Here is a 54,413-nt window from a genome sequence, read left to right as displayed (position 1 = left end):
GCTACAAAGCCGACTATGAGGTGGAGGATGCCGTTGCGGACATCGGCAGATTCGAGAGCTTCCCGGGAGTCGACCAGGTCCAAGGGACAGACCCGGACCCCATCCTCTCGGTCTACAAACGCCCCGGCACCGCGGTCCTGACCGAGGACGCCCGCGTGCGCCTTTACCTGACCCGGCCGCAAAGCCTCACCCAGATCCTGCCGTTCTTCCACAACCTGGGCCTGAAGGTGCTGGACCAGCGGCCGTTCGACGTGCAGCGCGCGGACGGCCGGCAGTTCTTCCTCTACGACCTCGGCCTCAAGTACCCGCGCGGCGTGGATCCACTCCCGACGGCCGGGTTGCTGGCCGGTTCCTTCAATGCTTCGATGCGCGGGGACGCCGAATCGGATGCGTTCGATGCCCTGGTGATCCGGGAGGGCATCGACTGGCGCCGGGTAGCGGTCCTCCGGGCTTATGCCAAGTACCTTCGGCAACTGGGCAGCACCAACTCCTACGGTTTCATCGCGGACACCCTGCGTGTCAACGTCGCTGCCACGCATGCGCTCTTGGACTTGTTCGACGCCAAGTTCAACCCGGACCTGGTCGCGCCTGACCTATTTGAGCCGGGCTCCGGCCCGCAGCCGGACGTCGGCCAACGCACGGCTGACGGCGACGTGTTCGAGCAAGGCACCAGCAAACTCAGCCACCGGACACAGGCCATCCACACAGCGCGGAGCAAGCTGGCCGAGGCCATCGACGCCGTGCCTGTCCTGGACGCGGACCGGTTGTTGCGGCAACTTGCGAGCCTGGTGGAAGCCACACTGCGCACCAATTTCTACCTGGACAAGCCTTACATCAGCGTCAAGCTCAATCCCTCCAGCATCCCGGCCGCTCCCGCTCCGCGTCCGAAGTTCGAGATCTGGGTCTATTCACCCCGGGTGGAGGGTGTGCATCTGCGGTTCGGGCCGATCGCGCGTGGCGGCCTGCGGTGGTCGGACCGGCGCGAGGACTTCCGCACGGAAATTCTCGGGCTAGTGAAAGCCCAGACCGTGAAGAACGCAGTGATCGTTCCCACCGGCGCCAAGGGCGGATTCTTCCCCAAGCTGCTTCCGGACCCCGCGGAGGACCGTGCAGCGTGGCTCGCCGAGGGTCAGGAAAGCTACCGCACATTCATCCGCGGCCTGCTGGACATCACTGACAACCTCGTGGCCGATCCCGACGGCGGACCCAACGGCACCGTCGTCGCCCCACCCCGCGTCGTTCGCCACGACGGCGACGACTACTACCTTGTGGTCGCCGCGGACAAGGGGACGGCAGCCTTCTCCGACCTGGCCAACGCGGTGGCGGCGGAGTACGGCTTCTGGCTGGGCGACGCCTTCGCCTCCGGGGGTTCGGTGGGGTACGACCACAAGCAGATGGGCATCACTGCCCGCGGTGCCTGGGAATCGGTCCGGCACCACTTCAGCGAACTCACCATCGATTCCCGCGCCGAGGACTTCACCGTGGTAGGCATCGGGGACATGAGCGGCGATGTGTTCGGTAACGGCATGCTCCTGTCCAGCCACATCAAGCTGGTGGCCGCGTTCGACCATCGGCATATCTTCCTTGATCCCACCCCTGACCCGGCAGTTTCCTATCAGGAGCGTGAACGCCTGTTCCGGCTCCCCCGGTCCTCCTGGGCCGACTACGACCCCGCGAAAATAAGCCCGGGTGGCGGGGTGTTTTCCCGCTCGGAAAAGTCGATGTGGATCACCGATGAGGTCCGCCTCGCCTTGGGCATGGAAGAAGGCACGACGGCGGCAAGCCCACCCGAGCTTCTGCGCGCAGTCCTCGCTGCCCCCGTGGATCTCCTGTACAACGGCGGCATCGGCACCTACGTTAAGGCGTCCACGGAAACACATGCGGATGTAGGCGACAAGTCCAACGATGCCATCCGCGTTGACGCGCGGGACCTGCGTGCCCACATCATCGCCGAGGGCGGGAACCTGGGCGTGACGCAGCGTGGCCGGATCGAGGCAGCTTTGGCCGGAATCCTGGTGAACACGGACGCCATCGACAACTCGGCCGGCGTGGATTGCTCGGACCACGAGGTGAACATCAAGATCTTCCTGGACCGGATGATCTCGGCCGGGAGGATGTCCGTGGCCGAAAGGGCGGATTTCCTCCACTCACTCCAAGGCGAAGTGGGACGGCTCGTCCTGAAGACCAACGACGACCAGAACACCCTCCTGATCACTGACAAGCAACTTGCCGTTCAGTGGAGCCCCAGCTTTGAACGGACCATGGACTGGCTGGAGTCCGCCACCGACTTGGACCGCGACCTGGAGTGCCTGCCAAGCAACGAGGAGCTCAGGTCGCGGATTCTGACAGGCAAGGGACTGACGACCCCGGAGCTGGCAGTCCTGGCGGCGTACGCCAAGATCGAGCTCGCGAAGGAACTCACTGAGGGCGGCCTGGCGGACGATCCCTGGTTTTCGCAGACCCTGCATTCCTATTTCCCCAAGCAGGTGTCCGAACGGTTCGGCGAACATTTGGCCACACACCCACTGCGCCGCGAGATCGTGGCTACCGTGGTGGCCAACGACATGATCAACATGGGCGGCATCTCCTTCGCCTTCCGGGCCATGGAGGAAACCACGGTCTCCGCCACAGCCGTGGCAAGGGCATTCGTGGTCATGCGGCAGATCTGGGATTTCGATTCAGTCATGGAGTCCATAGCCCAGCTCCCTGCGAGCACGCCCAGCGAACACGGTGCAGCCGTGGCCCTGGACATGCGGCGCCTGCTGGACCGCTCCGTTCGCTGGTACGTCACCCATGACTTCCGGGACAAGCCGGTTTCCGATGCGTTCGCGAGGCTGGAACAACCCATGGGCTTGATGCGGGCCAACTTCACGGGTTTCCTGCACGGCATCAACCTGGCGCATTCGTTGAAGCGCCTGGCCCACACGGATTCGGTGGGATTGCCGCACGATCTGGGCATCAGGGCTTCCGAGCTGCTGGTGAGCTACGGCTTGCTGGACATCTCCGCGATCGCCGAGGAACTCCAGGAACCGGTGGAGGCCGTGGCCGAGGTATATTTCGCGGTGTTCGAGCGGATCTCCGCCATTCCGCTCCTGGAGCACATCACCATGCTGTCGAGGGACACGCACTGGGAGTCCCTGGCGCGGGCGGCCCTGAGGGATGACATGTATCTGGTGCTCGCGGACATGACCAAGGCCGTGGTCCGCCATAGCCCGCGCTTCTCTACGGCGGCAAGCGATCCCGTGGAGCGGATCATGGATTGGGAGCGCGGAAACATCGAACAGCTGGCCCGCATCCAACAAACAATCCAGGAGGCCATCAAACCCGGACCAATGGACATTGCCGCCCTGTCGGTAGCCGTGAAACTCCTCCGAGCCATGGTCCGCAGATGAGACCCAGGTCACCGGGCTGCCAGTCATCTTACAAATTTTTGGCCTTCACCGACTATGATTGATGGGTCGCCCTCGCATGCGGCAAGTATTAGGAGGCCCCCAATGACCCCTGCAATGACTGCAGAACGCGAAATCCGTCTGTCCTTTTCCAGGGCAGACGAAATCCACGACGGACTCGAGCAAGCCGTGGATGCATTGATCAAGAACGCAGCGGCAGACGCCAACTGCGGCATTCTGGTGACCCGGCATGAGCCCGGCACCTACACCGTGGCGCTGGACGAATCCGTTCCCTTCGGTCAGACCCACGAAGCACTCGCTGCCTGAGCACGGCAGCGACAAAAACCGGGGCCCGTTCCCTTCCGCCACTACTACCTGCGGAAGGGAACGGGCCCCGGTTTCTGTTTAAGCCTTACCCAGCTGGGTACTTAGGCGCGGCGGAGAACCACGCCGTCGGACTTCATGAACAGTTCCTTGCCCTCTTCGGTGACACCCGGCCCGGAGTGTTCAAGCCACACCACGTTTCCACTGCTGGAAACTTCCTCGACCCGACCGGCTGCGATGACGTGGGCATATTTGACCACTTCCACCGTGTCGCCGACGTTCAGCATCTTCCAGTCCGAAACGGTTGCCGAGTGAGCGTTTCGCCTGGACAGGACTGCTCCGCGTGCCTTCATTGAACTTCTACCCCTTTGTGGATGTTCTCTGTTGTGTATTGAGTTGTGGACGGTTGACCGTCAAGCCCACGACATCTTCGGCGTGGACGTGACGTACACCATAAGTTCTACTACATTTGCCACGCCCCGGTGCCTGCGTTGCGTACAAAGACCGGGGCGTGACAATTTTGTACCTCAAATGAGGCATTTATTCGACGTCAGGCCAAAATCCCGACGGCGGATTCGGCGGCCGTGCGGACCGCGCCGGAGCCGACCAAGCGGTCAGCCGCTTCGAGTTCGGGCGACAGGAACCGGTCCGTACCCGGCCCCTGGACCACTTCACGAAGCACCTCAAGCACCGCCGCGCCGGCAGGACCCGGGGTGAGTTCGCCGTCGGACATTTGCGTGCGCATGTCGATGGCGCGGGCGCTGGTTACAAGCTCGACGGCGAGCACACGCCGCAGGTTCTCAACGGCCTTGCGCAGCTTCCGGGCCGCGTGCCAGCCCATGGACACGTGGTCTTCCTGCATGGCGGAGCTCGGGATCGAGTCCACCGACGCCGGAACCGCGAGGCGCTTGTTGTCCGAGACCAGGCCGGCCTGGGTGTACTGGGCGATCATGAGGCCAGAGTCCACGCCCGGATCGGCCGCCAGGAACGCCGGAAGTCCGTGCGAGCGGGCAGGATCCAGCATGCGGTCCGTACGACGCTCGGCAATGGAGCTGAGGTCCGCGACCGCGATGGCCAGGAAGTCCAGCACATACGCCACGGGAGCGCCGTGGAAGTTGCCGTTGGAGGTGACGCGGCCGTCGGGCAGGACCACCGGGTTGTCGATGGCTGCGGCGAGTTCGCGGGAAGCCACCAGCGCTGCGTGGTCCACGGTGTCGCGTACGGCGCCAGCAACCTGGGGTGCGCAGCGCAGGGAGTAGGCGTCCTGGACCTTGGTGTCGTTGATCCGGTGGGATGCAACGATCGGCGAGTTGGACAGCACGCGCAGCATGTTGTCGGCGCTGGCGGCCTGGCCCGGGTGCGGACGCAGGGCCGCGTGGAGCTCGGGCAGGAACACCTGATCCGTGCCGAGGAGGGCCTCCACGCTGAGCGCGGCGGTGACATCCGCCGTCGCCAGCAGCAGGCGAAGGTCCGCGATGGCCATGAGCAGCATGCCGAGCATGCCCTCGGTGCCGTTGACGAGCGCCAGGCCTTCCTTCTCAGCCAGGGTCACGGGTTCGATGCCGTGCTGCGCGAGCAGCTCAGCAACCGATGCGTTGCCGGCGGTGCCGTACAGTTCGCCGTCGGGACCCGTTGCTTCGCCCTCGCCCATGAGGACCAGTGCGCAGTGGGACAGCGGCGCAAGGTCGCCGGAGCAGCCGAGCGAGCCGAACTCGCGGACCACCGGGGTGATGCCCGCGTTGAGGACATCCACCATGGTCTGCAGGACCACGGGACGGACGCCCGTGCGGCCGGAGGCCAGGGTCTTGGCACGGAGGAACATGATGCCGCGGATGACTTCGCGTTCGACGGCGGGACCCATGCCTGCCGCGTGGCTGCGGATGAGCGACTTCTGCAGCTGGGTGCGGAGTTCGTTCGGGATGTGGCGGTTGGCCAACGCCCCGAAGCCCGTGGAGATGCCGTAGGCCGGAACCTCGCTGGTAGCCAGGCCGTCGATGTGGGCGCGGACCTTGGCGACGGTGTCCAGGGCTTCCTGGGAGATGGTCACCTTGGCGTCGTGACGTGCGACGGCGACGACGTCTTCCGGGGTCACGCCGCTGGAGCCGAGGGTGACGGTGAGTTGTTCGTTGGAGGTGATAGTCACTTGTGTTGCCTACTTCTCGTTCATGGGGATGCGGACGCCGCGTTCGTGGGCGACGTCGATGGCGCGTTCGTAGCCGGCGTCGGCGTGGCGGATCACGCCCATGCCGGGATCGTTGGTCAGGAGTGCGGTCAGTTTCGCCGCGGCCAACTCGGTCCCGTCAGCGACGGAGACCTGGCCGGTGTGGATGGACCGGCCGATCCCGACCCCGCCGCCGTGGTGGATCGACACCCACGTCGCACCCGACGACGCCGCCGTGAGGGCGTTAAGCAGCGGCCAGTCAGCGATCGCGTCCGAACCGTCCTTCATCGACTCGGTCTCCCGGTACGGGGACGCCACCGAACCCGAATCGAGGTGGTCACGGCCGATCACGATCGGGGCCTTGACCTTACCCTCAGCCACCAACCGGTTGAACAACAGGCCCGCCTGGTGGCGTTCACCGTACCCGAGCCAGCAAATACGCGCCGGCAGGCCCTCGAACTCCACCCGCTCCGCAGCGGCATCGAGCCACTTGTGCAGGTGCTTGTTCTCCGGGAACAACTCCTTGATGGCTTCGTCGGTCACGCGGATGTCTTCCGGATCACCCGACAAGGCGACCCAGCGGAACGGGCCCAGGCCCTCGCAGAACAACGGGCGGATATACGCCGGGACGAACCCGGGGAACTCAAACGCCCTGGTGTAACCGCCCTTGCGGGCCTCGTCCCGGATCGAGTTGCCGTAATCGAACACCTCGGCGCCGGCGTCCTGGAACTCCACCATCGCCTGTACGTGCCTCGCCATCGAGGCCTGGGCCTTCTTTGTGAAGCCCTTTGGGTCAGCTCCGGCTTCGGTGTGCCACTCCTGAACCGTGATGCCCTCGGGCAAATACGACAAAGGATCGTGCGCGGAGGTCTGGTCCGTGACCACATCAATGGTCAACTCGCCAGCCCTGTGGCGGGCCAGCAGTTCCGGGAAGACCTCCGCAGCGTTACCCACATACCCCACCGACCAGCCACGACGCTCAGCCTTGGCCGCGTTGACCTTCGCGATCGCCGTGTCCAGGTCGGTTTCGACCTCGTCCAGGTACCGCTTCCCGGCACGGCGACGCAGGCGGGTCTCGTCCACATCCACGATCAAGCACGCACCGTCGTTCAGCGTGACCGCGAGCGGCTGGGCGCCGCCCATGCCGCCGCACCCACCGGTCAACGTCAGCGTCCCGGCCAGCGAACCCTCCTCAGAGCCCTCCGGCGCAGGAGCCGGGTGCCGGCCCTCAGCAGCCAGCTTGCGTCCGACGGCGGCAAAGGTTTCGTAGGTGCCCTGCAGAATCCCCTGCGTGCCGATGTAAATCCACGACCCAGCCGTCATCTGCCCATACATCGTCAGACCCTCAGCCTCGAGCCGGCGGAACTCGGGCCACGTCGCCCAGTCCCCCACCAGGTTCGAGTTCGCCAACAACACCCGGGGCGCCCACTCGTTGGTGCGGAACACACCTACCGGCTTACCCGACTGGACCAGGAGGGTCTCGTCCTTTTCCATGGTCTCCAGCGTCCGGGTAATCGCATCAAACGCAGCCCACGAACGCACCGCACGGCCCGTGCCCCCGTAAACCACCAAGTCATCAGGACGCTCAGCAACCTCAGGATCAAGATTGTTCATCAACATACGCAACGGCGCTTCGGTCTGCCACGACTTGGCAGTGAGCTCAGTACCCCGGGCAGCCTTGACCGGGCGGGCCCCTGTAGTGAAATCGGCGGGTGCCATGATGGCTCCTTTATCTCGGGAAAGTGTGTGGTGGAAAGATCTTCTGCATCTACTAAAGCCCCTTTGCCAGGCCGCTGGAATGCCTTTTCGATGGGTGCTGTCCGGTATTACAGACATGCGCAGGGTCTCGCTTTCAGCCGGGAATACGCGCATGCTGGACCCATGGCAACGTATCGAGTGTCCACGTTCGTCGCAGCGCCACCGGAGCGGGTTTTCGACACCTGGACCGACCCGGACCGGTTCACCGAGTGGATTGGCGGCGTCACGCGGGTGACCGATCGCGTCGGTTCCACCGGCCAGGCCGGGAGCAGCTATACGGTGTGGTTCGGCCGAATGGCGAGTCCCACCGAGGTGATCGCGGCGGAAAAACCCCGACACCTCCGCACCACGTTTGGCAACGCAATCCTCAAGGGCGAATCAGACGTCACCTTCACGCCGGAGAGTGGGGGCACGCGCATCCAACAGGTCTTTGAGACACGAGGTTTCGTGTCCACGGTGGTTGGTCGGTTGTTTGCCACGGGATCGTACCGGGGCAGTTTCCGGGGCGAGCTGGAAACGTTCCGGGCCATGGTGGAATGCGACTCGCCACGGGCGGATGGCATGTAACGCTCTGCGCGCCGCGGGCGTCAAGACCGCGAGCCGCGTCAGCCCGCCGTCGGACGCCCGTGGATCCGGACGGAAAGTTCGTCCGCAGCCTTCCTGATCCGGGCAGCCAGTACCGGCCACTGCTCAGAGGGCACCTTGTCCTCCAAGAATGTGACGGCGACTGCCGCCGTCGGCCATCCAACGTGGTCCGTCACGGGGACGGCGATGGAGCCGAATCCAGGCGTGATTTCGCCGTTTTCGGTGGCGTAACCGCGCTGCCGCACCTGATCGAGATGGGACGACAGGGCTGAGTACTTCATGATGGGGAATTCGACCTCGTTGCGTGAGGTGAAGGCGGCGGCGTTCGGGTACAGAGCACGGACCTGCGACTTGGGCAGGGCGGCGAGGATGGCGCGGCCGCTGGCGGTGAGGTGGCTGGGAAGGCGGACGCCGACGTCGGTCACCAGACTCGGGCGGTTCTTGGCGCGTTCCTCGACGATGTAGAGGACGTCCCGGCCGTGGAGCACCGCCAGGTGTGCGCTCTCGCCGATCACGTCCACGAGAGAAGCCAGCATGGGCCGGCCCAAACGAGACAGCGGCTCCTGGCGCGAGTACGCGGAGCTGAGCTCGAAGGCGCTGATGCCCAAGCCGTAACGCTGTTCCTCGTGCAGATGCAGGACGAAACCATTCGCCTCCATCACGCCGAGCAGGTGGTAGACGCTGGACCGCGGCAGGCCCAACGCGGTGGCTATGTTCGACGCCGCCATGGGCCCCCGCCGCGAGGCCAACAGTTTCAGGATGCGCAGGGTATTTTCGGCAGCCGGGACTTTGGACGTGGCTTTGCCGGGCGCGGTTGGCGTGCTGGTCATTGTTCCTCGCTGCTGTGGTCCTGGGGGCTACCGCCTTGCTGTCCGGTATCCCGTACTCAAGCGTGCCCTCTTTAAGGAGCGAACACCAGCGGGCCAGCGAGGATCGGTGTCTGGGATCCCGTACCTCGCCGCTGCGCTCAGTGGCGCCTGAGGACTTCAAGACTTTCGTGATCCCCTGCCGGGTTGGGGATTGCCGCCGCCGCCGGGCGTTTGCGCCTTCCGGCGGCAAGGATCAACGCTGCGGCACCGACCAGGATGACCGAGGCAACTGCTCCGACAATGAGCGGTAGGCCTGACAGGAAGCCGGTATCGGCATTGTCTGGGATGGCCTGGGCCGCAGGGCTTGCTTCTGCGATCTTCGTCGGAGCTGCTGCTGTGGTGACTTCCGACAATGGGGGTATGGTCAGGTCCCGGGCCGGGAAAACTGTCACGGATCCACCGGCGGTGTTGGTCACCAGGACGGACCCGTTGGGAGCGATGGCGAGATGTCCCGGAGCCGGGAGCGTGGGCTGGCCGCGACGGACGTTTGTTTCACCCGGTGCGATGACGGAGAGTCCGTTGGCCTGGTAGAGGACGTAAGCAGTGCCGTCCGGACCGACGGCGATTTCCTTCGGTCCGCCAGGAACCGGCACACGGTAGGAGACCGCGGAGTCGCCGGGCTTGATCACGGCGACATCATCTGAGGTGATATTGGTGACGTAGACCGCGCCGTCGGGGCCTACGGCTATTCCGTGCGGGTCACCGGACTTCCCAGGCGTTTTCCTGACATCAATGGTGCGTGAAACCGTGCCGGCCCCCGGGGCGATGACCGAGACGCTGCCGTCGTTCTGGTTGGTCACATAGGCCGTGCCGTCCTGGGCCACGGCTACTTCTTTCGGGTTGCCGCCCACGGCCACCTCGCGGGCCGGGGCGTCGGCCCCCGGCGGAATAACCGAGACTGTGCCCAGGAGTGGGTTGGGAACAAAGACAGTCCCGTCGGGTGCTGCGGCGATGAGGTGGGCACCCGGAGCGAGCGGAATCGTTCGTGCTACCTCTGAGGAGCCCTTGGGAAACACAACCAGCTTCTCCTGCTGCTGGTCGAAGTCCCAGCCCTCGACGAACAGAGTCCCATCTGCCGAGAGGGCCATTCCCGCAGGGGAGACCCCCGCCGTCAGCGTTTTGGACGGTTTGCCAGCCCCCGAAGGAAGGACGCTAACCCCACCGCCAGGCAGGTAGTTGCCAACATAAGCAGTGCCCTCGGCGTCAATGACCACCTTGAGAGGCGTTCCTCCAATGCCCACGACGTCCTCGGCTGCCACGGCTGGGCAAGCACCAGCCATCAACATGCCTCCGGCGATAGCCACAGCTATGCCCGCTCTGAACCGCATGCATCGACCCCCAAAACCGTGCAAGATGAAGAAAACCTCTGTTGAGCATACTGCTGCCCAGGCTGCGATGCCCTTAAGCGGAAGCCGCGCCCTTACGCCGAAGCAGGAGGGTGATGGCTCCGGCCGCTGCCAGGACCAGCACCACAATCAGCCCGATGGTCCACCAATTCATGCCCGGAGAGGACGCAGCCAAGGGAGCAGCCGCTTCCTGTGACTGTGAATCCACCGACGTGGAACCCTGCGCGGCAGATGCTGCGGGGGGCACGGAAATGCTCGGGGCTGCCGACGGCGTTGATGCGGCAGCCGGTGCGGCTCCCGTTTCACCCAGTACGACGGCGGCGGAAGAGTCGCGCGGCCACGGAACGACGATCGGGGCTGCTCCGGTTGCGAATCCCTGCGATGCGTCGACGTTTCCGGCTGCAAACGGGGAGTTCCCCGCTCCGGTAGCCTGTCGCGCTGCTTCGGCTTGGCGGGCGGCCTCGGCCTGACGGGCAGCTTCCGCGGCAGCTTCGGCCGCCTTCGCAGCGTCTGCCGCCTTGCCGGCGTCGACCGTTGCCTGATTCGCCAGAGCGGCGAGCTCGGTGATCATGGCGTCGACGGAGGCTACGTGGGTGGCAGTTGCGGCGTCCCGGTCAGCGGCTGCGGCCCGACCTTCGGAGATGAAGCCCTCACGGTCTGCGCGGCTGCCATCGAGGGCCACGCTCGCGGCCGCGCGGACCTCGGGCGTTGAATCCAATGCAAATGTGGTCTGGATACGGTTGTCCAGGTTCCGGGCCTGATCAAAACCATATTCCAGGAAATACCGCACGTCAGCGTGGCTGAGCGACTCGAGCGCACGCTGGGCGGCCTTCTCTACAAACTCCCCGCCGACTGCCAGAAGCTGATAGGCACGCTGCCGGTCTGCGACGAATTCACGGCTGTTGAGCTCTCTGGCTGCACGGTGACCGGTTGCGATGAATTCCTTGATTGCGGCATCCCCGGTCCCGAGAGCCGCTTCAGCGGCCGTCCGGACCGCTGGCGTCCCCACCAGCGAAAGATCAAGAGTGGCTTGGCGGGCATCGTCGATCAAAGCATCAAGGTCAGCTCCGGGTGCTTCAAGTTTGCTCAGGAGACCCGGGATCTCCAGGGCGGCCTTGGCAAAGGCCGCCTTCGCATCCTCCTCAGATGACTCCTGGGCATTGTCTGCAACCTGCCCCTTCGTGGCTTGGGATGAGAGGAAGTCCCGGTCTGATGCGAGCCGTGAGCCGTGCGCGCTCCTTGCAGCTGCGGCAGCGCTCCGCGCCTTCTCGACCGCGGCGTTCGCACGTTCTGCCACAGCAGCCGTTCCGTTGGGGTTCGAGCTGATATCTGCCTTGACCCCATCAAGGAGTGCCGCAACAGTCGCCGACTCAGCGTCCTGGGCCGCAGCCACGAACTGGCCGTAGCGAAGGAAATCAGCGACTACGTCTCGGTCATCGGTGATCACGGCCGCCTTGGCCGCAGCGCGAACGCCGGCGGAAGGTGAGTCAAAAAGTTGGAACGCGGCTTGGCGGTCGCTTATCTCAGCGGCGTCCAGCCAGCCTGAAAGAACGTACCGCTCCACGGCTTCACTGCCTTGATCCAAGCTCTTGGATGCGCCCATGCGGATGGGACCCGAGTAGTTAAGGAACCTCGTAGCAGTGATGCGCAGATCGAGGTCCCAGGACTTTGCCCAGCCATTTGAGAGGAAGCTCGCGATCACAGCCGGGTCATTAGTGGCCAGTACCCGGACCGCGCTCTCCCGTACGTGTTCGCTCCCCCGCGTCGTCAGCTCGGTGACCAACTGCTTCCGGTCCGCGGCGAGCGCGACATCCTGTCCGCCGTCGAGAAATGCCTGGATTGCGTCAGCGCCACCCACCAGGGCTGTGGCAGCCGCGGTACGGGTCGCCGGACCGCCGGTCTTCCACAGTTCAACGACACCGGCGGCGTCACCCACCCGCTCCACAAACGGCACGGGCGCCTGGGACGCGTTCGGGACCTCGAATGTCGGTATTTCATAGGCCTGGGCAGGAGCAGCGAAGAGCAAGGAAGCCCCGGCAACGACGGCAACAACGGCAGCGGCCCAACGGCGTCGGGTAGCGCGGATTACGGAAATCATGAGTCCCCCAGATAACAGATGCGAGTCAGCACAGAGTTCAATTGGGGGCGACGCGAGTGCGAGGGATGCCTGACCGTGTTGAAGTCCTGTCCGCGGTCATCCTATCCGACCGGGAACTATGACTTTTACCACCGTGGAACTGGGAGCGATCCGGAGTGTCTGCGATCAAAGACACCAAACACCCGTGAGTCCGATCACAGAGCCGCCAAAAGTGATCTGCTGGATAGCGATCCCCTCCCAAAGACGAGAAGGTTTACCATGCAACAAACCAAGCTGGCTGAGGAGAGCTCTGTCCTCCAAGCCGCAGGTACGGCACTTAGCCGGGGCCTCAACGTCCGACACATCCGCTTCATGGCACTCGGATCAGCGATCGGCACGGGCCTCTTCTACGGCTCCGCGTCGGCCATCCAAAAAGCCGGCCCGGCCGTACTCCTGGCCTACATCATCGGCGGTGCCGCCGTCTTCATGGTGATGCGCGCACTCGGAGAAATGGCAGTGCGACACCCCGTTTCCGGCTCCTTCGGGCAGTACGCCAGCCGCTACCTCGGCCCTTTCGCCGGTTTTGTGACCGGATGGACGTATGTCTTCGAGATGGCAATCGTGGCGATCGCCGACGTCACTGCTTTCAGTATCTACATGGGCTTCTGGCTCCCGCAGGTGGATAGATGGATCTGGGTGCTCGCGATCATCCTGTTCCTGGGGGCCATGAACCTGCTCAGCGTGAAGGTGTTCGGCGAGCTTGAGTTCTGGTTCTCGCTGATCAAGGTGGTGGCGATTATCGCCATGATCGTCGGCGGTGCAGCGATCGTCGTGTTCGGTTTCCAAACAGCCGACGGCGGTGGCGTGGCACCGGGGCTGGGGAACCTTGTGAACCATGGCGGTTTGTTCCCTAACGGTTTCGAGGGGCTCTTGGCCGCGTTCGCCGTCGTGATGTTTGCCTTTGGCGGCATCGAAACGATTGGTATCACCGCGGGCGAAGCTGCCGATCCGAAGAGGGTCGTTCCGCAGGCTGTCAACACCGTGCCCGTGCGCGTGCTGCTGTTCTACGTGCTGACCCTGGGCGTGCTGATGAGCATCTTCCCGTGGAATGAAATCGGCAGCAATGGCAGTCCGTTTGTGCAGATTTTCGATGGCCTGGGAATTCCGGCAGCACCGCACATCCTCAACGCCGTGGTCATCACCGCCGCGCTTTCCGCGATCAACAGCGACATCTTCGGGGCCGGCCGCATCCTGTTTGGCCTGGCGCAGCAGGGGCACGCGCCAAAGAGCTTTGGCAAGGTCTCCCGCCATGGCGTCCCGTGGATGACCGTGGTGATGATGGGCGGCATTTTGCTGGTGGGCGTTGTTTTGAATGCCGTCATCCCGGAGGACGTCTTCGTGGTCATCGCTTCCATTGCCACCTTCGCCACCGTGTGGGTGTGGGTGATGATCCTCGCCTCGCACGTTGCGATGAAGCGGGAGATCAAGCGCAAGGGCCTGCCGGCGTCGGAATTCGGTTCACCGCTGTGGCCGACGGCGTCCATCCTAACCATGGCATTCATGGCGATGGTGATCGTGATCCTCGGCGTTTTCGAGGACACACGCATCGCCCTGTATGTGGGCGGGGCCTGGCTGGTGCTCCTGTTTGTGGCCTACAAGCTGTGGGTCCGCGGTGACGGCCTCCGCCGCGCCGAGTTGGTGGACGAAACCTCGTCGATTCCCGTGGTGAAGGCGTCGTAGAAGGCGCTCACGGCAGCGGCTGCCGCACCCGTTTCCGCCTGACGCGCCCCTTCGGCACGGCTGCCGCACCCGTTTCCGCCTGACGCACCCGTAGCACTGGGTGCGCCGGGCGTGAACGGGTGCGCCAAAGGTATTCGGGCGGGGCTACCTCGCCGACCACCCACCGTCCATGGTGTAGCTCGCGCCGGTGACCATGCCGGCGTCGTCGGAAGCCAGCCAAGCAGCAAGGGACGCCACCTCGGAAGGCTCCACCAGCCGCTTCACCGCGGACTCGGTAAGCATCACCTTGGCGAGCACCTCTGCCTCGGGGATGCCGTGGAGCCGGGCCTGGTCGGCGATCTGCTTCTCCACCAGCGGCGTGCGGACGTAGCCGGGGTTGATGCAGTTGGACGTGACCCCGCGCTCCCCACCCTCCAAAGCCGTGACTTTGCTGAGCCCTTCAAGCCCATGCTTGGCCGAAACGTACGCGCTCTTGTAGGCCGAGGCCCGAATCCCGTGCACTGACGAGACGTTGATGATGCGGCCGAACCCGTTGGCGTACATGTGCGGGAGGGCAGCCCTGATGAGGAGGAACGGGGCCTCCAACATCAGGGCCAGGATCCGACGGAACTCGCTGGGATCGAACTCCTCGATGGGCGCAACTTTCTGGATGCCGGCATTGTTGACCAGGATGTCGCAGTCGAGGCTCAGCGCCGCCAAAGCATCAACATCCAACAGATCCACCGTCCAGGCCGTGCCGCCCAGCTCATCGGCGAGGGCCGCCGCTCCGGAGGCATCGACGTCGGCCACTACAACTTTCGCCCCGCGGGCGGCGAGCGCACGCGCACAGGCGGCCCCGATTCCGCTCGCACCTCCGGTCACCAGCGCTTTGCGTCCGTTCAAGGAGTTGTCCATTTCATTAGCCTTTCGCGGTGGTGGTCAGTCCGTGACGCTCTGCGTCGGCTTCGTCCACGGACTCAAGCGCAATACCCTTGGTTTCCTTCAAGGAAATGACTGCGACGGCGGTAATTGCGCAGGCGACCACAAGGTAGATCGCGGTGGGAACCCAGGAGCCGGTGTCCTTGAGCCACTGGGTGGCCAGCAGCGGTGCGAGTGAGCCGGCGAAGATGGACGTCACCTGGGAGCCCAGCGAAACCCCGGAGTAGCGCATGCGGGTGGGGAAGAGCTCGGACATGATGGCCGGCTGTCCGGCGTACATGAAGGCGTGCAGGCACAGGCCGATGGTCACGGCGAGCACGATGATGACGGCGTTCTTGGTGTCGAACATCGGGAAGGCGAAGAACGGCCAGGTCGCACCTGAGATGGCACCCACCAGATACACGGGCTTGCGTCCCCAGGAGTCAACCAGGCGGCCGACCTGCGGGATCACCAGGAAGTGGATCACGTGGGCGATCAGGAGTGCCAGAAGGAGCGAGGACGTGTCGTACTTGTGGACGCTCTTGAGGTAGACGATCGCGAAGCTGACCACCAGGTAGTACATGATGTTCTCGGCAAAACGGAGTCCCATGGCCTGGAGGATGCCCTTGGGGTACTTGCGGATGACTTCGCCGACGCCGTAGCTGATGGCCTTGGATTCCTCCACCTGTGCCTTGGCTTCAAGGAAGATCGGGGCTTCGGTGACGTGCGTACGGATGTAGTAACCGACGAACACGATGACTGCGGAGAGCCAGAACGCTACGCGCCAACCCCAGCCGAGGAAGGCTTCACTGCTGAGCGTAGTAGACATGACGAACAGGACCAGAGTGGCCAGCAAGTTGCCAACCGGCACAGCTGCCTGCGGCCAGGAGGACCAGAAACCGCGCGATTTGTTAGGGCTGTGCTCAGCCACCAACAGGACCGCGCCGCCCCACTCGCCGCCGAGCGCGAAGCCCTGGATGAAGCGGAGAGCCACCAGCATGGCCGGCGCCCAGTATCCGATGTCCACGAAGCCCGGGAGGCAGCCCATCAGGAAGGTGGAGACACCCACGATCACGATGGTCAGCTGAAGCGTAGGCTTGCGGCCGAGTTTGTCGCCGATCTGGCCGAACACGATACCGCCCAGGGGCCGGGCCACGAAGCCGACAGCGTAGGTGATGAACGCCTGGATGATGCCGTCCAGTTCGTTGCCGGTGCTCGGGAAGAAGTACTTGCCGAAAACCAACGTGGCTGCGGTGGCATACAGGAAGAACTCGTACCACTCCACCACGGTGCCCACCATCGAGGCCGCGACGATCTTCTTCAGGCCGGAGCCCTTGCCGGAGTCTTTCCCGGCCCTTGATGCGGAGCGCTGCTCTACGCTCATATCCATCTCCTCAGTGTCTTCTTCGACCCTTTTTGAACGTGATGTGAACCACAACACGAAATGCTCCACTGAGTATTGCCGCAGATTCGTTATGCCTCAATGACCAATAAGGCACCTTAGGTGTGCAGAATTGCAGATATGAACCCCAACCCCGACGACCTCCTCATCTTCCTCGCCGTCTCACGTTCCGGTAAATTCACGACGGCGGCCCAAGCCTTGGGGCTGAACCACACCACCGTTTCCCGACGGATAGCGGCGCTGGAGAAGGCGCTGGGCGGCCGGGTCCTCGCGCGTGCGGCCGGTGGTTGGGAAGTGACGGACCTCGGCGCGGAAGCCGTGCTGGTCGCCGAACGCATCGAAGCTGCGGTGAGCGCCCTGGGACCCAGCGACCGCGCACCCGACCCGATTACCGGCGTCGTACGCATGACCGCGACCGATGGCTTCAGCGCGTATATCGCAGCACCGGCTGTTGCCCGGCTTCGGCGGGAGCATCCTGGCCTCAGCGTCGAGATCGTGACGGTGACGCGGCGGGCGCTGCAGCAACGGTCAGGGCTGGACATCGAGGTGGTGGTGGGGACGCCGCAGGTTCACCGGGCCGAGGCGCTCCGGCTGGGCGAGTACAGGCTGGGGATGTACGCCTCCCGCGCGTATCTGGCGGACCACGGGACTCCCTCCAGCATTGAGGAGCTCACGCAGCACCAGCTGGTCTACTTTGTGGATTCGATGCTGCAAGTGGACGATCTCGATGCGCCCCGCAGGTTGGTCCCGACCATGCGTGACGGCCTGAGCTCCACGAATGTGTTCGTGCACGTGGAAGCCACGCGTGCCGGGGCCGGTGTTGGCTTCCTGCCGTGTTTCATGGCGGACCGGCACCCGGACCTCGTGAGGCTTTTGCCCTCGGATTTCGCGGAGCTACTGCCCTACTGGATGGTCCTCCGCCCCGACTCCATGCGCCGCCCCGCGGTAGCCGCCGTCGTGCAGGCCCTGCGCGAGGAGACGGAGAGCCGACGGAAGGAGTTGCTCGGCGCCCCCTAGCCCCGGAGTTTTTGTACGGTTAATGCGCCTAAAAGCCCCTCATAAGCGCGTTATGTGTACAAAAACTCCACCGGCGGGGGCGGTTTAGTCGGTGGCGGGATCGTGGCGGACGGGGGTTCCGGCTGCGAATGCCCGGACCTTGGCGTCGTCCCAGATATGGGCGGGCACGCCCCCGCCCAGCAGCCTCCTCGCAAGCGTTGGATCATCACCGAACGGGACGTGGCTGCCGGCCATGATCATGTTGCCGTAACGACGCCCCTTGAGCATGGCGGGATCGGCGATGATCATGGTGTGTTCGAACGTGTCCGCGATGGTGGCGGCATCGGCCCGGGCATTCTTTAGATCCGGAGCGTCACCCGAATTGACCACGTACAGCCCGTCTGCAGCCAGCACAGCGTCGGCATGGGCCGTGAATTCCCGCGTTGTGAGGGCGCGCGGCGTGAAGGCGCCGGCGAAGACGTCGCGGATGATGAGGTCGCGGGTATCAGGGGTGAGGGACTCTGTGACCTCCCTCGCTTCGCCCACGCGGATCCGCAGCAAGGGCGCTTTCGGCAGGTCGAACCAGCCGCGGACGTAGTCGGCCAGCTTGCCATCGAGTTCGACGACGACCTGACGGGCTTCCGGGTACGCGGCGTGGAAGTACCGCGCCATCGAACATGCACCTCCGCCCAGATGCAGTGCGCGCAGCTTCGGTTTGTGCTCGCGGGGCCACCGGGATTCCACCAGGGCCGCGATCCACCGCATGTACTCAAAGTCCAGGAAAAGTGGGTCTGCGAGGTCGATATGCGAGCTCATGACGCCGTTGATCTTCAGGAGCCACCCGTTGGAATTGTCCTGGTCCTGGAGCAGTTCGCAATCGCCGGTATCGATGTAGTAGACGCCTTCAGCCGGACCATCGGGGCGGGCGCCGGAAGGCACCTCGACGACTCCCGCCGTCGATCTCTTTCCGCGTTTTGCCACTATTTCCGCCCCACCTGATTCATGCTCCCAGCCTAGTGGAATGACGTATTACCCGGTTCAGCCACATATTTAGTAAGGATACTTACAGTTCGTGCCGCTTGAGCCATATGATCGCATCATGAACGTTGGAGCGTCGGTGTGGGCGGAGGTGTTGACTGCAGCAGTCGCGTGGCTCACGGTGGTCTGCCTGCTGCTCACGCGCGTGCCCAAACCACCCAGCCTGCTCGACGCACCGCCCGTTCTTGATCCGCCACCGGACTCGGACGCGCCGCCGGACTCCGACGCGCCTCTGGGCGCGCCTCTGGAGGTCGGCCAGCCGGAGGACAGCGAACGCTGAGTCAGGACACGACGCCGGGACGCACCATCCGGTGTTCGGGCAGCGAGTACCAGGACGGGTCGCACAGTTGGCGCTTTCCATCGGGAACGAAGCCGTTGCGCCGGTAGAAAGCCTGCGCCCGCGGGTTGTCGTCCAAAACCCACAGGTACGCCGGACCGTCGCCGATCAGGGCATCCACCAAAGCCTGCCCAACTCCCCTGCCGTGGATGCGCTCCATGGTGTAGAGCATGAACAGCTCCACGTCGCACGGCCGGTCTTCGTCCCTGCCCTCACCGGCAGCGCCAAGCCCCACCAGATCACCGTCGGGACCGAAGGCCAGCATCCGCATGTGACCTGCCGCGATGGACTCGCGGTATTTTCCGGCGCGTTGGGGCAGTCCCGCTTCCTGCCGCTCGAAGAACTCCCGCGGCAGCAGGTGTCCGTAGCTTTCCCGCCAGGACTGGAAATGCATGGCGGCCATGGCCTCGGCGTCATCCACCGTTGCAGGGCGAAGCGTGAAATCCATCTACAGCACCCGGGCGATCGCGAAGCCGTCCCAGCCCTTGCTGCCCACTGTCTGGATGGCCGTAGCATCCAAGCGTGGGTCCCCGCCCATCATTTCCAAAGCCTTGACGATCCCCGGTGCGTTGGTTTCATCCCTCCCAGGCTCCAGAATGGCCCCGTCCCAGATCACGTTGTCCATCACGATCACCGTGCCGGGGTGGCCCAGCCTGATGGCCCAATCAAGATAGTTGGCATCGTTTTCCTTGTCTGCATCAATGAAGACAAGGTCGAACGATTCCTGGCCGGCCAGCGTCGGAAGCGTGTCAAGGGCAGCCCCCACCCGGATGTCCACTTTGTGTCCCACACCGGCAGCATCAAGGTTGGCACGGGCGACGTCGGCGTGCTTCTGGAGGTATTCGCACGTGACGATCCTGCCGTCGTCGGGCAGTCCCTGAGCCATCCAGATGCTGCTGAAGCCGGCCAGGGTCCCGATCTCCAGTACGCGCCGGGCGCCGGACAACTGCACCAGCATCCGCAGCAGCTTGCCCGCGTTGGGTGCCACCTCGATGGCTGGCATGCCCGCCTCAAGCGCCGAATCCACCGCGCGCCGGTGGGCAGGTTCAGGACGCACGACGACGTCAGACAGGTAACGCTCGACGTCAACCCAGCCGGGTTCAGCCACGTGTTCAATCATGGCCCCCAGTCTGGCACTCGCGGCCTGCTGGGGAAAGCATCTACTCCGAGGCGGAGATCGCGTCTTCCAGGCGTTCGACCTTGCCGGTCAGCTCGCCGCTGTAGCCGGGCCGGATGTCCGCCTTGATCACCAGTGAGACCCGGCTGCCATAGCGGCCAACCGCCTCAGTGGCGCGCTTGACGACGTCGAAAACCTCGTCCCACTCGCCCTCAATGGTGGTGAACATGGAGTCGGTCTGGTTGGGCAGTCCCGATTCACGCACGATCTTGACGGCGGCCGCAACAGCATCGTGCACGGAAGCATCAGGGGCGGGCCCCCCGTTGTTGGCGGACGCGGGCTGGCCCGAAGGGGCAACTGAGAATGCAAGCAACATGAATCCAGTGTTTCATGTGCTGGTTTGTCATATAAGAACGTACTCCCGCGTAACAACAGGCCGGAACGCCTGCGTTGCTACTCTGACAAACATGGAACAGCCCTCTGAACGCAAGCCCCTCAGGGCAGACGCCGCACGCAATGTGGACAAGATCATCACCGCCGCCCGGCAGTGCTTCCGCGAATTTGGCCCGGACGTACCCCTGCAGACCATCGCCGCCACCGCTGGAGTTGGCCCCGCAACGTTGTTCCGCAACTTCTCCGACAAGGAACAGCTGGTCCTCGCCGCATTGTCGCGGCAACTGCGCCAGCACGTGGACCCTGTGGCAGCTGCGGCAACCGACGGCATGGATGCCGCCGAAGGACTCATCAACGTCATCGACGCCGTGATGCGGGTTGCCAGCGAAGACGCCAACCTGTTGGACGCAGTTGCCGGCCGCCGCGGACTTCTCATGGGAATCACCGGTGGCCTCATCGGAGCCATGGCCACCCTTTTGGAACGTGGACAGGGCCAGGGAACCCTGCGCCGCGACATCACCATCGAGGACATGGTCAGGTTGGTAGCCATGCTGATCGGCGCCGTCGACACGATGGAACCGGGCTCCGAGGCCTGGAAGCGCCCGGTAGCCCTGATCGAGGACGCCATCCGGACCGAGCGGCCCTCGCGCCCCCTTCCCGAGCAGTCGGGCATCCCGGGAGTGACCCTTAGCGAAAGCGCCTGAACCCGCCGCGGCCGGCGTTCAGTTCTGTCCTCAGCCCCAACCCAGCAGCCGCAGCAGCGCCGCGGCTGCCGCGCCCGAGATGACGACCACCAGGAACGGCGCACGAAGCAACAGCGCGACGGCGGCGGCCACCAGGGCGCCGATCCGGGCGTCAAGAACCAAACCCTGGCCCGAGGCCACAGCGTTCACAACTGTCAGGGACGCGAGCAGCCCGATGGTCATGGTCCCGGCCACGTGCATGATGCGGGGGTTGTCCAGCAGCTTCGCTGGCACAAAGTAGCCCACCAGCTTGGTGAGGTAGGCCAACGCGCATGCGATGAGAATCCACAGCCAAAGGTTCATTTCCCGCCTTCCTTCCCATGCCGGCGCTTCTCCGCGTAGGGGTCGACGTCCGGCTCCAGGCCTTCGTCCATGCGGGCGTGGCTGAACCATCCGATGACTCCAGCGACCACTGCGGCCACCAGGATGGGAACGCCGGACGGCACCAACGGGACGGCCAGGATTGTGGCCAACGCGCAGGCTGCGGCGATGGCCCATGGTTCGCGGCCTTTGAGTCGCGGCCACAACAGTGCAAGGAACGCCGCGACGGCAGCTCCATCCAGCCCCCACTGCTTGGGGTCTCCCATGGCATCGCCGGCCAAGGCTCCGACGGCAGTGAAGATATTCCACAAGATGAATATTCCAATTCCGGCCGTCCAGAAACCACGGCTCTGCTCACCGGGATCGGATTGGCCGGAGGCGGTGGCAGTCGACTCGTCGATCGTGACGTGGGCCGAGACATAGCGCTTCCAGCCCCTCGGGCGCAGCATGGCATTGATCTGCATCCCGTAGATGCCGTTGCGCATACCCAGCAGGGCACTGGCCGTCATCGCCGCGACACCTGAACCGCCGCCTGCCACGACACCGATGAACGCAAATTGCGATCCCCCGCTGAACAGCAGGAGACTCAGCGCCATCGTCTGCCAGAGATCGAAACCGGAGGCCACCGACAACGCGCCGAAAGACACGCCATAGAGGCCCGTCGCAATACTCAGGGACAGAGCGATCTTGAAGGCCGGCGACTCCCTCAGCTTCATGGGAGCGGAACTGCTGCTCATTTCCGGAGACTCCAGGACCACAGGATGAGGGGCAACTGCAAAGGCAGTCGGACGGTGTGGATGCGGCGCTCTTTTTCTGTGCCGTCCGGCCCGTAAGCACGCCTCAGGGCATCTATATGTCCCGCAAGGAATGCAGCGAACATGGCCGTGGTAGCGTTTGCGGCTGCCTTGCGCGTGGCGGGGATCAGGAGTCCGACGGCGGCAGCGGCCTCAAGCAGGCCCGAGGAAGCAATCCATTCCTCGCGGGACATGACTGCCAGAGGACCATTGGAACGGGAGCCTGGCTCATCGTCGCGACACAGATAGTCGGGCACCACGGGGTTGTAAAAGGACGGCGTGCGGAAGTGCTTCGCAGCGCTGGCCAGGAGCAAAGCGCTCAGGGCAACTGCGGAGGTGGTGCGGCGTGCTTGGACTGACCAGCGAAAAGGCATGAGACCACTCAATCACAAGCGGAGTGGCCCCCAAAGCTGCGAGGCTAGTTGGACACCATCAGTTGGGCGAGTACCTGCGCCGGCCTGTTGGTGGTGATCTCGTGGATGCCCAACCCCTGGCACAGGGCAACATCCTTCTCGGTATCCACGGTCCACACGCGGAATATACGCCCAGCCTCCAGCCAGCGCTGGACGTTTCGGGCATGTTCACGCACATAGTCAATGCCCGGTCCAGCGATGCCTACTTGCCCTTCGTCGAGCACGCGTTCCGCGTCTTCCTGGGCCGCCTTCATGACGTTCGCGACGGCACCGCCGGTGAGGAATCCCAGGCCAAGCTCCTGGCGGATTTCCTGGACACTGAAGTCATCCACCAACTGGCAGATGTGCTGCCCGGGGACTGACTCGAGCAATCTCTGGACCGAATCGGAGTCGAAACTCATGAAGGAGATCTGTATATTCTCCAGTCGGGATTCATCCGGCGACCATCCCTCCTCCTCCAAGAGGGTCAGGACCCGATCCTCGAGTTTGAGCCCATAGGGGCTGGGGTGCTTGAGTTCGATCGCCAGCCCGATGTCCCGGCCGGCTCCGCGCAGGATGTCCAACAGTTCCGGCAACGTCAGGAACTGGTCGGCCACTCCCCCGTAGGCATCGGGAATGCGGGCACCTTTCCACGACGAAAAATCCAAGGACCTGAGCTGCTCAAGGGTGTGCTCGGAAACGGGTCCGGTACCCGTGGAGGTTCGGTCCAGATTGGCGTCATGCAGCAGGACCACGTGCTGGTCGCGGGTCAGGTGGACGTCGCACTCCACACCATCGGCGCCGTCGGCGATCGCCTTCAGATAGGCCGCCCGTGTGTGCTCTGCAAACGCGGCGCTGGCGCCCCGGTGGGCGAAAACCATGGGGCGAAGCGGGGTGAAGTCGTCGGTGCTCATGCAGACACGGTAGCCCACACCGCTTTACGAACGGGGACTACGCTGGGCTAATGCAGGTGAACTCTGAGCGAACCCCAACTGACGACGTCGCCACGCCGGACCCGCAACCCAAGCGGCGCGGTGACGCAGACGCGCCGGACCGTTCCGCCGTCGTCGGTTTTTCCGCCGGTGAAAGGGAGAAAGCGGCGGCGCTCCTCCGCATGAAGCGCTTGGCGCTGGGCCTCCTGATTGCCATGGCTGTGATCTTTACGGTGGCCTTTGCACTGCAGAAGCAGTATCCGTGGCTGGAATATGTGCGCGCTGCCGCCGAGGGCGGCATGGTGGGTGCTTTGGCTGACTGGTTCGCCGTGACGGCTCTGTTCAAGTACCCCATGGGATTGCGGATTCCGCATACGGCCATCATCCCGCGGCGCAAAGACCAGATCGGTGAGTCGCTCAGCGAATTCGTGGAGAGCAACTTCCTCTCACAGGAGGTGGTGCAGGAGAAGTTGGCCAGCATCGACATCGCCCGCAAGGCCGGGCACTGGCTATCGGGACCCGGCGGTGCCGAACGTGTGGCCAAGGAGGGCGGCGCTGCGATCCGCGGCGTGTTCACGGTTCTCAACGACGACGACGTGCAGGCAGTCATCGAGGGAATGGTCCGCAAGCACCTCCTCACTCCTCCGTGGGGCCCGCCCGTTGGCCGGATGGCTGAACGGATCTTCGCCGACGGTCATCATCACAGGCTGGTGGACCTGCTGGTGGACCGAGCCGCCGACTGGGTGGATGCCAACCACGCAACCGTGAACCGGCTGGTGTCGGACCGGTCTCCGCTGTGGGTGCCGACGTTCGTCGACGGACTGGTGGGAGACCGCGTGCACGTGGAGCTTTCCAAGTTCGTCCGCGCAGTCCAGGCCGACCCGAACCACCAGGTCCGGCAGTCGATTGACGCCTACCTCACCGACCTTGCACAGGACCTTCAGCATGATCCGTCGATGATCGAGCGCGCTGAGGGGATCAAGGCGCAGATCCTCGGCGACCCGGAGGTCCGCGAACTTGCCTCCCGCACCTGGGGAACGGTCAAGACCGCGCTGCTCAACGCCGTCGATGATCCCGACAGCGAACTGAGCCAGCGCTTCAAGAGCGCCGTGCGGGACTTTGGTACTCGCTTGGTCAACGACGAGGAGCTGGCCGGCAAGGTCAACACCTGGATCGGTGATGCCGCCGGGTATTTGGTAAACACGTACCGCTCGGATATTGCCGGTGTCATCTCTGACACGGTGGCGCGTTGGGATGCCGAGGAAACGTCGCAGAAGATCGAGCTGCAGGTGGGCAAGGACCTCCAGTACATCCGCATCAACGGAACCGTGGTGGGCGCGTTGGCCGGTTTGGCGATCTTCACCGTGGCCCACCTGCTCTTCGGCTGAGCTCGGCACCCTGGAGCTACCGTGTGCGCCTTGGTACCGTCAACGCATGCCTATCAAGCTTGAGAACGTCGGAATAGCTGTCCGGGACCTCGAAGAAACCATCGCTTTCTTCACCGACCTGGGCCTGACGGTGCTGGGCCGGGACACTGTCAGCGGTGACTGGGCGGACACCGCTGTGGGACTCGACGGAAACCACGCGAAGATCGCGGTCCTCCAAACCCCCGACGGCCAGGGCCAACTGGAGCTGTTCGAGTACCTCCACCCCGATGCGATCGAAACGAGCCCAACCCTTCCCAACGAGATCGGCATGCACCGCGTGGCTTTCTCGGTTGACGACATCGATGCCGCCTTGGAGATCGCCGCAAAGCACGGTTGCACCCCGCTGCGCGGCGTGGCCAACTACCAGGACATCTACAAGCTGACCTACCTTCGCGGTCCCAGCGGCATCCTGGTCATGCTGGCGCAAAAACTTCAGGGCTGACGGACTTCTACCCCAGCAGATGCACCATCTGTCCGGGCCTGGCCTGTCCGATCAAGTCGAGGTCGTCGTCGCGGACCAGCGCAATCACGGGCGACTTGGCCGTGGCCGGGCGGTCTGCGAGGGCGATGACGGGAAGGCCCGACGCCGGCAACACCACCGAACCGGCCGCCAACGGTTGGGCCTGGGGTGCTGGAGCCGAGGCCACCTCCAGCGGGCGGCCCGCCAACCGCGCGCCGACGCGGTCCGACTCGGGCGAGAGAATCCATGGTTCCGTGGTCAAGCGAAGCCACAATCCGGCGTCGTAATTTGGCACCCGCGGGCCGCGCGTAATCCGGGCGACCACCGGCCGTTCTGGGTCCAGTGCCCGCCGGGCCGGCTGGTGGATGTGTGGGAATCCCTGGCCTTGAGCCTTGCCGAAGGTGAGGGCCTCACCGGCTTGGAGCGCTCCGCGCCCGGTAAATCCGCCCTGCACGGCAACGTAGTAGCGGATCCCGAACCTGGCGGCACCAATTACCAGCACGCCGCCGGGAGCCACACGGACCGGTTTGTTAAGTGGAAGTTCGTTGCCGTTGAGGGTCACTACGCCCTCGGCACCGGTGACGGAGATGGCGGAACCCGTGACGAAGCGCAGCTTCAGGCCACCCACCAGGACCTCAAGTCCCGGTGCCGTGGCGGAGTTGCCCAACAGGGCGTTGGCCAGGTTCATGGACGCGCGGTCCAGGACGTGCTCCGGGTCAAGGACCAGGCTTGAGGGCCCGGGATCCACCACTACCGCACCCATGCGGACTCCCTCCTCACGAATTCTGCCTCTCCATAAAATCAGGCAAAAGCCTCAATGTTCACGCCCGCCTGCTCAAGGCCTTCGCGGACAGCGGCTGCCATGTTGACCGCGCCGGGGGTGTCGCCGTGGATACACAGGGAGTCGGCCTGGACGGGGACAACCGAACCGTCGATCGCAACGACTTCCTTGAGCGTGGCCAGTCGTACGGCCTGCGCCACCACGGCGGCGGTGTCGTGCAGCACGGCGCCTTCCTGTGTCCGGGGAACAAGGGTCCCGTCCGGCAGGTAGGCCCGGTCCACGAATGCTTCGCGGAAGACCGGGTGCCCGGCTTCGTCAGCAAGCGTGATCCAGGCGGAGCCCGGCAGGCCGAGCACGGGAAGCCCCGGATCATAAGCGTGGACGGCCGCGACCACAGCTTCAGCTTGCTCGGCATCCCGTACGATCCTGTTGTACAGGGCGCCATGCGGCTTCACGTAGTCCACCGAAGCCCCGACCGCGTGGGCCATCCCGTCCAGGGCTCCCAGCTGGTAGAGCACGTCCCCGAACAGCTCATCGAACGTCATGTCCAGTGAACGCCGACCAAAACCGGCCAGATCCCGGTAACCGACGTGGGCGCCCACGCGGACATCGAGTTCGAATGCTGCCCGGCAACTGTCCAGCATGGTGAGCGGATCGCCGGCGTGGAATCCGCAGGCCACGTTGGCGCTGCTCACGATGCGGAACATGGAAGCGTCGTCGCCCATGGTCCAGGAGCCGAACGACTCTCCCAGATCAGCGTTCAAATCCACTGTTATCGCCTTCCGATGTCGGGTTCCCGAGGACATTTTTGCGTGCGTTGGGAAGCAACTCGCCTGGAATGGTGTCCGGCAGCGGGCCGAACGCTTCCTTGGCTGTTGACACAACAGCACGGCCCATCATCATATTGCCCGCACCGCCCACCACTGCACCCACACCGAACGGCAAGGCGCGGCCGAGGAATGCCGAACCCTGCTTCTTCAACAGGTTCTTGAGGAACGCGCGCTGGATCGTGTCGCGGATGACGCCGAAGCCGCTGCCGGGGATCTTCTTTGTCAGGGTCTTGCCCCAGGCGTTTGTGACACCCTTGCCACGTCCCAGCGATTGGCCGCTGAGGGCACCGAGCATGGACGTTCCTTCCTCACCCAGCATGATGGCCATGACCATGGTTTGGGCACGTACGGGGTCAGTGAGCCGAATGCCGTGGAGCTCGGCCAGCGAGGACGCGTACAGTGCCGTGGTCTCCAGGAAACCCACCGTTGCGAGGGCGGACAGGCCCAGCGAGGCCGCAGTTCCGATCCCAGGTACGACGGCGATGGCCCCCACCCCGGCTCCCCCGCCGGAGATGGCGAACAAGTAGTGGCGCTCAAGCCGGGCGGCCAGCTGCGCCGGGGAGTCGTTGGGGTGTCGCCGCTGAAGCCTGCGAAGATTCGCCAGGACCAAGGGACGCTGGACTTCCACTGCCTTCAGGAGCACGTTGTGCACTCCGGGCTTGGTGTTGCCTTCGGCATCGAAGACTGCGTTGTGTGCCGTCTCTTGGGCGATTTTCACCGCCGGGTTGGGGCGCTTGGGCATGTTCACCTCTCCTTGGCAGCTCTGATTATTCAGGGAACTGATGGTTTCAGCCTATGCCACACTCCTGCGTTGCGAGGCCCGATCTGCGCCCTCTGTGGACAGTATTCCGCGCAGAGCGGGCCCCACAATCGGCCTCCCCGGCGTAGACTGGGGGCACTTACGGAAGCAGTCCAGCAAGGACAGGGAGTATCCGTCATGAACGCCCCGGACAAGAACGAACACGTCATCCGGCACCACACCGACGCCCCGGCAGAGGGTGAAACAGAGGGCTGGGTTCCGCACGATACTGGCTTGCACAGCCAGGACCCGGCCGAAGGCCCGGACATCGACGACGGCGACGCCCCGCCGTCCGGCGCTTCTTGACCTGACCTCCCGCGCCGGGCGCGGGACAACCTTACGCAGCGTCCTGACCCAGGTCTAGGCTGGTGAAATGGCCGCCCTGAGAGCGCTGCGCCCCTTTGTGCACCGGGAATTCCGGGTGCTGATCTCTGCCCTGTCCATCTCCATATTCGGATCCGGCATGTGGGCAGTGGCCATGGTCTACGAGGTCATCCACTTGGGCGGCGGACCGCTGGAGTTGTCGTTGGTGGCCACCGCGGCGAGTGTGGGGCTGGTCGGCTTCGTGCTGGCAGGTGGCATCGCCGCAGACCGGTTCCCGCAACGGCTCCTGATCATCGCCGTTGAAGGCGCCAACCTGGCCGTGATCGCCACGGTCACGCTGCTGGCCATGCTCAACGTCCTTCAACTCTGGCACTTGGCCATCGGCGCTTTCGTCCTTGGCGTGGGTCAGGCCTTCTTCTTCCCCGCCTACTCGGCGCTCCTTCCCCGCATCCTGCCGGCGGAGGACCTCCTTGCGGCCAACGGCATGGAAGGCACTGTCCGCCCCATCCTCCAACAGGCCGCCGGGCCCGCGGTCGCCGGCATCCTGGTGGCGGCCTTCTCGCCTGCGCATTCAATTGCAGGGGTGGCCGCGTGCCATTTCCTGGCGTTCGCGATCCTGAATTTCCTGGGCCGGCAGAATCCCGGCATCCCCCAAACATCCCCGGAGCAAAACGCGTCAGGGTCCTTCCTCCGCGACCTCCGCGAAGGGTTCAGCTACACCGTCCGCACCCCCTGGCTGCTCTGGACCCTTATCTGGGCCTGCCTGTCAGTGTTGTTCCTGATCGGGCCCATCGAGGTCCTGCTGCCTTTCGTGGTCCGCGACCAGCTCGGTGGCGACTCCAGGATGTTCGGCTTCCTGCTCGCCGTCATGGGCGTCGGCAGTGCTGTGGCCGCACTGGCAACCGCATCCTTCCCCCTTCCCCGCCGCTATCTGACGGTCATGGTGGTGACGTGGGGGCTGGGCAGCCTGCCCGTTGCCGCCATTGGGTTCATGGACAATGTGTGGCTGCTCGGCGCTGCCATGCTGATTTTCGGAGTCACCGAAGGCATGGGAACGGTTATCTGGGGCACGCTCCTTCAGCGCCGCGTCCCACGCCATCTGTTGGGACGGATTTCGAGCCTGGACTTCTTTGTTTCCCTGGCCTTGATGCCGGTGTCCATGGCGCTCGCCGGACCCGTGGCCGAGGTGGTCCCGATCTGGCTGATTTTCCTGGTGGCCGGCCTGGTGTGCCCGTTCATGGCGTTCGTGGCTGTGTTCGCGGCGCGGATGATGACGGACGAGATCGAGAATCCGCTGACGCCTGCTGCGACTGAAGCGACGGACACGCAGCCCGATGCCGTGTAGCTGTGCATCGCTGCCTTAGGAGGGCGCGGGTCCTGTGGTGCGGCGGGTCACCAGGTGCGGTGTCCGCACCAGGTGGGTGGCCGGCGTCGTGCCTTCCAAGCGGTCGACGGCGCGGTCCACCGCAGCGTGGGCCAGCAGCGGCGCGTCCTGGCTGATGGAGGACAACTGCACGTAACTGAGGCGGGCGAATTGGCTGTCGTCATATCCCAGGACGGACACATCCTCCGGGACCCGAAGTCCGGCCGCCCGGAAACTCTCCCAGACGCCCAGCGCGCAGCGGTCGTTGAAAGCCACGACGGCGGTGGGCAGCTCCTGCTGCAGCTCACGACCGGCGCGCAAGCCGTCTTCTTCGGTGGGGCCGCCGGAGATCACGCGGGCGGGCAGTCCGTGACGCGCCATCTCCTGCTCAAATGCCTCCCTGCGTTGCGGCCCTGAAACTGCCGCGCCGCCGTCCACATGAGCGATTTTTCGGTGCCCCATTGAGGTGAGGTGCTCGATCGCCAGGCGGATGCCGGCGTCGTCGTCGCTGCTGACGGAGTCCACGGAATCGCCAACGTCGTCCCTGAGAAGGCTGACCACGGGCACGCGGGCAGCATAGGCGGCCAGCTCCTGCTCTGCGAGGGTCGGGGAAATCATGATGAGGGCTTCGCAGCCGAGATCCAGCAGCGATTCCACTGCCCGTACTTCTGGGCGCCCGTTGGCCACGGCGCTGAGTGCGATGTCGTAGCCTCGGAGCGTGGCACCGGCATAGGCGGCATCCACGATCTCGGCGTGAAAGGCCTGCGCCGTGGAGAAGCTGACGCCCAGGAGCCTCGTGCGGCTGCTGCGGAGAAGGCGGGCCCGGCTGTCGGGCCTGTAGCCGAGTGCGCGGGCTGCTTCACGCACTTTGAGCCGGGTGGCCTCCGACGCGCCCGGAGCATCCCGCATCACGATGGAAACCAGGGCACGGGAAACCCCCGCCGCTTCCGCTACGTCCATCAACGTAGGCCGTTTGCCCGTCATGGCTCTCCTCTGTTCGGGAGCCAGTCTATAGAACGATCTACTCTGGTGGAGCCGGGCGCAGCCCTTGACGAGTCGTGCGGTCGGTCGCGACTCAGACGACCGACCGCACTAGCCCGTTCACGCAGCGATGGCGCCCCGGGCGGGCCCCAGAACCCGCCACACCCATCGCTGCCAACTGTGCCGATGACACGCGACGCAGCCGAAAAGGGCAACGGCGCTGTACGCGGTCAATGACATGGGCACTGGATATGTACTCGGATCCCCCAAAACATGACGCGGAGTTCTGAAGAATATTTTTCGGCAAGGTCTTTTTGACAGAAAAATCAGCACTCTTGAGGGGCCTGCCGCAGTTTTTCCGAATCACCCAACGACTGCGGCTGTCCCGCTGATGCTACTAGAACGATCTAGACACCAGGGTCACCACCATGCGACCATAATGAGAGCTAGAACGATCTAGACCCCCTACAAGGAGACCCAATGACGTACCTCCAGCACCCGGCAGCCGAAGACCGCCCCGTCCGCATCGCTGTCATCGGCGCAGGCTGGATCGGCAGGTTCCACGCCGAGTCCATCGCACGCCGCGTTCCCCATGCCCGCTTGGAAGCCATCGTCGATCCCGTCCTCCCTGCCGTTCAGGAGCTTGCCACCAAACTTGGCACCACCAAGATCAGTACTGACGTTGCCGATGTGCTGGCGGATCCGGACGTCGACGCAGTGCTCATCGCCTCACCCCTGCGCTTCCATGCCGAGCTGATCACCGCTGCCGCCCAGGCCGGGAAGGACGTCTTCTGCGAAAAGCCGGGCGGACGAACCATCGCCGAACTGGACGAGGCCATCGACGCAGCGGCGAGTGCCGGCGTCGTACTCCGCTTTGGCTTCAACCGCCGCTACTCCGCCGACTTCGCCGCGGCACGCAAGCTCATCGACGACGGCACAGTGGGCACTCCGCAGCTGCTCCGCTCCCTGACCCGCGATCCCGGGACGGAAGCCGGGCTCAGCAATCCGGAGCGAATCGCGCCGGGGACCATCTTCCTGGAGACCCTGATCCACGACTTCGACACCCTCAACTGGCTCAACCCGGGCGCCGTCCCGGTCACGGTGCACGCCGTCGCCGATGCCTTGGTGGCACCCGAGGCGAAGGCCGGCGGCCTGCTCGATACCGCCGTCGTGACCGTCACCTACAGCAACGGCGCCATCGCGGTGGCGGAAGCGAACTTCAATGCACTGTACGGCTACGACGTGCGCGGCGAGGTCTTTGGTTCGGCCGGCATGGTCACCGTCGGAACGCCGCAGGCCACGAATGCCACCAGCTACACCGCTGCAGGCATCGCCTCCGGGACGTCCCGCCTGAACATCCACCTCTTCCACGACGCGTACACGGCGGAGCTCGCGCACTTTGCGGACGACGTCGCAGCACGCCGCGGCTACGCGGGAGAACGCACGACGGCGGCCGCCCCGCCTGCCGCCGTGGCAGCTTCCTCCGTGTCAGCGCCGGGTGGAGCGGACGCACGGAATGCCCTGGCCGTTGCTTTGGCTGCATTCAAATCCGCGGAGACCGGACTGCCGGTTGAGGTTTCGGAGATCGCAGAACTACAGGCTGCGGAGCCGGCCCTCGTCCTCCAAGGAGCCGGCGCATGAGCTTCCGCCTCGCGGTCTGCGCCGAAATGGTCTACGGCGAGCTGCCGCTGATTGAGCGCGTGCGCAGGATCCACGGCCACGGTTTCGAGGTGGAACTGTGGGACACCCGGGGACGGGACATTGGCGCACTTGCCGCAACAGGTGCCAGGTTCTCATCCATGAGTGGCTACTTCGGCGGGAGCGTCATCGATCCCGCCAACGCCCACGAGGTCCTGGCTTCGGCGGAGAAGCTCATTCCGACGGCCTTGGAGTTGGGCGTGGAACGGATGGTGGTGCACCCGGCCGAACTGGGCGAGGGCGGCCGTGCGGTGCGGCCCACCCATCGCTCCGCAGGGGAGATGTGGCTGACGGGCCTCCGCACCCTCGAGCAGCTCGGCGCGCTGGGCGAAAAGCACGGCATCACGTTCGCGTTGGAGAACCTCAACACGATCCTCGACCACCCGGGGATTCCGCTCGCCCGGGCCAAGGACACCCTGGCACTGGTGCAGGCCGTGGACCACCCCAACGTCAAGATGATGCTGGACCTCTATCACGCACAGATCGGCGAGGGGAACCTGATCGAGCTGGTCCGCACAGCCCAACCGTTCACGGGCGAGATCCAGGTGGCCGACGTTCCCGGGCGCTTCGAACCCGGGACCGGGGAGATCAACTACCGGGCCATTGCCAAGGCACTCCGTGAGGTGGGATATACAGGAGTGATCGGCATGGAGGCGGGAGCCGTGGGCGGGGAGAGCGTCGAAGCGGGAGATGCAGCCCTTGCCGCCTTCCGCGCCGCTTTCTCCCCCAAGTAGGGGACAGCAAACGTCGCTACGAGCACCCAGTGCGACATGTGCTGTCCCCTACTTGGGTTCAGTACTTGATGGGTTCCAGGCGGCCGGAACGGAGGGAAAGCACGGCCGCTTCGGCGATGGCTTGAGCTTTCAGGCCGTCCTCGAGTGAAGGGGTCGGGGCGGTGCCTCCGTCCAGAGAAGCCACGAAAGCTGCGAGGGCCGCGGCATACGTTGGCTGCACCCGCTCGAACCAGCCCGGGTGAAGCCCGTCCTCCACCACGGATGTGCCCGCATACCGGGACACCGCTCCGTTTCGGTGCCGGCGGGCTTCCACCATCCCCTCGGACCCCATGATCTCGATCCGCTCGTCATACCCGTAGCCCGTGCGGCGCACCGAGTCAATCTGGACCAACGCCCCGCCGGGGAGCCGCAACGTGACCGCGGAGGTGTCGACGTCGTCGTAGGCCGCGACGCCGGGCTCCGCCAAAGCCGAGCCGGTGGCGAAAACCTCCACCGGGTCCAGGCCGGAGAGCCAGCGCGCGAGGTCGAAGAAGTGGACGGTCTGGTCGCGCATCTGCCCACCGGAGACAGCGATGTAGGACAACGGCGGCATGGACGGGCCGCGCGAGGTGAGCTGGATGAGCTCCACCGCGCCGATCTCCCCCGAATCCACCACGCGCTTGAGCTCGGCGTAGTCGCGGTCGAAGCGGCGGTTGAAGTCCACCATGACGGGCACCCCGGCTTCCCGGGCGAAGGCGGCGGTCTCGCGCGCCTGGTCCAGGTCGAGGTCGATCGGCTTCTCGCACAGCGCTGCAATTCCGACGGCGGCCGCCCGGCGAAGGTGCTCGGCGTGGGTATCGGTGGAGGAGGCGATGAAGACGGCGTCGATCGCCTCAGGATCAAAGACCTCCTCGAGCGTCGTTGCGGCTGAGGCGCCATGCGCGGCGGCGAGGGTTTCTGCGCGCTGTTGGTCGACGTCGTACACCAGCCGGAAGTCGATCCCCGGGTGTGCTGCGAGGTTGGCGGCGTGAACGGAACCAATGAAGCCGGCTCCGATAAGGGCGAAACGGGGCATGTCAGACTACTGCTTTCTCTAGGTCAGATGTCTCCAGGGCGGACGTGGGGACTGTCCACGCGGAGTCATCGTGGTGCGACGCGGCGACGGCCTCGACGAACTGGACACCGATCAAGCCGTCCACGCCCCTGGGGAAGGACAACTCACGCTCCTGGAGCGGCGTGCCGTCGCGACGGGCGCGCAGAACCTCGGCGAGGTCCGAGTAGAAGTTGGCAAAGGCCTCAAGGAAGCCCTCCGGGTGGCCCAGGCCGACCCGCGTGAGCCGGGACGCGTCGTCGTGCAGGGTGCTGAGCCCGTGCGTCAGGATGGTGGTGGCGCCGCCGAGGTCCTGGACCCTGAGGTGGTGCGGGTCCTCGTGCTGCCACTCCAGGCTGCCCTTCTCTCCGTACACCCGGATGCGGAGGCCGTGGTTGTGGCCGGTTGCAGCCATGCTGGCCCACAGCCGCGCTGGAACCGAGCCAGTCAGTTCGAGTTCCACGGTGGCGTTATCGAAGACGCGGCGCCCAGGCACGAACGTCTGTAAGCGGCCGGACAAGCGCTCGGCTTCGAGTCCAGTGATGTAGCGGAGCAAGTGGAAGGCGTGCGTGCCGAGGTCTCCCACGACGCTCGGGAAGCCGGCAATGTCCGGATTCGTCCGCCACTTGGCCTGCTTGTGGCCCTCATTCTCGAGCGGCGTTGCTGCCCAACCGGAGGCGTGCTCGACGTCGACAAAGCGGATGGCGCCCAGCTCGCCATTGCGTACCATCCGGGCCGCCTGGCGGACCATGGCGTAGGCGGAATAGCAGTGCGGGACAGCCAGGATGGCGTTATTCTCCCCGGCGACCCGGACCAGCTCGGCCGCGGTTGCGGAGTCCCGGGTCAGCGGCTTTTCGCACACCACGGAGATGCCCTTTTGCAGGAACGTCCGCGCGATCTCGAAGTGGCTGTCGTTCGGGGTCGCGACCACAACCACATCCACGCCGTCCTCCCGGGCGGCTTCGGCGGCGGCCATCGTCTGGATGTCGCCGTAGTTGCGGTCCGGCTCCACGCCGAGTTCGACGGCGGTGGCCCGGGAGCTGCTCTTATCCCGCCCGAAGATTCCAGCCCGGAGATCGTAGTGGCCGTCCAGCCGCATGGCGTAGCGGTGGGTCTTGCCGATGTCGGCGCCCGGACCGCCTCCGACCATTCCGGCGACCAATTGCCGCGAATTCGGTGCACTCATTGAAAGATCCTCATTGACTCTTTGGAAATTACTTGGACCGGTCCATAATGGAGGTGACAAGCACAACGCGTCAAGCCCCTAAGCTTGATGGAAGCTGGCGAGAGGAGATACTGCATGCCGCCCACCAAGCCCACCATCCGCGACGTCGCGAGCGCTGCGGGGGTCTCCAAATCCTTGGTCTCACTGGTCCTTCAGGGCTCGCCGAACGTGAGTGAGAGCCGCCGTCGGGCAGTTCTGGAAGCCATGGAGCAATTGGGGTACCGGCCCAACAGGCTGGCCCAGCGCCTGTCCGGCCCGAGAAGCGGAACCATTGGCGTGATGCTCAACGACATCCGCAACCCCTGGTTCGTGGAGCTGTTGGAGGGGCTCACGGCATCGCTGCATGCAGCGGGGGTCTCACCGGTCCTGGCGGACTCCTACACCGACAACCGCGTGGGGCGCAGTTCCGTGGAGACCCTGCTGGAGCAGCGGATTGATGGACTGGTGGTGGTCGGCACCACTATGGAATCCAGCGCGATCGAAAAGGCCGCGCAGACTGTCCCTGTGGTCCTGGCTGGAACCCGCGAACCCGTGCTGCCCGGCGTCGACATAGTCGTCAACGATGACGACGCCGGTGCGCGCCAGGCGACCGAACACCTCCTTGCGCTCGGGCACCGGAGGATTGCACACCTGCAGGGCCCGGCCGAGGTAGGCAGAATCCGGCGGGAATCGTTCGAACGGACCATGCGCGGCGTCGGACTCGAGCCGGTGGTGGTGGCCGGCGGCGTGAGCGAGGAAAGCGCCTACGCCGCCGCCAGCCGGCTCTTGTCCGGAAAGGACAGGCCAACCGCGATCTTTGCCTACAACGACATCGCCTGCATTGGCGCACTGTCCGCGGCCGACGACCTGGGCCTGTCCGTACCCGAAGACCTTTCACTCGTGGGCTACGACAACACCTACCTGGCCAAGATCCGGCACCTCTCCCTGACCTCCGTGGACAACGGCAACCTGGCAGTGGGCGTCGAGGCCGGAAAGTTCATCCTGCAGCGTCTTTCCGCACCGGACTTGCCCGGGAGGGTTCATCAAGTGCCCTCGGAGCTGCAGGTACGGGGATCCTCGGGGGACGCGCCCCTGCAAGACCTCAGCAACGCAGGCTAGCGCGGTCCGGGAATGTCGGAGTGCCGGTGAATGATCCGCCACTCGTTCTCCTCAAAGCGGTAGATGTGCGTGGTTCTCATTGTGTAGGTGGCAGGCTTGCCGTCAACCACGGTGCTGCTGTGCTCGTAGCCAACCACGTAGGCCAACGAGCCGCTAACGCCCGCGGCCACCACATCGAACTCGAATCCCAGGGCTCCCCCAAAACCCTTTGCCGCCTGGCGGAACTTGTCCTCAAGCTCCACCCAGCCCACGCCCTCAAACTGGGCTCCGAACAAGGTCACGGGGTCATCGTGGGACCACATGGCTATCCGGGGGCCGGGATCTCCGCGGTGCAAAGCAGTGGTCAGCCCCCGCTGCTTGGGCAGGACTTCGGCCAGGAAGTGATCAACGGCCACCGGGACTGCACTGGTATCCATGACATTCGCCAGATTTCAATATAGTTGAACTGTTTTGAATACTGTTATTATGCATCCAATGAAAGAAGCGAACAAGAGGCAGTACGACTCGTCCCGCCGCCGCGAGCAGGCCAATGAGACGCGCGTCCGCATCATCTCGGCCGCCCGGGCTCTGTTCATCACGCAGGGGTACGGCCAGACGACCATCAAACAGATCGCCCTCGAAGCAGGCGTGGCTGCTGAGACTGTTTACGCAGCTTTCAGGAACAAATCCGCATTGCTGCGCCAGGTTTGGTATGTGGATTTCCGCGGGGACGAAGACCAGCATGCACTGTACGACAGGCCCGAAATGCAGGCCATCCTCGCCGAGCCGGACCTGATCGCCAGAATCCGCCGGCATGCCATCTTTGTCACTGCCAACAACAGGCGCATGGCACCCCTCCTGGACGCCTTGACCGGCGCCGCCGCCACCGAACCCGATGCTGCACGAATGCTTGAAGAATGGGCCGGGCGCCGCCTGGACGTTGCCACGCGTTACGCTGCGGCTGCGGCTGCAACAGGGCAACTCGCAACCACCGAAGACGAATGCAGGGACATCCTCTTCGCCACTATGGATGGAGCGCTCTGGAGCAGGCTGGTGGAGCAGCGCGGATGGAGTGATTCCAAATATGCAGCCTGGTTGGGCGAGGGCTGGATCAGTTCGTTCAGCCGGGCTCAGGATCGTTGAGCTTTGAACGCCCCAGCAGCAGCACGCCCACGTTGGCGGCCACGATCAAAGCAATTCCCGCCCACTGCATCAGCTCCAACTCCTGCCGCAGCACCAGCGCTCCGATGATCGCGGCGAACACGGGATTGACGCTCATCAGGATGCCGAAGAGGCTCGCCGGAACGCGCCGCAGGGCGATCAGGTCCGCAACATAGGGCAGGACCGAGGCCAAGACGCCCGCCCCCACGGCGCACAGGACCGCCAGACCGTCCACTGGCCGGCTCAGGAAAACGACGACGGCGACAGGCAGGAAGAGCGTCGCCGACACCCCCGAGGCGGCCGCCGTGCCCTGGATGCCTTGAATGCGACGGCCCACCACCCGGTTGAGGAGGATGTAGGCGGCCCAACTGCATGCTGCCATCAGGCCGAAGCCAATGCCCACGAAGTCGGTGGAGGCTTCGGGGCGGGTAATGAGTACTACACCAGCAGCTGCGGCGATGGCACAGAAGGCGCCCGCCTTCTGCCTCGAGCTGATCAAAGCTACGGCCAACGGGCCCAGGAACTCCAAAGTCACGGCAAGGCCCAGGCCAATCCGCTGGATCGAGGCATACAGTCCCAGGTTCATGGTTCCGAAAGACAGTGCCAACAGGAGCACGGGCCACCATTGCTGCCAGCTCAGCTCCCGCAGCTTGGGTCGCACGGTCGGAAGCAGGACTGCCGCAGCCACAAGCTGGCGGACGGCCACCACACCTACTGGCCCCATCACCGGAAACGCGAGTGATCCGGTCGCTGCTCCGAGTTGGTTGGAGAGAGCACTGGCCACCAGAGTGGCGGTTCCGCCCGCCGCTGCGCTTCTGTTCATGGTGAGAGTGTGCGCCGTAAAGAATCAGTCGCTAAATGCATGAATGACCCTATTTATGCGGCGGATGCATGAATAGGATGGGCATCATGGACGTGGAGTTTCGACAACTGCGGTGCTTGGCAGCAGTAGTTGACGAGGGCACGTTTACGGATGCCGCAATTGCCCTGCGAATGTCGCAAGCAGCCGTTTCACGTAATATCGCAGCCCTCGAGCAGGCCATCGGCGCTACGCTGCTGGAGCGGACAACCCGCATGGTCAAACTGACCCCGGCCGGTGAGCGTGCGCTCGCGAAGGCCCGGCGGATCCTGGCGCTGCTGTCAGAGCTTGAACGCGAAGCCCGCGGCGACGCCGGACTGGTGCGGATCGGCTACGCCTGGTCAGCGCTGGGTGAGCACACCACCGCGTTCCAGCGCCAGTGGCGGGAGCGCTTCCCCGCCACCGAGCTGCAACTGGTCCGTTCCAATACACCCAGCGGCGGGTTGCTGGACGGGACCACAGACCTTGCCATCCTTCGTCGCCTTCCGGGAGCGACCGGCGTCGAACATGTCCGCATCGGCGAGGAAAAGCGCTACTGCGCCTTGTCCGCCGACGATCCTCTGGCTTCCCGCCGGAGTGTCAGCCTGGCACAAATCGCCGCGGGTCCCGTGGCCATGGACTTGCGGACCGGAAGCACCACCCTGGAGCTGTGGCCTGCGGAGATGCGACCGCAGCAAGTCATTCCCATTGGTGACATCGACGATTGGTTGACCGTCATCGGCAGCGGTTCCGCCCGCGGGATCACGGCAGAGTCCACGGCCCACCAATACCGCCGACGCGGAGTCGTTTATCGCCCGGTCAGGGACGCGCCAACACTCCCCGTATACGCGGCCTGGCTGACGAAGGATCCCCCGCGGGAGTGCGCCTCGATCGTGCAGCTCCTGGAGTTCGTCTACGCCTGACCACCCCCTCTGCCTGCCGCAGAATCCATCAGTATGCTTACTATGGGGGCATGACTCAGCGAACGGTTTCGGATCTGATCGTGGAACGGCTCAAGGCTTGGGGCGTTAACAGGGTGTTCGGCTACAGCGGCGATGGGATCAACGGCTTCATGGGAGCCCTGCGCCGCACCGAAGGCGAGGTGGAGTTCGTCCAAGCCCGGCACGAGGAAGCTGCAGCATTCATGGCAGTGGGCCACGGGAAGTACACCGGGGGCGTTGGCGTGGTCACCTCCACCCAAGGCCCGGGCGCAGTCCACCTGCTCAACGGGCTCTACGACGCGAAAATGGACGGCGTCCCGGTAGTCGCGATCATCGGACAACAGAGCCGGACCGTTCTGGGTTCGGCCTACATGCAGGAAATCGACCTGCTCACGCTCTTCAAGGACGTTGCCGCCCAGTTCGCGCAACTGGCCAGTTCCGCGGAGCAGGTTCCGATGCTGATCGACCGGGCCTTCCGGACTGCCCTCGAAACCCGCACACCGTGCGTGGTCATCGTCCCGCACGACCTGCAGACTGCCGAAGCCCCGGAGCTCGAACCCGAACATGGCATCGTGGTGACAGCCCCCGTGTGGCACCCCGCCCGCGTGATGCCCCGCGAGGAAGAACTGGAGGCCGCGGTCGAAATCCTCTCCCAAGGTGAGCGGATTGCCTTCTTCGTTGGCCAGGGCGCAAGGAAAGCCCGGGACGAAGTGGTTCAGCTGGCAGAAAAGCTCAACGCGGGCATCACCACCAGCCTGCTCGGGAAGCCCTACGTGGACGAAACCCTGCCCTTCGCCGCCGGGACCATGGGCCACCTCGGTACAACGGCGAGCTCGCATCTCCTGGAGAACTGCGACACCCTGCTGATCATTGGATCCAATGACCCCTGGACCGAGTTCTACCCCAAACCGGGACAGGCCAGGGCGGTCCAGATCGACATCGACGGACGTAAAATCGCCAACCGCTACCCGGTGGAGCTGGGCTTGGTGGGCGACGCTGCCGAAACCCTGCAACAGCTGTCCGTCCGCCTCGATGCCAAGCAGCAGGAGAAGGAAAGCCAGCGCGCCCAGTGGCGTTCCGACGTCGAAACCCAGGTCAGCGCCTGGCGGCACCTTTCAGAAGAACGCGCCAACCTCCCCGCTGAGCCGGTAAACCCCGAGTTGGTGGTCCGCGAGCTCAGCGGCAGGCTCCCCGACGACGCCCAACTGAGTATCGACGTCGGCAGTTGCGTTTACTGGTACGCGCGCCAATTGATCCTCCCGCCGGGAGTCCCCGCCCACCTCAGCGGCACACTCGCCAGCATGGGCTGCGCCATTCCGTACGGCCTGGCCGCCAAGCTCGCCCACCCCGAGCGGCCACTCGTGGCATTGGCAGGGGACGGCGGGATGCAGATGCTGGGCTTGGCCGAGCTGATCACCGTGGCTCATCGCTGGCGGAACTGGGCGGATCCACGGTTTGTGGTGTGCGTCTTCAACAACCGTGACTTGGCCGAGGTCTCCTGGGAGCAGCGCGAAACCGAGGCCGAACCGCGCTTCCCAGCAAGCCAGGAGCTCCCGGACTTCCCCTTCGCCGCCTATGGCGAGTTGCTGGGCTTGGCCGGGGTGCGCGTGGAGGACCCCAGCAAACTTGGCGAGGCCTGGGACTTCGCGCTTACTGCTGACCGGCCCGTGATCCTGGAGGTCAGGACGGACCCCAACATCCCCCTGCTTCCCCCCTTCCCGGCAGGAGAGGAGAAGCTTGAGGGCATGAGGTCCGCCCTGTCCCAGGAGGGTCCCCTCGGCGAGCATGCACGCAAACTTTTGGATAGCTACGCGGAGGGTGAATCGAAACTACGGGGCTAGGGGCTCTCCAGTACTAGAGGTTCTCCACCAGGGAGACGTCGCGAACGGCGCCCTTGTCAGCGGACAATGCCATGGCAGCGTAGGCACGCAGGGCCGGGGACACTTGGCGGTCGCGGTTCTTGGGCTTGTAGCCGCCGTTGACCAGGAGCTTCTCGCGGCGCTCGGCCAGGATCTCCTCGGAGACCTTCAACTCCAGCGAACGCTGGGTGATGTCGATGCTGATGATGTCGCCGTTCTCCACCAGGGCGATCTCTCCACCGGAGGCAGCCTCCGGTGAGATGTGGCCGATCGACAGTCCGGAGGTACCCCCTGAGAAGCGCCCGTCGGTGATGAGGGCGCACTTCTTGCCCAAGCCACGGCCCTTGAGGAAGGACGTCGGGTAGAGCATTTCCTGCATGCCCGGACCGCCACGGGGGCCTTCGTAGCGGATGACCACTACGTCGCCTTCCTTGACGGTCTTGTTCAGGATCATTTCAACGGCCTCGTCCTGGGACTCGCACACAATGGCAGGCCCTTCGAACTTCCAGATGGACTCGTCCACGCCCGCGGTCTTCACCACGGCGCCGTCCACGGCGATGTTGCCGCGCAGCACGGCAAGGCCGCCGTCCTTGGAGAAGGCGTGCTCCACGGAGCGGATGCAGCCACCCTCGGCGTCGGTGTCCAGGGAGGTCCATTCGTTCGACTGCGAGAACGCCGTGGAGGAACGGACGCCACCGGGTGCAGCGTGCCACAGGGCCTGGGCTTCCCCGGTAGCCTTGCCGCCGCGGATGTCCCAGTCGTCCAGCCAGCCGTCGAGGTCGTTGGAGTGCACCGAGTGGACGTTCTTGTGCAGGAGGCCGCCGCGGTTCAGCTCACCGAGCAGTGCGGGGATGCCACCTGCGCGGTGCACATCCTCCATGTAGTAGGTCTTGTTTCCGGCGACGTTCGGAGCCACCTTGGCAAGGCACGGAACCTGGCGGGACTTGGCGTCCATTTCGGCCAGGCCGTAGTCCACGCCTGCTTCCTGGGCCGCCGCCAGCAGGTGCAGGATGGTGTTGGTGGAGCCGCCCATGGAGATGTCGAGCGCCATGGCGTTGTCGAAGGCCTCGGCGGTGGCGATGTTGCGCGGCAGTACGGAGTCGTCGTCGCCGTCGTAATAGCGCTTGACGAGGTCGACGATCGTGGCGCCGGCCTTCTCATAGAGCGCCTTGCGCGCGGTGTGGGTGGCGAGCACGGAGCCGTTGCCCGGCAGGGCCAGGCCGATGGCCTCGGCAAGACAGTTCATGGAGTTGGCCGTAAACATGCCGGAGCAGGATCCACAGGTGGGGCAGGCGTTCTCTTCGATGAGGTTGATGTCTTCATCGGAGATGGACTCGTCCACTGCGTCGGCAATCGCGTTCACCAGGTCCAAGGAGCGCACGGAACCGTCAGTCAGGGTCACGCGGCCGGCCTCCATGGGGCCACCGGAAACGAAGACCACCGGGATGTTCAGACGCAGCGCGGCCATGAGCATGCCGGGGGTGATCTTGTCGCAGTTGGAGATGCAGACCAGTGCGTCGGCGCAGTGTGCGTTGACCATGTACTCAACAGAGTCTGCGATCAGGTCGCGGGAGGGCAGCGAATAGAGCATGCCTGAGTGGCCCATGGCGATGCCGTCGTCGACGGCAATGGTGTTGAACTCACGCGGCACGGCACCGGCAGCAAGGATCGCGTCGGAGACGATCCTGCCCACGGGCGCGAGGTGCGTGTGGCCGGGGACGAACTCGGTGAAGGAGTTGGCGACGGCGATGATTGGCTTGCCGATGTCCGAGTTGGCGACGCCGGAAGCGCGCAGCAGTGCGCGGGCGCCGGCCATGTTGCGGCCGTGGGTAACTGTTTTAGAGCGAAGTGCAGGCATAAGTACCATCCTGATTGTCGGGGCGGGTCCCGGGAAGACGGTGTCACTACTAGTACTGAAAGTACCAGAGTAATAGTGTTGTCAGCGTGAAAGACGAGAGGCGAAAGGAACTGGGGCTCTACCTCAGGACCCGCCGGAACCAGGCACTGCGCTCCGACTACGGGCTCCCTCCTGTGGGGCGCTCCCGCGAGCGCGGGCTCCGAAGGGAAGAAGTCGCCTTCCTCTCCGGGGTCAGCGTCACTTGGTACACGTGGCTGGAGCAAGGCCGCGATATCAGCCCCTCCCGCCAGGTCCTGGAATCCGTGGCACGCGCCTTGCACCTCTCCGATACAGGATTGGGCTACGTGCTCTCGTTGGGTGGCTACTCCTCAGCGTTGCCCAAGGGGCCTGTGGCCGCTGATGCGCCCGCCCACGTGCAGCGGCTGCTGGACGCTTTGGACCCCAACCCTTCGTACGCTCTTTCCCCCGATTGGGGCGTGGCAGGGTGGAACCGCGCCTATGAGGCGCTGTATCCAAACATCGGAACGTTCGACGCCGCCGACAGGAACCTTTTGTGGCTGGTGTTCACCGACCCCTATGTCCGGGATCTGCTGCCGGACTGGGATGTCACCAGCAAAAGGTTCCTCGCCGAATTCCGGGCCGAAACAGGGCAACGCCTGGGTGATCCGGACGTTGCCTACCAAGTGGAACGACTCAAGGAGGCCAGCCCGGAGTTCCAGGAGAGTTGGGACCGCTACGACATCCTCGGCTTCGAATCCCGTGAACGGTTGTTCCATCATCCGGCTGTGGGAGTGCTCCAGCTCGAGCATCACCAGGTTTCGCCGTCGGACCGGCCAGACCTGCATATCGTGGTCTATACGCCAGCACCCGGGAGTGACGCCGGCGGGCAGATGCAACGGCTGATGGAAACTGCGCCATAGCCGTTTCCTGCAACAGCGCTATGGCTTCAGCGACACTTCATCCGGGGTGGCCAGCGTCAACACTGCCTCCTCCACGGTTTCGTGTCCCTCCAGCTCACTCTCGATCCTGCGCAGCACGACGGCGACCTCGTGTTCCGGATGGTCGCCTTGGAGATCCACCGCTGCCACGAGGTAGAGCTTGCGGGGGCCGACGAACTCCAGATGCAGGTACGTGAGCCGGGCGATGTCCTTGTGCTCCAGCAACTGCCGGCCCATGGAACGTTCGATGTCCGGGGTAACCCCCTGGCCCACCAGGAACCGTCGATTGCGGTCGATCAGCACCACGGCAACAACCGCCAACAGGACGCCGACCACAATCGAGCCCACTGCGTCCGGGACCGGCGATCCCGTGACCTGATGGAGGAACACTCCGGTAAAGGCGATGACCAGGCCAACCAGCGCGGCGGCATCCTCGGCGAAAACCGCACGCAGCGTCGGATCGGAGCTGACCAAAACCTGCTCCAAGGTTCTGCGTTCCAACTCCCTGGCCGCCTTGCGGGTCTGGCGGAAGGCCTGGACGAAGGAAAGGCCTTCCAGGACGAAAGCCACGGCCAGCACCAGATAGGCAATCAGGAAGTCCGATGCGGGCTCCGGATCAATGATCTGCTGGATTCCGTGCATGATGGAGACCACGGCCCCGGCGGTGAACAGTCCGAAGGCCGCGAACATGGACCAGACATAGGCTTCCCGGCCATATCCCATGGGGTGGCCCTTATCCCTAGGACGTTGTGATCGGCGCTCCGCCATGAAGAGGAACACCTGGTTTCCGGTGTCCGCCCAGGAGTGCGCGGCCTCGGCAGTCATGGACGCAGATCCCGTGAGTGCGGCCGCCACCGATTTCGCAGCGGCAACCAAGGTGTTCGCCGCGGAGGCAATGATGACGGTCAGCAGGGTGGAACCGGTGTCCGCCTTTTCCCGGGATGCAGCCATAGGGATACCGTACCCATCACAAGCCCGGATAAGCGCCGCACAGGCGAGGACCCGCGCAGGCGAGGCTCCGCCCTCGTGAGGGCCGGCGTCGTCAGTTCAGCGATAGTCAGCCCGCGCGCTGAGGTTCCGTCTGGGCGCGGACGCTCCAGGCCGACCAGTCCAGCGGATGGACCGAAGGGCGTCCCAGCAAGTACCCCTGCGCTGCGGTGACGTTCAGTGCCGTGACTTCCTCAAGTTCCTCGGCCGTTTCGATGCCCTGTGCGTGGACCTCCGCACCGATATCGCGGGCGAGCTCCACAATTGCCCCCGCCCGGAGCTTCTGGCCCTCGTTGCTTGCGATTCCTTCAATCAGGTGGCGGTCCAGCTTGATGATGTCGGGCCGGAGTTGCTCAATGCTGTCCAACGAAACCAAGGCGGCGCCCGAAGCACTGATCGAGACCCGCAGCCCCAAGGCACGGAGCCGTTCGAGGCCTTCACCGTCCGGTTGGGCCGCGATCGCTTCGAGGCCACCGGTCAATTCAACGATAATTCTTTCCGGCGCCAAGGCAGCAGCCGCCAGCAGGTTCCGCACCCTGGGATCGCGCGAGGTAGCGGGGGTCAGGTTCAACGCGACGAACATGTTTTCCGGGACGTCGTGCGCGGCCATCAGCGCGCAATGCAGTGCAGCTATCTCCAGTTCGGTTCCCAGTCCCGCAGCGGCGGCTTCACTGAACCAAACGTCGGCGCCGGCACCGTCCTCACCAATGAACCGGGTCAAGGCTTCGACGCCGATCGGCTCGCCTTTGGGGAGGGAATGGACTGGCTGGAAAGCGGTCAGGAGGAGCTTGTCGGCCAGGACGGATTGAATGCCGGCACGGACATCGTGACTGACGGGAACCAGGACGGTCCGCGAAGCATCGGAGGACTCCAGGTGCAGGTTGGCGTGCTCAATCTGGACAGGAACGGTGGCCGCCGGCTCTGTTGCCTTGCGGGTGAGGAGCAAGTGCTGCAGCAGGGCACCCTCGGGATCGTCCGGACGCGCATCAAGCAGCTCCCGGAGCTTGTTCCTGGCTCCCTCGCTGCGTGGTTCGGCGTCCTCAAGAATGGACTCGATGATGTCCAGGACCTGAGCCCGCATGGTCAGTTCGTCCGCGAAGGGCATCTCCCCCGAGCCCTCCTGTTTGCTGCCGTGCGCGTCATTATCCGGTGAAAGAGAGCCCGCTTCTTGAGCCATCAATTATTCCTTTGTGTGTCCCCCGCTGGCGAAGCCAGACAACTGCCGGCCCGCCGCATGCGGGCCTTGCCTCGAATCTTACAGAGAAAAATGTCAGCTGGCTCACACTTCCTGCCTGAATCGCAGGGGTCCTTAGCCGGAGGTCGCAGCCCAGGTCGCGTCGCCGACCTCAATTTCCTGCGCCATGTCACCCAGGAACCGTGTCACGACCTCGCGCTCCTCCGGGGCGAGTCGGGCGGCCGCCAGGAACCGCCCGGCCTGCTGCTTGCCCACAGTCCGCATGGCCGCAGCGTGGGTTTCCGGGGTGATGGCTATCGCAAGGGCTCTTCGGTCGGACGGGTGCGCATGCCTGGTGACATGGCCGCCGCGCTCAAGCCGGTCGAGCAACTTGGTGGTGGACGCCGTCGAAATATTCAAGTGGGAGGCTATCGCTCCGGGGGTGGCGATGACGCCTTGGTTGGCGCAGACGATGAGGTAGTGCAGTGCGCGCATGTCGGATTGGTTCAGTTTCATGTAACGGAGGGAAGCATCGGCGAGCCGCTGTTCGGCGTCGCGGAGCCTTCCGAGCGAGGCCATGAGTTCGCTGATTTGCCGGACATCGCCTTCCGAAAGACCGGACCGGTCAATCAATTGGTGATGGGGATCGTTCGCGTCCAGGTGATAGATCCCGGCCGGCACCGGGAAGCCGGAAGTCTCCGGCATATCTTCAGGACTGGACATGCTGAGTATGTTACACCCAACTTCTTACATGGTAGCCTTTCTTCTAGCTTGTCTAGCAATATCTGCACTGGGAGGAAGGCACAGGATGAACGCGACAGAGATGGTGGTCCTCCTTGACGACGCCGGCAGGCCCATCGGCGAGGCCCCCAAATCCCGGGTGCACACCCGGGAAACGCCGCTCCACCTTGCGTTTTCCTGCTACCTCCTCAACGACGACGGCGAAATCCTCCTGACCCGCCGTTCGCCGGAAAAGAAAACCTGGCCCGGAATCTGGACCAACAGCTTCTGCGGTCACCCCGGCCCAGGCGAAGATCCCCTGGACGCGGTAACGCGCCGTGCACACTTCGAACTGGGAGTGGACGCCAACAGGATTGAACTCGCCCTCCCCCACTTCCGCTACAGGGCCGTTGACCCAACCGGCATCGTGGAGAACGAGATCTGCCCCGTCTATGTCGCCCGGATCAGCGGTGAGGTAGACCCCAACCCCGCCGAGGTGGCGGACTGGGCGTGGATGTCTCCGGCACTGCTGGCGAGATCCCTGGAGCGCAGCCCAGCCGTTTTCAGCCCCTGGCTGGGCCTTCAATTCCCGCAACTCCTTGAGGCACGGGCACTCCAGCCCGGGACCGGAGCAAAAGCATGACCGTCACCTCCGGCGCTTTACGCAGCCGCACCGACCTCTGCATCGCGATCGAAGATGAGCTAAGCAGCCTCATCGGCAAACGGGCCGGCGCAGCCACTGCCTATGGCCCCCACTTCACCAGGCTCTGGGAACTCGCAGGCCACAACGTCCTCGGCGGAAAATTCGTCCGACCCCTGCTGTTGATGGAAACTTTCGACGCCCTCCGGCAACCCGGGACAAACCGCCGCGAAACTGCCATCAGCATTGCCGCCGCGATCGAACTCCTCCACTACTCCTTCCTGCTGCACGACGACGTGATCGACGGCGACCTCGTCCGGCGCGGGCACCCCAACCTCATCGGTTCCCTCCTCGCCGAGGCCCAGGCGCTTCCCCGGAACACCATTGAAGGCGCCCGTGAAGGCAGCGACCTCCACTGGGCCCAAACCGGCGGCATCCTCATGGGGGACATGCTCCTCGCGGCCACCCACCAAGCCTTCGCCCGGGCAGACCTCCCCCACACGCTCAGGTTGCGCCTACTGGATCTCCTGGAACACACCATCAACGAAACAGTGGCTGGTGAGCAGCTGGATGTTGGCCTGGGCGACGGAATCATCGACCCCGGCCTCGAAACCATCCTCGTCATGTGCGGCTACAAGACGGCCACCTACACCTTCGAGCTTCCCTTGCGGGCCGCCGCAGCGCTGGCAGGTGCCGACTTCGCCGTCGAAAATGCGCTCGCTACCGCCGGCCGCCATCTGGGCCTGGCCTTCCAGCTCCAGGACGACCTCCTGTCCACGTTCGGGGATCCTCGCCAGCACGGCAAGGATCCTTTTTCGGATCTTCGCGAAGGCAAGGAAACAGCGATCATCGCCCATGCCCGCACCACCTCGTCATGGGCGGATATCGAGCCGTTCTTTGGCAGGTCAGAACTCAATGGCGCCGAGTGCGAGCGTGTCCGCCGCCAACTGGCCGACTGCGGGGCCGAGACCTTCGTCAACGGTCTCATCAAGGAACAGATGCAGGCCTTCACCGATCTCACGAGCAGCACCATTCCGCCGGGCGTGTGCCGGGTTTTGCTTGATCTCGCCGGGCAACTGGAAGGACGGCAGTCATGAGCGTCGCCATGGACACCTCTCTTACCCAATTCACCCGGACCGCCGAGAGTGCCGCCAACCAGGTCATTGCGGCTTACTCGACATCGTTCGGCCTGGCCTGCAAACTGCTGGGGCCGCGGCACCGCCAACATGTGCGCAACATCTACGCCCTGGTGCGCGTCGCGGACGAACTCGTGGACGGTGTCACCGCCGAGGCGGGGCTCAGCTACCAGGAACAGTGCGATGCCCTGTCGCACTTCATCGATGAGACCCACCGCGCCGTGAAACTTGGCTACAGCAGCGATCTCATCATCCATGCGTTCGCACAGACCGCCAGGGCGGCCCGGATCGACGGTTCCCTGATCGATCCGTTCTTCGAATCGATGCGCACCGACCTCGGCGAGCGCTCTTCTGCCCCGGCGGGTCCCCTCCGCTTCGACGCCGATGCGCACCAAGGTTACGTCCACGGTTCCGCCGAGGTGGTGGGGCTGATGTGCTTACGCGTCTTCATGCGGGATGAAAACATCGACGACGGCGGCGCCGAGGCCCTCCAGTACGGCGCCAGCCGCCTGGGAGCTGCTTTCCAGAACATCAACTTTCTTCGCGACCTCGCCGATGACACCACGCGCCTCGGCCGGAACTACCTGGGCACGTCCGAGCATCTGGAGGACCGGGACCGCATGAGATGGGTGCGCACCATCAGGGCCCAGCTGGCCGATGCCAACGCCGTCATCCCGCTCCTGCCGCATGACGCCCGGGCAGCTGTCCGCAGCGCCCTATCGCTTTTTACTGCCCTGACGGACAAGATCGAACAGACCACCGTGGACGAGCTCTACCGTTCACGGGTCCGTGTTCCCGATGCGGTGAAAGCCGGTCTCGCCGCACGTGCCGTCGCCTCAACCTGGATGGAGCTGCACCGATGAAACGGACAGTCGTGATCGGCGGTGGCATCGCTGGGCTTGCCACCGCCGCACTGCTCGCCCACGAAGGACACGAGGTCCAACTCCTGGAGCAGCGCAGCGAAATGGGCGGCCGGGCTGGAAGCATGGAACGCAACGGCTTCCGCTTCGATACCGGACCCTCCTGGTACCTCATGCCGGGCGTTTTCGACCACTTCTTCGAGCTTTTGGGCACCAGCACTGCGGAACAGTTGGACTTGCGCACCCTGAGTCCCGCCTACCGCGTCTTCAGCGAACCTCACGACGACGGCGGCCGGCCGGAGCCGTTGACCGTCCCCTTGGGCAGCGAACAGGTTCTGGAGACGTTCGAAAAAGTGGAGCCCGGAAGCGCCAAGGAGCTCTCCGCCTACCTGGCATCGGCACGCCACACCACAGAGATGGCCGAGCGCTTTTTCCTCTACAACCCCTTCACCAAGCTCCAAGCCCTGCTCCAGCCCGAGGTGCTGCGGAGCCTGCCCAAACTGGCGCAACTTCTCCTGACTCCCTTGGACAAGTACGTGGCCCATCGCTTCCAGCATCCGGTCCTGCGGCAAGTGCTGGGCTACCCGGCCGTTTTCCTTGGCACAAGCCCCTCCGACGCGCCGGCGATGTACCACCTCATGAGTGCCTTGGACCTGGGCGACGGCGTGCAGTACCCCATGGGAGGTTTCCGGGAACTCGTGAACCGGCTTGAGGCCTTGGCTCTCGAAGCAGGGGTCCGCATCCACACCGGTGCCCAAGCCCTCAAGATCACCACCCGCGAAACCACACGGACCAAGAAAGTGGGCCGCTTTGACGGCGTGAAGCTTCCCGCGGCCCTCTCCGGCAAGGACCACCGCGAAGTGACCGGGGTGACGTGGCGCGATACCTCGGGGAATGAACACTACATCGTGGCGGACCTGGTGGTCTCCGGCGCCGACCTGCACCACACCGAAACCCAGCTTCTGGGCGTGCGGGACCGCAGCTACCCCAATTCCTGGTGGCAGCGGCGTACCAGCGGACCGGGCGCCGTCCTGGTGATGCTGGGAGTCAAGGGCAAACTCCCGGAACTGCCGCACCATTCACTGTTCTTCACCCGGGATTGGGAAGCGAACTTCGCTTCCATCTTCGGAGCGGAAACCAGCATTCCCGATCCTGCGTCGATTTACGTCTGCAAACCCAGCGCCACAGATTCCGCTGTGGCTCCCGCCGGCCATGAGAATCTCTTTGTCCTGGTCCCGGTCCCAGCCGATCCGGCACTCGGTTCCGGCGGCCCGGACGGAACCGGCGACATCCTCATCGAACGAACCGCCGACGCAGCCATCGGGCAGATCGTCGAGTGGGCCGACATCCCCGACCTTCGCGAACGGATCGTTGTCCGGCACACGATCGGTCCAGCCGACTTTGCCCGGGACTACAACTCCTGGCGCGGCGGCATGTTGGGACCGGCACACACCCTGGGACAAAGCGCCATGTTCCGGGCACAGAATGCCTCAAAGCGCGTGCAAGGGCTCTACTACGCGGGAGCCACTACCGCTCCGGGCGTCGGCGTACCCATGTGCCTGATCAGTGCCGAGCTGGTCCTGAAAAGAATCCGCGGAGACCACAGCACCGGCCCTGTCAGCGTGAGGCCCGTAGCCAGCAGGATTGGCTGATGGGTGTCCTTTACCTGGTTTCGTTGTTGCTCGGCATCACCTGCATGCTGCTGCTCGACCACAGATTCCGGCTGTTTTTCTGGCACAACGCAAAAGCAGCGGCGACCGTGACCGCCGTCGGGCTGTTGTTCTTCCTCGGCTGGGACGCGGCCGGCATCGGGCTGGGGATCTTCCTCCGCGGAGAAGGGAACGTCGCCACGGGTATCCTGCTTGCTCCGGAGCTGCCCATCGAGGAACCCGTATTTCTGCTTTTCCTGACCCTGTGCACCATGGTGCTGTACACCGGTGCCCGGCGGCTCCTGTTCCCTGTGCCGGGGAAGCGTCGCGAGAGGGAGCGTGAAAACGTATGACCTACCTTTGGCTCGCACTCCTCTTCGTGGCCGCGGCAGTGGTGGCGGGGGTTGCTTTTGCCTGCCAGGGATCCCGCCGCGGTGAGTCCCGCCGGCATTGGCAAGCCGCGGGCCTGGCTTTCGCGGCCCTCGCTGTCCTGACTGCGGTGTTCGACTCCGTCATGATCGGGATGGAGCTCTTCCACTACGACACTTCGCACCTCTTGGGTGTCACGGTTGGCCTGGCACCCATTGAGGACTTTGCCTATCCGCTGGCCGGCGTGGTGGCACTCCCTGGCCTATGGATATGGCTGACCCGACGACGTGCGCGCGGCGGCAGCGAGCGCCGTCACGGGGAGCCCAGGCTCAAAGGCCTCATTCCCCAGGCGCTGCTGGCATCACGCCCCGTCAGCTGGATCAACACCGCCTATCCGTTCGCCGCGGCCATGCTGCTGACCACCCGCCAGATCGACTGGGTTCTGGTGGTGGGAACGTTCTACTTCCTGATCCCGTACAACCTGGCCATGTACGGCATCAACGACGTCTTCGACTACGAATCCGACCTGAAAAACCCACGCAAAGGCGGCATCGAAGGCGCCCTGCTCCAACCACGGCTCCACCGGCCCATGCTGTGGCTCGCCGCCATCACCAACATTCCGTTCCTTCTGGTGCTGGCGCTCGCGGGAGGCCCGTCCGCGTGGCTGCCGTTGCTGGCGAGCGCGTTCGCGGTGGTGGCATACTCCGTAGCCGGACTCCGCTTCAAGGAGCGCCCGGTCTTGGACTCAATAACGTCCAGTACGCACTTCGTAAGTCCCGCCGTCGTCGGCCTTGCGATTGCCGGCGCCGAGGTGACGCCCGGACTCATCATCCTGCTGGCCGCGTTCTTCCTCTGGGGAATGGCCGCACATGCCTTCGGCGCCGTCCAGGACATCGAACCCGACCGGCAGGCCGGCATCGGATCCATAGCGACAGTCATCGGTGCCCGCCGAACGGTGCGGCTCGCCGTCGTGCTGTGGCTGGTAGCCGGCCTGGCCATGCTGGCGACCCCGTGGCCCGGGCCGCTCGCGGCGGTCATCGCCATACCGTACATCGTCAACTGCGCGCCGTACTGGAACGTGACGGATCCGACGGCGGCGCGCACCAATGCCGCATGGCGGCGGTTCATCTGGCTTAACTACGGTTCAGGATTCCTGGTGACGCTCATTCTGATCCTGCACTGGAGCCTCACGTCATGACCCGGCTGGCTCCTCGGGGTCTTCATCGATGGTGTCCATCGCCTCCCGCATGTGCAGGAGGAAGTCCACCACGACGCGGGACTCGTCGGAGCTCAGTGCAGAAGCAGCGTCCAGCATCCGGCGGTGCATCCCGCCCAAGGTGTGGCGCACTTCCTGGTCCGACCCCGGCGTGGCCTTCAGAACCAGTGCGCGGCGGTCCGTGGGGTGCGGCTCCCGCCGGATATGGCCCGACTCCACCAACCGGTCGATCAACGTTGTCATGGATGCCGACGTTATCCCCAGCTTGTCCCCCAGGTCCTTCGGCTTCATTACCCTCCCGGCAGCTTCGGCCTCAAACAGGTAACGCAGTGCCAGCAAGTCTTTCTCGCCCATCCCCATGGAGGAACGTGTCCGGCGGCGCATCGCTTGTTCGGAGGCCCGATAGTCCCTCAGTGCGTTCAGGACATCAATGGCGATGGCCTTCTGTCCAGGGTCTTTTCCGTACCAATAGCCCCTTGCGTGGCCTTCCGTATCCATCCGATGTTCCTTCGATAAGCGTAAAGCTCGCTTCACTAGCAATTTGATAGTAAGTCACGGACCCCGCGAATGCATGAAACCGTACAGCCCAGAAGGAAAGAGGCTCAGCACATGGCAACCGGAAGCCCTGATTTCAGGCGGCAAATCACTGTGACAGCCAGCCTGGTTGTCTGCATCGTTGGCTCGATGATCGGCGTCGGCGTCTTTGGTGGGACGCCCATTGCGCAGGCCGCAGGCGGTGCCTTGGCAGCCGACTCCACCCTGCTCGCACCGGCTACGCCCGCCTTCTCGATCTGGTCCGTGGTGTACGCAGGGCTGATTGGGTACACCGTGTGGCAGTGGCTGCCATCGCAGCGCTCAAATCCCCGGCAGCGCGCCCTGGGCTGGGTCGTTGCCGTGTCCATGATCCTTAACGCCGCGTGGATCCTGTCCGTCCAGGCTGGTTGGCTTCTTGTCAGCGTTCTGGTGATTCTGGCACTTCTGGTGACGTTGGTCCTGGCCTTTCTGCGGTACAGCCAGACGCGCTCTTACTCGTGGGTTGAAGCTGTGGTGGTGGACGGAACCGTGGGGCTCTACCTCGGCTGGACCAGTGTGGCCGTGTGCGCCAATATTGCGGCGGCGTTGAAGGCCTTTGGTTTCTCCGGCTTTGGTCTGCGGCCCGAGCTGTGGTCGGTTGCCGTGCTGGCAGTTGTTGCGGCGGTTGGGGTGGCTTTGGCCGTCAAAGGCCACGGCAGGCTTGCATTGGCCGCTGCCATCGCATGGGGCTTGGCGTGGATCACCGTTGGCCGCAGCTCCGACGCCCCCGAGTCATTCCCGACGGCGATCGCTGCTGCCGTCGCTGCTGCCCTGGTCCTGGGTGCTGCGATCACGGTGCGGGCGCGGGTGGTGTTGGCTGCGGCCTAGGGATTGGCTGGCTTTTCCACATAGGGCTGACGGTGCCTTTTGGGTGCTGTTGTTGGTTGGAAGAGTTGGGGGTATGGAACAGATTGAGGGCGGGCAGGCGATAGGAACTGGCGCGCCCTTGTCAGGCGTGGCTGATTGCATCGTTGCCATCGGCTCGTTTCCCTTGAGCGCCCATACCGGGGAGCTGATTGATCAGCTTCGAGAGTTGGAGGATTTGAAGTCGGCGATCTGTGGGTTGCAGGCGAGGGTGGCTGTTGCTTTTGATGCGGCCCAGCGTGCCAGTGAGG

Annotated in this window: 54 protein-coding genes and 1 pseudogene (1 of these 55 running past the window's edge); 26 read left to right on the top strand and 29 right to left on the bottom strand. The window is 64.5% G+C overall.

Annotated elements, in window-relative coordinates; translation table 11 throughout:
* Nucleotides 1–3,392: the 3' portion of an NAD-glutamate dehydrogenase gene (locus tag ACFVSI_RS09220; protein WP_387822246.1), read on the top strand. 1,477 nt of this gene lie to the left of the window's left edge; the window shows 3,392 of its 4,869 coding nt (coding positions 1,478–4,869); the start codon falls outside the window, past its left edge; its stop codon occupies nt 3,390–3,392.
* 102 nt (nt 3,393–3,494) lie between these two features.
* A complete protein-coding gene (locus ACFVSI_RS09215) occupies nt 3,495–3,716 on the top strand; it encodes a hypothetical protein (protein ID WP_144661782.1) in 222 nt (73 codons plus the stop codon).
* A 101-nt stretch (nt 3,717–3,817) separates the two neighbouring features.
* On the opposite strand, the gene ACFVSI_RS09210 is transcribed toward ACFVSI_RS09215, so the two are convergent.
* From ACFVSI_RS09210 to ACFVSI_RS09200, 3 genes are all read right to left on the bottom strand, one after another.
* The gene (locus ACFVSI_RS09210) at nt 3,818–4,066 is read right to left on the bottom strand and encodes a hypothetical protein (RefSeq protein ID WP_387822244.1); all 249 of its coding nucleotides are present in this window, start codon (nt 4,064–4,066) and stop codon (nt 3,818–3,820) included.
* Nucleotides 4,067–4,263: 197 nt separating this feature from the next.
* Nucleotides 4,264–5,856 (bottom strand): histidine ammonia-lyase, encoded by a 1,593-nt coding sequence (hutH, locus tag ACFVSI_RS09205; RefSeq protein ID WP_387822241.1) that lies wholly within the window; start codon nt 5,854–5,856, stop codon nt 4,264–4,266.
* A 9-nt stretch (nt 5,857–5,865) separates the two neighbouring features.
* Nucleotides 5,866–7,593, bottom strand: a complete 1,728-nt coding sequence (locus ACFVSI_RS09200; RefSeq protein WP_387822238.1) for a urocanate hydratase — start codon at nt 7,591–7,593, stop codon at nt 5,866–5,868.
* 162 nt (nt 7,594–7,755) lie between these two features.
* Here ACFVSI_RS09200 and ACFVSI_RS09195 point away from each other — a divergent pair, with 162 nt between their 5' ends.
* Nucleotides 7,756–8,199, top strand: coding sequence for an SRPBCC domain-containing protein (locus tag ACFVSI_RS09195; protein ID WP_387822236.1), 444 nt, complete (start codon nt 7,756–7,758; stop codon nt 8,197–8,199).
* Between the two features lie 38 nt (nt 8,200–8,237).
* On the opposite strand, the gene ACFVSI_RS09190 is transcribed toward ACFVSI_RS09195, so the two are convergent.
* The 3 genes from ACFVSI_RS09190 to ACFVSI_RS09180 form a co-directional block, all read right to left on the bottom strand.
* Nucleotides 8,238–9,047 (bottom strand): IclR family transcriptional regulator, encoded by an 810-nt coding sequence (locus ACFVSI_RS09190; protein WP_387822233.1) that lies wholly within the window; start codon nt 9,045–9,047, stop codon nt 8,238–8,240.
* Between the two features lie 137 nt (nt 9,048–9,184).
* A complete protein-coding gene (locus tag ACFVSI_RS09185) occupies nt 9,185–10,390 on the bottom strand; it encodes a hypothetical protein (RefSeq protein ID WP_387822230.1) in 1,206 nt (401 codons plus the stop codon).
* A gap of 97 nt (nt 10,391–10,487) precedes the next feature.
* Nucleotides 10,488–12,530 carry an ALF repeat-containing protein gene (locus ACFVSI_RS09180; protein WP_387822228.1) on the bottom strand — a complete coding sequence of 681 codons (2,043 nt, stop codon included), beginning with the start codon at nt 12,528–12,530 and terminating at the stop codon, nt 10,488–10,490.
* A 258-nt stretch (nt 12,531–12,788) separates the two neighbouring features.
* Here ACFVSI_RS09180 and ACFVSI_RS09175 point away from each other — a divergent pair, with 258 nt between their 5' ends.
* Nucleotides 12,789–14,249 (top strand): amino acid permease, encoded by a 1,461-nt coding sequence (locus ACFVSI_RS09175; RefSeq protein ID WP_387822225.1) that lies wholly within the window; start codon nt 12,789–12,791, stop codon nt 14,247–14,249.
* 144 nt (nt 14,250–14,393) lie between these two features.
* Here ACFVSI_RS09175 and ACFVSI_RS09170 read toward each other — a convergent pair whose 3' ends face one another.
* Both ACFVSI_RS09170 and ACFVSI_RS09165 read right to left on the bottom strand, forming a co-directional pair.
* The gene (locus tag ACFVSI_RS09170; RefSeq protein WP_387822222.1) at nt 14,394–15,143 is read right to left on the bottom strand and encodes a 3-hydroxybutyrate dehydrogenase; all 750 of its coding nucleotides are present in this window, start codon (nt 15,141–15,143) and stop codon (nt 14,394–14,396) included.
* 4 nt (nt 15,144–15,147) lie between these two features.
* Nucleotides 15,148–16,530, bottom strand: a complete 1,383-nt coding sequence (locus ACFVSI_RS09165) for an MFS transporter (RefSeq protein ID WP_387822219.1) — start codon at nt 16,528–16,530, stop codon at nt 15,148–15,150.
* A gap of 138 nt (nt 16,531–16,668) precedes the next feature.
* Between ACFVSI_RS09165 and ACFVSI_RS09160 the strand changes: the two genes are divergently transcribed.
* On the top strand, nt 16,669–17,565 hold the full coding sequence (locus ACFVSI_RS09160; RefSeq protein ID WP_387822216.1) for a LysR family transcriptional regulator: 897 nt from the start codon (nt 16,669–16,671) through the stop codon (nt 17,563–17,565).
* An 84-nt stretch (nt 17,566–17,649) separates the two neighbouring features.
* Here the strand turns inward: ACFVSI_RS09160 and ACFVSI_RS09155 are convergent, their stop codons facing one another.
* Nucleotides 17,650–18,525, bottom strand: a complete 876-nt coding sequence (locus ACFVSI_RS09155) for a spermidine synthase (protein WP_387822213.1) — start codon at nt 18,523–18,525, stop codon at nt 17,650–17,652.
* A 118-nt stretch (nt 18,526–18,643) separates the two neighbouring features.
* Here ACFVSI_RS09155 and ACFVSI_RS09150 point away from each other — a divergent pair, with 118 nt between their 5' ends.
* Nucleotides 18,644–18,862: a hypothetical protein gene (locus tag ACFVSI_RS09150; protein WP_387822210.1), complete on the top strand. Its 219-nt coding sequence runs from the start codon at nt 18,644–18,646 to the stop codon at nt 18,860–18,862.
* A gap of 1 nt (nt 18,863) precedes the next feature.
* On the opposite strand, the gene ACFVSI_RS09145 is transcribed toward ACFVSI_RS09150, so the two are convergent.
* From ACFVSI_RS09145 to ACFVSI_RS09135, 3 genes are read right to left on the bottom strand one after another with little or no spacing between them, the layout of a single operon-like run.
* Nucleotides 18,864–19,367 carry a GNAT family N-acetyltransferase gene (locus ACFVSI_RS09145; RefSeq protein ID WP_387822207.1) on the bottom strand — a complete coding sequence of 168 codons (504 nt, stop codon included), beginning with the start codon at nt 19,365–19,367 and terminating at the stop codon, nt 18,864–18,866.
* The gene (locus ACFVSI_RS09140) at nt 19,368–20,039 is read right to left on the bottom strand and encodes an O-methyltransferase (protein WP_387822204.1); all 672 of its coding nucleotides are present in this window, start codon (nt 20,037–20,039) and stop codon (nt 19,368–19,370) included.
* A gap of 40 nt (nt 20,040–20,079) precedes the next feature.
* Entirely contained in the window at nt 20,080–20,412 is a 333-nt protein-coding gene (locus tag ACFVSI_RS09135; protein WP_387822202.1) for an MTH1187 family thiamine-binding protein, read from the bottom strand.
* 91 nt (nt 20,413–20,503) lie between these two features.
* On the opposite strand from ACFVSI_RS09135, the gene ACFVSI_RS09130 reads away from it, so the two are divergent.
* The gene (locus ACFVSI_RS09130; protein ID WP_144661766.1) at nt 20,504–21,133 is read left to right on the top strand and encodes a TetR/AcrR family transcriptional regulator; all 630 of its coding nucleotides are present in this window, start codon (nt 20,504–20,506) and stop codon (nt 21,131–21,133) included.
* Nucleotides 21,134–21,163: 30 nt separating this feature from the next.
* On the opposite strand, the gene ACFVSI_RS09125 is transcribed toward ACFVSI_RS09130, so the two are convergent.
* Genes ACFVSI_RS09125 through ACFVSI_RS09110 form a run of 4 tightly spaced genes read right to left on the bottom strand, consistent with a single transcriptional unit; the run spans nt 21,164 to nt 23,593 of the window.
* Nucleotides 21,164–21,475: an AzlD domain-containing protein gene (locus ACFVSI_RS09125; protein WP_018778883.1), complete on the bottom strand. Its 312-nt coding sequence runs from the start codon at nt 21,473–21,475 to the stop codon at nt 21,164–21,166.
* Nucleotides 21,472–22,230 carry an AzlC family ABC transporter permease gene (locus tag ACFVSI_RS09120; RefSeq protein WP_387822199.1) on the bottom strand — a complete coding sequence of 253 codons (759 nt, stop codon included), beginning with the start codon at nt 22,228–22,230 and terminating at the stop codon, nt 21,472–21,474. Before ACFVSI_RS09120 ends, ACFVSI_RS09125 begins: the two co-directional genes overlap by 4 nt.
* Complete coding sequence (locus ACFVSI_RS09115; protein WP_387822196.1) at nt 22,227–22,661, bottom strand: hypothetical protein; 435 nt, start codon at nt 22,659–22,661, stop codon at nt 22,227–22,229. The genes ACFVSI_RS09120 and ACFVSI_RS09115 overlap by 4 nt, the downstream gene beginning before the upstream one ends.
* 44 nt (nt 22,662–22,705) lie before the next feature.
* Entirely contained in the window at nt 22,706–23,593 is an 888-nt protein-coding gene (locus ACFVSI_RS09110; RefSeq protein ID WP_387822193.1) for a glycerophosphodiester phosphodiesterase family protein, read from the bottom strand.
* Between the two features lie 50 nt (nt 23,594–23,643).
* Here ACFVSI_RS09110 and ACFVSI_RS09105 point away from each other — a divergent pair, with 50 nt between their 5' ends.
* Together ACFVSI_RS09105 and ACFVSI_RS09100 are read left to right on the top strand one after the other, a co-directional pair.
* Nucleotides 23,644–24,999 (top strand): DUF445 domain-containing protein, encoded by a 1,356-nt coding sequence (locus ACFVSI_RS09105; protein WP_387822190.1) that lies wholly within the window; start codon nt 23,644–23,646, stop codon nt 24,997–24,999.
* 46 nt (nt 25,000–25,045) lie between these two features.
* Nucleotides 25,046–25,480: a VOC family protein gene (locus tag ACFVSI_RS09100; protein ID WP_387822187.1), complete on the top strand. Its 435-nt coding sequence runs from the start codon at nt 25,046–25,048 to the stop codon at nt 25,478–25,480.
* A gap of 7 nt (nt 25,481–25,487) precedes the next feature.
* Here ACFVSI_RS09100 and ACFVSI_RS09095 read toward each other — a convergent pair whose 3' ends face one another.
* Genes ACFVSI_RS09095 through ACFVSI_RS09085 form a run of 3 tightly spaced genes read right to left on the bottom strand, consistent with a single transcriptional unit; the run spans nt 25,488 to nt 27,851 of the window.
* On the bottom strand, nt 25,488–26,261 hold the full coding sequence (locus ACFVSI_RS09095) for an allophanate hydrolase (RefSeq protein WP_387822185.1): 774 nt from the start codon (nt 26,259–26,261) through the stop codon (nt 25,488–25,490).
* A 38-nt stretch (nt 26,262–26,299) separates the two neighbouring features.
* Nucleotides 26,300–27,049 (bottom strand): LamB/YcsF family protein, encoded by a 750-nt coding sequence (locus ACFVSI_RS09090; RefSeq protein ID WP_387822182.1) that lies wholly within the window; start codon nt 27,047–27,049, stop codon nt 26,300–26,302.
* Entirely contained in the window at nt 27,033–27,851 is an 819-nt protein-coding gene (locus tag ACFVSI_RS09085; protein WP_387822180.1) for a hypothetical protein, read from the bottom strand. The genes ACFVSI_RS09090 and ACFVSI_RS09085 overlap by 17 nt, the downstream gene beginning before the upstream one ends.
* 195 nt (nt 27,852–28,046) lie before the next feature.
* Between ACFVSI_RS09085 and ACFVSI_RS09080 the strand changes: the two genes are divergently transcribed.
* Nucleotides 28,047–28,214, top strand: coding sequence for a hypothetical protein (locus ACFVSI_RS09080; RefSeq protein ID WP_377547479.1), 168 nt, complete (start codon nt 28,047–28,049; stop codon nt 28,212–28,214).
* Nucleotides 28,215–28,281: 67 nt separating this feature from the next.
* A complete protein-coding gene (locus ACFVSI_RS09075) occupies nt 28,282–29,577 on the top strand; it encodes an MFS transporter (RefSeq protein ID WP_387822178.1) in 1,296 nt (431 codons plus the stop codon).
* Between the two features lie 15 nt (nt 29,578–29,592).
* On the opposite strand, the gene ACFVSI_RS09070 is transcribed toward ACFVSI_RS09075, so the two are convergent.
* Nucleotides 29,593–30,579 (bottom strand): LacI family DNA-binding transcriptional regulator, encoded by a 987-nt coding sequence (locus tag ACFVSI_RS09070; protein WP_387822176.1) that lies wholly within the window; start codon nt 30,577–30,579, stop codon nt 29,593–29,595.
* A 477-nt stretch (nt 30,580–31,056) separates the two neighbouring features.
* Between ACFVSI_RS09070 and ACFVSI_RS09065 the strand changes: the two genes are divergently transcribed.
* Nucleotides 31,057–32,217 (top strand): Gfo/Idh/MocA family oxidoreductase, encoded by a 1,161-nt coding sequence (locus tag ACFVSI_RS09065; protein ID WP_387822174.1) that lies wholly within the window; start codon nt 31,057–31,059, stop codon nt 32,215–32,217.
* A complete protein-coding gene (locus ACFVSI_RS09060) occupies nt 32,214–33,008 on the top strand; it encodes a TIM barrel protein (RefSeq protein WP_387822171.1) in 795 nt (264 codons plus the stop codon). Before ACFVSI_RS09065 ends, ACFVSI_RS09060 begins: the two co-directional genes overlap by 4 nt.
* Nucleotides 33,009–33,066: 58 nt before the next feature.
* On the opposite strand, the gene ACFVSI_RS09055 is transcribed toward ACFVSI_RS09060, so the two are convergent.
* Nucleotides 33,067–34,062 carry a Gfo/Idh/MocA family oxidoreductase gene (locus tag ACFVSI_RS09055; RefSeq protein ID WP_387822169.1) on the bottom strand — a complete coding sequence of 332 codons (996 nt, stop codon included), beginning with the start codon at nt 34,060–34,062 and terminating at the stop codon, nt 33,067–33,069.
* Nucleotide 34,063: 1 nt separating this feature from the next.
* Complete coding sequence (locus tag ACFVSI_RS09050; RefSeq protein ID WP_387822166.1) at nt 34,064–35,263, bottom strand: Gfo/Idh/MocA family protein; 1,200 nt, start codon at nt 35,261–35,263, stop codon at nt 34,064–34,066.
* Between the two features lie 114 nt (nt 35,264–35,377).
* Here ACFVSI_RS09050 and ACFVSI_RS09045 point away from each other — a divergent pair, with 114 nt between their 5' ends.
* A complete protein-coding gene (locus ACFVSI_RS09045; protein ID WP_387822163.1) occupies nt 35,378–36,400 on the top strand; it encodes a LacI family DNA-binding transcriptional regulator in 1,023 nt (340 codons plus the stop codon).
* Here the strand turns inward: ACFVSI_RS09045 and ACFVSI_RS09040 are convergent.
* Nucleotides 36,397–36,816: a YybH family protein gene (locus ACFVSI_RS09040; protein ID WP_387822160.1), complete on the bottom strand. Its 420-nt coding sequence runs from the start codon at nt 36,814–36,816 to the stop codon at nt 36,397–36,399. The genes ACFVSI_RS09045 and ACFVSI_RS09040 overlap by 4 nt on opposite strands.
* Nucleotides 36,817–36,874: 58 nt before the next feature.
* On the opposite strand from ACFVSI_RS09040, the gene ACFVSI_RS09035 reads away from it, so the two are divergent.
* Nucleotides 36,875–37,522 carry a TetR/AcrR family transcriptional regulator gene (locus tag ACFVSI_RS09035; protein ID WP_387822157.1) on the top strand — a complete coding sequence of 216 codons (648 nt, stop codon included), beginning with the start codon at nt 36,875–36,877 and terminating at the stop codon, nt 37,520–37,522.
* Here the strand turns inward: ACFVSI_RS09035 and ACFVSI_RS09030 are convergent.
* Entirely contained in the window at nt 37,500–38,363 is an 864-nt protein-coding gene (locus ACFVSI_RS09030; protein WP_387822154.1) for a DMT family transporter, read from the bottom strand. The two genes, ACFVSI_RS09035 and ACFVSI_RS09030, sit on opposite strands and share 23 nt — an antisense overlap.
* Before the next feature lie 86 nt (nt 38,364–38,449).
* Here ACFVSI_RS09030 and ACFVSI_RS09025 point away from each other — a divergent pair, with 86 nt between their 5' ends.
* Entirely contained in the window at nt 38,450–39,301 is an 852-nt protein-coding gene (locus ACFVSI_RS09025) for a LysR family transcriptional regulator (RefSeq protein WP_387822152.1), read from the top strand.
* Between the two features lie 50 nt (nt 39,302–39,351).
* Nucleotides 39,352–41,160 carry a thiamine pyrophosphate-requiring protein gene (locus ACFVSI_RS09020; RefSeq protein ID WP_387822150.1) on the top strand — a complete coding sequence of 603 codons (1,809 nt, stop codon included), beginning with the start codon at nt 39,352–39,354 and terminating at the stop codon, nt 41,158–41,160.
* 13 nt (nt 41,161–41,173) lie between these two features.
* Here the strand turns inward: ACFVSI_RS09020 and ilvD are convergent, their stop codons facing one another.
* Complete coding sequence (gene ilvD, locus ACFVSI_RS09015) at nt 41,174–43,036, bottom strand: dihydroxy-acid dehydratase (protein WP_387822147.1); 1,863 nt, start codon at nt 43,034–43,036, stop codon at nt 41,174–41,176.
* 86 nt (nt 43,037–43,122) lie between these two features.
* On the opposite strand from ilvD, the gene ACFVSI_RS09010 reads away from it, so the two are divergent.
* Nucleotides 43,123–43,956, top strand: coding sequence for a helix-turn-helix transcriptional regulator (locus tag ACFVSI_RS09010; RefSeq protein WP_262276976.1), 834 nt, complete (start codon nt 43,123–43,125; stop codon nt 43,954–43,956).
* Between the two features lie 18 nt (nt 43,957–43,974).
* Here the strand turns inward: ACFVSI_RS09010 and ACFVSI_RS09005 are convergent, their stop codons facing one another.
* From ACFVSI_RS09005 to ACFVSI_RS08995, 3 genes are all read right to left on the bottom strand, one after another.
* Complete coding sequence (locus ACFVSI_RS09005; RefSeq protein WP_387822144.1) at nt 43,975–44,925, bottom strand: cation diffusion facilitator family transporter; 951 nt, start codon at nt 44,923–44,925, stop codon at nt 43,975–43,977.
* A 106-nt stretch (nt 44,926–45,031) separates the two neighbouring features.
* Nucleotides 45,032–46,138 carry an EAL domain-containing protein gene (locus ACFVSI_RS09000; protein WP_387822142.1) on the bottom strand — a complete coding sequence of 369 codons (1,107 nt, stop codon included), beginning with the start codon at nt 46,136–46,138 and terminating at the stop codon, nt 45,032–45,034.
* 132 nt (nt 46,139–46,270) lie between these two features.
* Nucleotides 46,271–46,858 (bottom strand): MarR family winged helix-turn-helix transcriptional regulator, encoded by a 588-nt coding sequence (locus ACFVSI_RS08995; protein ID WP_387822139.1) that lies wholly within the window; start codon nt 46,856–46,858, stop codon nt 46,271–46,273.
* Between the two features lie 85 nt (nt 46,859–46,943).
* Here ACFVSI_RS08995 and idi point away from each other — a divergent pair, with 85 nt between their 5' ends.
* Genes idi through ACFVSI_RS08965 form a run of 6 tightly spaced genes read left to right on the top strand, consistent with a single transcriptional unit; the run spans nt 46,944 to nt 52,707 of the window.
* Complete coding sequence (gene idi / locus ACFVSI_RS08990; protein ID WP_387822136.1) at nt 46,944–47,498, top strand: isopentenyl-diphosphate Delta-isomerase; 555 nt, start codon at nt 46,944–46,946, stop codon at nt 47,496–47,498.
* Nucleotides 47,495–48,592, top strand: a complete 1,098-nt coding sequence (locus ACFVSI_RS08985; RefSeq protein ID WP_387822134.1) for a polyprenyl synthetase family protein — start codon at nt 47,495–47,497, stop codon at nt 48,590–48,592. The genes idi and ACFVSI_RS08985 overlap by 4 nt, the downstream gene beginning before the upstream one ends.
* A complete protein-coding gene (locus ACFVSI_RS08980; protein WP_387822131.1) occupies nt 48,589–49,494 on the top strand; it encodes a phytoene/squalene synthase family protein in 906 nt (301 codons plus the stop codon). Before ACFVSI_RS08985 ends, ACFVSI_RS08980 begins: the two co-directional genes overlap by 4 nt.
* Entirely contained in the window at nt 49,491–51,143 is a 1,653-nt protein-coding gene (crtI, locus tag ACFVSI_RS08975) for a phytoene desaturase family protein (RefSeq protein WP_387822129.1), read from the top strand. The genes ACFVSI_RS08980 and crtI overlap by 4 nt, the downstream gene beginning before the upstream one ends.
* Nucleotides 51,143–51,493 (top strand): lycopene cyclase domain-containing protein, encoded by a 351-nt coding sequence (locus ACFVSI_RS08970; RefSeq protein WP_387822127.1) that lies wholly within the window; start codon nt 51,143–51,145, stop codon nt 51,491–51,493. The genes crtI and ACFVSI_RS08970 overlap by 1 nt, the downstream gene beginning before the upstream one ends.
* Nucleotides 51,490–52,707, top strand: coding sequence for a prenyltransferase (locus ACFVSI_RS08965; protein ID WP_387822124.1), 1,218 nt, complete (start codon nt 51,490–51,492; stop codon nt 52,705–52,707). Before ACFVSI_RS08970 ends, ACFVSI_RS08965 begins: the two co-directional genes overlap by 4 nt.
* Here ACFVSI_RS08965 and ACFVSI_RS08960 read toward each other — a convergent pair.
* Entirely contained in the window at nt 52,702–53,223 is a 522-nt protein-coding gene (locus ACFVSI_RS08960) for a MarR family winged helix-turn-helix transcriptional regulator (RefSeq protein ID WP_387822121.1), read from the bottom strand. The two genes, ACFVSI_RS08965 and ACFVSI_RS08960, sit on opposite strands and share 6 nt — an antisense overlap.
* A gap of 111 nt (nt 53,224–53,334) precedes the next feature.
* On the opposite strand from ACFVSI_RS08960, the gene ACFVSI_RS08955 reads away from it, so the two are divergent.
* Nucleotides 53,335–54,126: a tryptophan-rich sensory protein gene (locus tag ACFVSI_RS08955; RefSeq protein WP_387822118.1), complete on the top strand. Its 792-nt coding sequence runs from the start codon at nt 53,335–53,337 to the stop codon at nt 54,124–54,126.
* A 73-nt stretch (nt 54,127–54,199) separates the two neighbouring features.
* A pseudogene (locus tag ACFVSI_RS08950) lies at nt 54,200–54,413 on the top strand (HNH endonuclease); the annotation flags it as partial.

This window comes from Paenarthrobacter sp. NPDC057981, assembly GCF_042886835.1.
GTDB lineage: Bacteria > Actinomycetota > Actinomycetes > Actinomycetales > Micrococcaceae > Arthrobacter.
Note: the sequence above shows the minus strand (reverse complement) of the source record. Positions and strands in the feature narration are given on the sequence as shown.

What these genes read in the sequence shown, in the direction of transcription:
- ACFVSI_RS08980 (WP_387822131.1), top strand. Translation starts at nt 48,589, where the DNA reads ATGAGCGTCGCCATGGACACCTCTCTTACCCAATTCACCCGGACCGCC.
- ACFVSI_RS09175 (WP_387822225.1), top strand. Translation starts at nt 12,789, where the DNA reads ATGCAACAAACCAAGCTGGCTGAGGAGAGCTCTGTCCTCCAAGCCGCA.
- ACFVSI_RS08965 (WP_387822124.1), top strand. Translation starts at nt 51,490, where the DNA reads ATGACCTACCTTTGGCTCGCACTCCTCTTCGTGGCCGCGGCAGTGGTG.
- ACFVSI_RS09210 (WP_387822244.1), bottom strand. Translation starts at nt 4,066, where the DNA reads ATGAAGGCACGCGGAGCAGTCCTGTCCAGGCGAAACGCTCACTCGGCA.
- ACFVSI_RS09140 (WP_387822204.1), bottom strand. Translation starts at nt 20,039, where the DNA reads ATGATTGAACACGTGGCTGAACCCGGCTGGGTTGACGTCGAGCGTTAC.
- crtI (WP_387822129.1), top strand. Translation starts at nt 49,491, where the DNA reads ATGAAACGGACAGTCGTGATCGGCGGTGGCATCGCTGGGCTTGCCACC.
- ACFVSI_RS09030 (WP_387822154.1), bottom strand. Translation starts at nt 38,363, where the DNA reads ATGAACAGAAGCGCAGCGGCGGGCGGAACCGCCACTCTGGTGGCCAGT.
- ACFVSI_RS09150 (WP_387822210.1), top strand. Translation starts at nt 18,644, where the DNA reads ATGAACGTTGGAGCGTCGGTGTGGGCGGAGGTGTTGACTGCAGCAGTC.
- ACFVSI_RS09135 (WP_387822202.1), bottom strand. Translation starts at nt 20,412, where the DNA reads ATGTTGCTTGCATTCTCAGTTGCCCCTTCGGGCCAGCCCGCGTCCGCC.
- ACFVSI_RS09095 (WP_387822185.1), bottom strand. Translation starts at nt 26,261, where the DNA reads ATGGGTGCGGTAGTGGTGGATCCCGGGCCCTCAAGCCTGGTCCTTGAC.
- ACFVSI_RS09000 (WP_387822142.1), bottom strand. Translation starts at nt 46,138, where the DNA reads ATGGCTCAAGAAGCGGGCTCTCTTTCACCGGATAATGACGCGCACGGC.
- ACFVSI_RS09060 (WP_387822171.1), top strand. Translation starts at nt 32,214, where the DNA reads ATGAGCTTCCGCCTCGCGGTCTGCGCCGAAATGGTCTACGGCGAGCTG.
- ilvD (WP_387822147.1), bottom strand. Translation starts at nt 43,036, where the DNA reads ATGCCTGCACTTCGCTCTAAAACAGTTACCCACGGCCGCAACATGGCC.
- ACFVSI_RS09160 (WP_387822216.1), top strand. Translation starts at nt 16,669, where the DNA reads ATGAACCCCAACCCCGACGACCTCCTCATCTTCCTCGCCGTCTCACGT.
- ACFVSI_RS09125 (WP_018778883.1), bottom strand. Translation starts at nt 21,475, where the DNA reads ATGAACCTTTGGCTGTGGATTCTCATCGCATGCGCGTTGGCCTACCTC.
- ACFVSI_RS09120 (WP_387822199.1), bottom strand. Translation starts at nt 22,230, where the DNA reads ATGAGCAGCAGTTCCGCTCCCATGAAGCTGAGGGAGTCGCCGGCCTTC.
- ACFVSI_RS08970 (WP_387822127.1), top strand. Translation starts at nt 51,143, where the DNA reads ATGGGTGTCCTTTACCTGGTTTCGTTGTTGCTCGGCATCACCTGCATG.
- ACFVSI_RS09130 (WP_144661766.1), top strand. Translation starts at nt 20,504, where the DNA reads ATGGAACAGCCCTCTGAACGCAAGCCCCTCAGGGCAGACGCCGCACGC.
- ACFVSI_RS09085 (WP_387822180.1), bottom strand. Translation starts at nt 27,851, where the DNA reads ATGCCCAAGCGCCCCAACCCGGCGGTGAAAATCGCCCAAGAGACGGCA.
- ACFVSI_RS09180 (WP_387822228.1), bottom strand. Translation starts at nt 12,530, where the DNA reads ATGATTTCCGTAATCCGCGCTACCCGACGCCGTTGGGCCGCTGCCGTT.
- ACFVSI_RS09200 (WP_387822238.1), bottom strand. Translation starts at nt 7,593, where the DNA reads ATGGCACCCGCCGATTTCACTACAGGGGCCCGCCCGGTCAAGGCTGCC.
- ACFVSI_RS09075 (WP_387822178.1), top strand. Translation starts at nt 28,282, where the DNA reads ATGGCCGCCCTGAGAGCGCTGCGCCCCTTTGTGCACCGGGAATTCCGG.
- ACFVSI_RS08955 (WP_387822118.1), top strand. Translation starts at nt 53,335, where the DNA reads ATGGCAACCGGAAGCCCTGATTTCAGGCGGCAAATCACTGTGACAGCC.
- ACFVSI_RS09115 (WP_387822196.1), bottom strand. Translation starts at nt 22,661, where the DNA reads ATGCCTTTTCGCTGGTCAGTCCAAGCACGCCGCACCACCTCCGCAGTT.
- ACFVSI_RS09110 (WP_387822193.1), bottom strand. Translation starts at nt 23,593, where the DNA reads ATGAGCACCGACGACTTCACCCCGCTTCGCCCCATGGTTTTCGCCCAC.
- ACFVSI_RS09105 (WP_387822190.1), top strand. Translation starts at nt 23,644, where the DNA reads ATGCAGGTGAACTCTGAGCGAACCCCAACTGACGACGTCGCCACGCCG.
- ACFVSI_RS09035 (WP_387822157.1), top strand. Translation starts at nt 36,875, where the DNA reads ATGAAAGAAGCGAACAAGAGGCAGTACGACTCGTCCCGCCGCCGCGAG.
- ACFVSI_RS09215 (WP_144661782.1), top strand. Translation starts at nt 3,495, where the DNA reads ATGACCCCTGCAATGACTGCAGAACGCGAAATCCGTCTGTCCTTTTCC.
- ACFVSI_RS09195 (WP_387822236.1), top strand. Translation starts at nt 7,756, where the DNA reads ATGGCAACGTATCGAGTGTCCACGTTCGTCGCAGCGCCACCGGAGCGG.
- ACFVSI_RS09170 (WP_387822222.1), bottom strand. Translation starts at nt 15,143, where the DNA reads ATGGACAACTCCTTGAACGGACGCAAAGCGCTGGTGACCGGAGGTGCG.
- ACFVSI_RS09145 (WP_387822207.1), bottom strand. Translation starts at nt 19,367, where the DNA reads ATGGATTTCACGCTTCGCCCTGCAACGGTGGATGACGCCGAGGCCATG.
- ACFVSI_RS09050 (WP_387822166.1), bottom strand. Translation starts at nt 35,263, where the DNA reads ATGAGTGCACCGAATTCGCGGCAATTGGTCGCCGGAATGGTCGGAGGC.
- ACFVSI_RS09005 (WP_387822144.1), bottom strand. Translation starts at nt 44,925, where the DNA reads ATGGCTGCATCCCGGGAAAAGGCGGACACCGGTTCCACCCTGCTGACC.
- ACFVSI_RS09055 (WP_387822169.1), bottom strand. Translation starts at nt 34,062, where the DNA reads ATGCCCCGTTTCGCCCTTATCGGAGCCGGCTTCATTGGTTCCGTTCAC.
- idi (WP_387822136.1), top strand. Translation starts at nt 46,944, where the DNA reads ATGAACGCGACAGAGATGGTGGTCCTCCTTGACGACGCCGGCAGGCCC.
- ACFVSI_RS09025 (WP_387822152.1), top strand. Translation starts at nt 38,450, where the DNA reads ATGGACGTGGAGTTTCGACAACTGCGGTGCTTGGCAGCAGTAGTTGAC.
- ACFVSI_RS08960 (WP_387822121.1), bottom strand. Translation starts at nt 53,223, where the DNA reads ATGGATACGGAAGGCCACGCAAGGGGCTATTGGTACGGAAAAGACCCT.
- ACFVSI_RS09100 (WP_387822187.1), top strand. Translation starts at nt 25,046, where the DNA reads ATGCCTATCAAGCTTGAGAACGTCGGAATAGCTGTCCGGGACCTCGAA.
- ACFVSI_RS09040 (WP_387822160.1), bottom strand. Translation starts at nt 36,816, where the DNA reads ATGGATACCAGTGCAGTCCCGGTGGCCGTTGATCACTTCCTGGCCGAA.
- ACFVSI_RS09045 (WP_387822163.1), top strand. Translation starts at nt 35,378, where the DNA reads ATGCCGCCCACCAAGCCCACCATCCGCGACGTCGCGAGCGCTGCGGGG.
- ACFVSI_RS09165 (WP_387822219.1), bottom strand. Translation starts at nt 16,530, where the DNA reads ATGAGCGTAGAGCAGCGCTCCGCATCAAGGGCCGGGAAAGACTCCGGC.
- ACFVSI_RS09020 (WP_387822150.1), top strand. Translation starts at nt 39,352, where the DNA reads ATGACTCAGCGAACGGTTTCGGATCTGATCGTGGAACGGCTCAAGGCT.
- ACFVSI_RS09065 (WP_387822174.1), top strand. Translation starts at nt 31,057, where the DNA reads ATGACGTACCTCCAGCACCCGGCAGCCGAAGACCGCCCCGTCCGCATC.
- ACFVSI_RS08985 (WP_387822134.1), top strand. Translation starts at nt 47,495, where the DNA reads ATGACCGTCACCTCCGGCGCTTTACGCAGCCGCACCGACCTCTGCATC.
- ACFVSI_RS09190 (WP_387822233.1), bottom strand. Translation starts at nt 9,047, where the DNA reads ATGACCAGCACGCCAACCGCGCCCGGCAAAGCCACGTCCAAAGTCCCG.
- ACFVSI_RS09070 (WP_387822176.1), bottom strand. Translation starts at nt 30,579, where the DNA reads ATGACGGGCAAACGGCCTACGTTGATGGACGTAGCGGAAGCGGCGGGG.
- ACFVSI_RS08995 (WP_387822139.1), bottom strand. Translation starts at nt 46,858, where the DNA reads ATGTCCAGTCCTGAAGATATGCCGGAGACTTCCGGCTTCCCGGTGCCG.
- ACFVSI_RS09080 (WP_377547479.1), top strand. Translation starts at nt 28,047, where the DNA reads ATGAACGCCCCGGACAAGAACGAACACGTCATCCGGCACCACACCGAC.